Here is a 55,886-nt window from a genome sequence, read left to right as displayed (position 1 = left end):
CCTTGGTGCTCGACAGCGCCTGCGCCCGCTCCATGGCGGCGGCCTGCGAGAAGTGCACCACGTAGACGGGCGCCTGGCCGGTGTTCAGCAGGTCGTCGATCGTCTCGTGGATGGGCGTCTGCTCGTAGAAGAAGTGCAGCGGAACCGGCCGCTCGACACCCGTCACCGTGGCGGTGTCGCGGCCCGTGCGGCGGGTGAGGTCGGCGGCCAGCTCGGTCACATCGCCGAGCGTCGCCGACATCAGGATGAACTGCGCCTGCGGCAGCTCCAGAAGCGGAACCTGCCACGCCCACCCGCGGTCGGGATCGGCGTAGAAGTGGAACTCGTCCATCACGACCTGGCCGACCTCGGCATCCGTTCCCTGGCGCAGCGACAGGTTCGCGAGGATCTCCGCCGTGCAGCAGATGATCGGAGCATCCGCATTCACCGACGAATCGCCCGTGATCATGCCGACGTTCTCGGCCCCGAACACGTCGACCAGCGCGAAGAACTTCTCGCTCACCAGGGCTTTGATCGGCGCGGTGTAATAGCTGCGGCGCCCCGCCATGAGTGCGGCGAAGTGCGCGCCGACCGCGACCAGCGACTTTCCGGTGCCGGTCGGGGTCGAGAGGATCAGGTTGTTGCCCGAGACGATCTCGATCGCGGCTTCGTCCTGCGCCGGATAGAGAGTGAGCCCCGTGGACTCGGCCCACTCGACGAACGCCGTGTAGACGGCATCCGCATCGGATCCGTCGGGAAGGGTGGCCGGGTCGAGGAGGGATGCCATGATCTCTCGATCATCCCATCCCGGCGCGCGGGCGGACACCGGCCCGCCCTGTCCCTAACTCAGGACAAACAGTCGTCTCCGGCTCCGGAAATCGCCGATCCGGCCCCGCGCGCGCGATCTGTCCTGAGTTAGGGACACAGATCTCGGGCGGACCGACGGGCGGATGCCTCAGACCGAGGTCGCGGCCTGCAGGGCGATGCGGATCATGTCGCCGAAGGTCTGCTCGCGCTCCTGCGCCGTGGTCTCCTCGCCGGTGACGATGTGGTCGGAGACCGTGCAGATCGCGAGGGCCCGGCGGCCGTAGTACGCGGCGAGCGTGTAGAGACCGGCCGCCTCCATCTCGACGCCCAGGATGCCGTGCTTCACGAAGGGCTCCGTGAGCTCGGGGCGGGTGCTGTAGAACTGGTCGCTCGAGAACAGCTGTCCGACGTGCACGGCCGACTCGAGGTCGGCGCTCTCGCTCGCCTCGACCGCGGCGCGCAGCAGCGCGAAGTCGGCGACCGGCGCGTAGTCGAGACCGTGGAAGCGCACGCGGTTGATGCCCGAATCGGTGCTCGCGGCGTTCGCGATGATGATGTCGCGCACCTTCAGCTTCTCGGTCAGCGCTCCGCACGATCCGACGCGCACGATGGTCTCGACGCCGTAGGAGTCGAACAGCTCGTTCGCGTAGATCGCCATCGACGGCTGCCCCATGCCCGAGCCCTGTACCGAGACGCGGTGGCCCTGCCAAGTGCCCGTGTATCCGAGCATCCCGCGCGTCTCGGAGTACAGCTGCGCATCGTCGAGGAATGTCTCGGCGATCCACTTCGCTCGCAGCGGGTCGCCGGGGAACAGGACGATGGGGGCGATCTGGCCGGGCTGTGCGGCGATGTGGGTGCTCATCATGCCAATGTACTGAGATGCCTCGTGTGCAGGACTAGCCAGGGCAGCCCTCGTTTGACATCATCGGAGCGCAACTGCGGCGACGACGCCGCAGAAAGGATGCCGATGTCTGATCAGATCTTCACGTTCGCCGCCCTCGGGCTGTACTTCGCCGCGATGCTCCTCATCGGGTGGATCGCGTTCCGACGCACCTCCGACCACGAGGACTACATGCTCGGAGGTCGCAACCTCCCGCCGTGGGTCGCGGCGCTCAGCGCCGGTGCCTCCGATATGTCGGGATGGCTGGTCATGGGCCTCCCGGGAGCAATCTACGTCTCCGGACTGATCGAGGCGTGGATAGCCATCGGCCTCACGATCGGTGCCTACCTGAACTGGCTGCTCGTCGCCCCGCGACTGCGGGCGTACACCGAGGTGTCGCGCAACTCGATCACCGTGCCCAGCTTCTTCGAGAACCGTCTCCGAGACACGACCCGGTTGCTACGCATCTTGTCGGGCGTCGTCATCCTCGTCTTCTTCGCGCTGTACATCTCGTCGGGCATGGTCGCCGGCGGCGTGTTCTTCGAGAGCTCTTTCCGCGGCGACTACCTGACCGGGATGCTCCTGGTCACTGGTGTGACGTTGGCCTACACGCTGTTCGGGGGCTTCCTCGGTGCGTCGTTCACCGATGTGGTGCAAGGCTTGATGATGGTCATCGCGCTGATCGTCATTCCGGTCGCGGCGGTGGTCGCCATCGGAGGCTTCGCTGAAACGGGCTCATTGATCGCCGAAGTCGCGCCCGACCATCTCTCGATGCTCTCCGGCACGGCGCTCACTGGGGGCACCATTCTGGCCATCGTGTCGGCGCTGGCCTGGGGCCTCGGGTACTTCGGACAACCGCACATCATCGTGCGGTTCATGGCCCTCCGCAGCCCGCAGGAAGCCAAGAGCGCGCGCCGCATCGGCATCTCCTGGATGGTGATCTCGCTCGCGGGCGCCGTGTTCTCGGGAATCGTCGGCATCGCCTTCATCGCTAAGAATGGCCTCGACCTCGCGAACCCCGAGACGGTGGTGCTGTTGATGTCGCAGACTCTCCTGCATCCCTTCGTGGCGGGTCTCGTGCTGGCCGCCGTGCTGGCGGCGATCATGAGCACGATCTCGAGTCAGCTGATCGTCAGTTCGTCAGCGCTCGTCGAAGACCTCTACCAGGTGTTCCGCAAGACGCCGCCGTCGAGCAAAACGCTCGTGCTGATGGGGCGCGGGGCGGTGCTGATCGTCACGATCATCGCCGCGCTTCTCGCCGTCACTCCGAACGACACCATCCTCGGCCTCGTCTCGTTCGCGTGGGCAGGGTTCGGCGCTGCGTTCGGCCCGGTCGTGCTGTTGAGCCTGTACTGGCGGCGACTCACGAACTGGGGTGCGCTGGCGGGCATGTTCGTCGGGGCCGCGACGGTGTTCGTCTGGAAGCCGCTCAACACCGGCCTGTACGAGCTGCTCCCCGCGTTCGTCTTCGCCTTCATCGCGGCCATCGTGGTGAGCCTGTTCACCTACCGGCACAACCATGAGATCGAGCGGGAGTTCGTGGAGGCCCAAGAGATGATCTCCGTGCCGCGGCCACGGATGGTTGCCGAGACGCCGTAGCGACGCGGCTGCCTTCGGATCGCTCGAATGGCTGCATCCAACCGGATAGCCGACCACTCGAGCGGTTCGAGGGCTCGGGTCACCGCTCAGCCCGCCTGGCGCCGCACCATCTCGCCGATCCAGATCGGTGCGAAGGGCGAGGTGCAGCCGGGAGCGGTCGGATAGTCGGCGAGCACCTGCAGGCGCTCGCCGATCGCCAGGGCCCGGAGGCGCAGCGTCGGATGATGGATGCCGATCTGCGCGAGCGCCTCGTTCATCGACCATTGCGGCCGCTTCGGGGCATCCTTCATCTGCGCCTCGATCAGGTCGAGCAGGTGGTCGAGGTCGAGGCCCTCGGCATCTTTCGCGATGCGCACCGACGTGAGTGACCAGGCCGCCGCAGCGACCGTCGGATCGGCGTCATCGAACCAGCGCACGCGCATCTGCTCGGCGAGGGGTGACTTCTTGGCGACGTAGTTCACGAACCAGTCGTTGACCTTGGGCGGGTCGGTCTCGCGGATCATGGCGTCGAGTTCGTCGGCGCTGAAAGCGCGCGGACGGCAGATGAGCAGGGCGAGCAGACGGGCCGCGGTCTCGCCGGTCGACCACAGCTCGAGGGCGAGAGGCTGGTCGGTCTTGATCTTCTTCGCGAGTGCGCGCATGCGGCTGAGGTTGATGCCGTGGTCGTCGCCGCGCTTCTCGTTCGCCGCACGCATCTTGGGGTCTTCGAGAGCGGCGAGCTCGCCGAGTGCCTGGTCCAGAGTCATGTCGCTCATGAGACCAGGGTAGGTCGTGGGGCGTCCCTGTCTCAGGACGAATTCGACGGATCGGGCCGTTACGCCTCTGCTCGGCGGCAGTATGTGCGGTTCGTCCTGAGTGAGGGACGGACGGATGCCGCCACCCGAGCCGTCAGAACTCGTCGAGCAGCTCGTCGTGGATGCGCCGGAGGTCTTCCATGAGCGATCCGATGAGGATCCAGTGCTGGCTCGACGGCGGACGGATGACGAGTGGGGCGGTTAACGCGGGGATCGCCGAGGTGAGAGTGTCGGGTTCGGGTGCCACATCGGCGATCTGTACGGCTAGTCGCACGTCGTGCCCGGCGCGACGCAGCTGCTCGGCGATCGCGACGACGGCGGGCTCCTCGCCGATCGAGTCGTCGTAGTGGTCGAAGTAGGCCCGGGTCATGCCGATCACCTGGGTCACGATGGGCGACAGCCGCTCCATCAGGGCGCGCATCTCGCGCAGGTCGGAGCGGTGGGTCGAGCGTCGCGGGTTGAGGGTGAGTGATTCCTCTCCGGCGGCGATGGCGGCGTCGGCGGCATCCTTCATCGGGCGCAGCAGTCGCACTTCGAGCATGAGCTCCTGCAACTGCGCCGGCGTCTGCGGATGGGGGAGGGCGTCGGCGAGACGATCGAGGCTCGCGGCGAGTTCGGCGCCGAGCAGTCCGAGATGACGGCGGGCGGGTTCGACGAGCACGGGCGGCACGATCAGGGCGTTCACGACTATGCCGATCACCACGCCGATCAGCGTCTCGACGATGCGTGCGAACGCGTATTCGGGGCTGGAGGAACCCAGTGCCAGCACGAGCATGGCCGAGATCGCGACCTGGTTGCCGGTGCCGGGAGATGCCCGGAACACCCAGGCGACGAGCATCGCGACGACGATGGCGAGCAGCACGATCCAGCTCGGCGACCCGAGCAGCAGCCCGAGCGCCACCGCGATCACGACCCCGGCGATGACGCCGATGCTGCGCTCCAGCGCCTTCGACAGCGACTGGTTGACGCTCGGCTGCACGACCAGCAGGGCGGCGATCGCCGCGAACACGGGCAGCTGCGAGGGGAAGATCCATCCGGCGATGAGCCAGGCCGCGATGGTCGCCGCGGCGGACTTCACGACCTGCAGCAGCGGGGAGCGCTGACTGGCGCGGATCGCGGCGGGGAAGCGCATGCGTCCCACGGTAGTCCTGTCGCGGCTGCGGGGCTCTCGCCGCGAGGGATGAAGGATGCTCCGCACCCCGCTCGTCACCCCGCTGCTCACCCCGAGATGACGAACTACGGATGCTGATATACCGGCGTAACGAGTTCGTGCTTCGATGTACCCATGGACCAGGGGTACCGTCTGCGCGGCGAGACCATCGCGGTGTGGGCGACGGTCGTGTGCTTCGTGCTCGGCGCCGCCGCAGGATTCCTCGTGCTGGGTCCCGCGCCCCGGCCGTTGATCGGCGCCGGGTCGCTCGCGCTGCCGTCGGCGACCATCGCCGGCGCCATCGCCGGAGGCGCCTTCGTGGTGAGCACGCTCCGCCATCGCCGCGGCGAGACCGACCCCATGCCGCGCTGGCAGAGGATCGTCACCGACGTCTCGGCGATCGCGCTCACGGTCGCCTTCGTCGGGGTCGCGGGCATGGGTGTGCTTCTCGGCACCCAGGTGCTCGCGATCGGGCTGCAGGGTCTCGAACTCACCCTCGTCGGTGGGGCGCTGCTCACCGGGTTCGCCGCGGCTGTCGGCGGCCGCTTCGCCTTCGCGGCCGGCATCGGGCTGCGCACGGCAGACCTGTCGAGCATCCTCTTCGGATATCTGGTGATCGGCACGCTGTTCGCGATGGTGACCGCCGCCGACCCGCGCTGGTGGGAGATCAACTTCTCGCAGCTGGGCATCGGTGATGCCGCCTGGGCTTTCAACGGCACGCTCGTCGTGGCCGGCGCACTGGTCGGCACCGTCGGGGCGTACGTCGGGCGCGATCTGCACCGCCTGCTCGGCGACGCCGCCCTCGGCCGCATCGCCCTGACCGCCGGGCTGTGGATCATCACCGGATTCGGGCTCGCCGGCGTCGGACTGCTGCCGCTGCATCGCGCCCCCGAGGCGCACAACATCGTGGCGCCGGTGACACTGCTGCTGTTCGCGGCGTCGATGGCCGTCACCGCGTTCGTCGTGCCGGGAGCGCCCCGCGCACTCATCATCACAACCGTCGGCGTCGGCGTGCTCGTGACCATCGCGTTCGTGCTGTTCGCCGTCTTCGGGCTCATCACGATGACCGCCCTCGAGGCGATGGCCGTGGGCCTGGGGCTGCTGTGGATGACGACGCTCGTGCGGGTGCTGGCGATCCTCTCGCCCGACGTGCCGCGCCCTTCGGCACGCGCACACCTGCTGCACGGGTGACGGCGGGTGCCGAGCATCCGTCGTCGATCGGATGCTGTCAACCCCATCGCCAGGTCGGCATCCACCGCGCTGAATGGGACGACGACCAACAGTGAGGAGCATCCCATGGTGCAGATCATCGAGACCATCGACGTCGACGTCCCCGTGAACACGGCGTACAACCAGTGGACCCAGTTCGAGAGCTTCCCGAAGTTCCTCGACGAGGTCGAGTCCATCGTGCAGACCGACCAGATCCACACGCGGTGGACGGTGAAGGTCGGGGGCGTGGAACGCGAGTTCGACGCGGAGATCACCGAGCAGCACCCCGACGAGCGCGTCGCGTGGAACAGCATCGGCGGCGACACCGAGCATGCCGGCGTCGTGACGTTCCACAAGCTGTCCGAGGCGCAGACCCGGGTGGCCGTGCAGATCGACTGGGAACCCGAAGGGATGATCGAGAAGGTCGGCGCCCTGCTCGGAGTGGGAACGCACGCGGTGAAGAAGGACCTCAAGAACTTCAAGGAGTTCATCGAGAAGACCGGTCTCGAGACCGGGGAGTGGCGCGGCGACGTCGACGCCTAGGGATGGTGGGCCGGCTCGGCCTCGAAAGATAGGGAATCCTCCCGATGCCGGGCGGGGGACTCAGAGCGTTGTGTAGATGGACACACAACGAGGAGATCCCATGTTCGAGCACCCGTACGTCAGCCAGCAGATCGCCGACTCCGAACGCCAGCAGATCGAGCGTGCGGCTGAGCAGCGACGGTTCCTGCGGGAGCACGCCGACCAGATCGTTCCGCGTCGGGCCGGTCTGGTCGGGCGGATGCTCGGGCGTCTGACGAGTCGACGTCCGGCCGACCGGGCGGATGCTGCGCCCACGCGCCGTCGCGCCGCGGCGACTGCCCCCGGCGAGCCGGTCGCGGCGCGGTGAATCCGGTCGTCCGTCTGCGCCCGCAGGGGGCCGCATCGCGGGGCTCCGATCGCGTTTCGGATGTCGGAGGGGGGTGGCACGATGAACCTATGTCCTCCTTCGCGCAGAGCTCCGCGATGGTCGGCCGCGACGCCGAGATCGACGTCGTCCGCCGGCTCTTCGAGGGTGCGTCAGAGGGTACGGCGGTCGGAGTGCTCGTCGACGGCGAGGCGGGCATCGGCAAGTCCCGTCTGCTGCGCGAGTTCGCGGCCGAGGTCGCATCGCGGGCAGACGTGCACGTGGGTTGGTGCCTCGATCTCGGTCCCGCGCGCACCGCGTACGGCCCGCTCACGGCGATCTTGCGCTCGATCGTCGCGCGGCTCGGCATCGAGAAGGTGCGCGACGCCACCGGGCCGGGCGCCGAGGCTCTCGGCATGCTCCTGCCCGAACTCACCGAAGAGCCCGCCGACCGCGCCCGCACCAGCCCCGATCGGCTGCGCGATGCGATCGCGACGCTGATCGAGACGGCGGCCGACGCCGCCCCGCAGGTGCTCATCATCGAAGACCTGCACTGGGCCGACGAGTCGACGCTGGCACTGCTCTCCTTTCTTCTTCGCACCCTCGCCCGTGGGCGCGTGCTGCTGCTGCTCAGCTGCCGCAGCGACGACGTGCGTCGGGGTGACGCAGTGAGCCGCTTCCTCATCGAGGCGACGCGCTCCCGGCTGATCGAGCGCGTCACGCTTCCGCGACTCGACGGCGACGCGGTACGCGCGCTGGCCGAACAGCTCACCGGCACGGCCGTGTCCGACAGCGCACTCGCGCGCATGCAGGAGCGCGCCGAGGGGGTGCCCTTCTTCGTCGAAGAGCTCGCCGACTGCACGACTGGTCCGCTTCCCGACGGGTTGCGCGACGTGCTGCTCACGCGCTTCGACCGACTGGGAGCCGACGCGCAGCGGGTCGTGCGAGTCGCCTCGGGTGCCGAAAGACCCCTCTCGCACCCGCTGCTCTCCACGCTCGTCGACCTTCCCGAAGACCGGCTCGACGAGGGCATCAGAGAGGCCGCTCGCGGCGGCATCCTGGTGATCGACGACGAGCACTACCGCTTCCGGCACGCGCTCCTCCGCGAGGCCGTACACGACGATCTGCTCCCCGGCGAACGTGCACGCCTGCACCGCGCCTACGCCGAGGCGCTCGAGGCGCAGCGCGACCGTGCCGAGAGCGTCGACGCCGCCGCCCTTGCCCACCACTGGCAACTCGCCCAAGACGAACGACGCGCGCTCGCCGCGGCCGTCCACGCGATGCGTGACGCGAAGGCGCGGTTCGCCTTCGCGAGCGCCGCACGGTTCGGTGAGCTGGCGCTCGAGGTGTGGCCGCGCGTCGCCGATGCACCCGATGCCGCCGGGGTCACGCATCTCGACCTGCTGCAGACGCTCGGATCCGTGCTCCGCAATGCGGGCGACGGCGAGCGGGCGCTCGCGGTCATCACCGCCGCGCTCGACGAGGTCGACACGGCATCCGTCTCTCCCCGACTGCACGCGCGGCTGCTGCGCGACAAAGCCCAGTACCTCGCGAATCTCGGTCGCCCCGGGTCGATCCCGCTGACGGAACAGGCGCTCGACCTCGTCACCGGCAAGCTCGACGACGATGCCTTGCGTGCTGGCCTGCTGAACCAGCTCGCCAGCAGATACATGGTCGCCGGCCGTCTCGACGACGCGCTCCGTGTCGCCGACGACGCCGCACGCATCGCGCTGCGCGCCGGCGACCGCGACCAGCAGTCGATCGCCGCGAACGTGCACGGCGTCTCGTTCGCACACCTCGGCGACATCGACCGCAGCATCGTCGAGTTCGATCGGGCGCACGACCTCGCCCGCAGCTCCAACGCCGATCTGCGCTACCGCGTCAACTACTCCGACGCGCTCACCCTGCTCGGCCGCTACGACGAAGCAGTGCTCATCGCCGAAGAGGGGCTGGCCCTGGCGCGCGCCCTCGGCGTCGGGCGCAGCTCGGGCTCGATCATGATGCAGAACATGTCGGTCGCGCTCTTCGAACGCGGCGAGATCGAGCGCGTCGACGACATGATGTCGCGCGACCATCGTCAGGGTGCGCTGCGCGTCTTCCGCATGTACTCGAGCATGACGCGCGTGCGTGCGCTGGCGTGGCGGGGCCGATCGGCCGAGGCAGCGGAGATGCTGCGCGAATGGACCCCGTCGTTCGTCGAGACCGGCGAGACCGAGCGGCAGATCTGGTACGACCTGATCACCATGACCGTGGCGGTCGCCGAGAGCGCCGGCGACCTGCGTGGAGCGCTCGCCGAGATCATGGCGATGATCGACGACGGCGGCCCCGTCCTGCTGCATCAGCGCAGGCTGCTGTTGCAGGCGGCGGCGATCATCGCCGAGCTGCGGGCACAGGGCGAAGATACCGCCGTCGCTGCCCGCCGAGTGGCCGAGACCTGGTCCGCGCAGCCGCCGCAGCTTCTCGGCGACGTGTGGTCGCCGATCGTCGCCGCGCTGCTCGACCCGACGGCCGAGGCGATGCAGCGCGCGATCATCCTCGCCGACAGCGGGAACGTGCCCATCCTCTTCCGCGTGATCACCCGCCTCGAATACGCCCGCATCCTCGTGCACGAGGGCGACCGAGCGGCGGCCGCGCCCGTCATCGAAACGGCGGTGACGATCGCCCGAGAGCTCCGGCACGCGCAACTCGAGGCCACGGTCGGCGGGTTCGCGGCTGCCGCGGGCCTCGACCCGCAGGTGCTCGGAGCATCCGTCACCGACGCCCTCACCGACGCCCTCACCGACGCCCTCACCGACGCACTCACCGCCCGCGAACGTCAGGTGCTCGCACTCATCGCCGAGGGGCTCAGCAACCGCCAGATCGGCGAGCGACTCTTCATCAGCGTGAAGACCGTCAGCGTGCACGTCTCGGCCGTGCTGCGCAAACTCGGTGTGAGCACGCGCACCGAAGCGGCCCTCGCCGTCCGAGACGGAGCTGCCAGAGAAGAAGACTCCATTCGACTCGCCCAGGTGCATTCCGGGGCCGACGTGGTACGTTAACGATGTTCCTCTTTCCGGAGGCATATTCATCACCGGCCCGCGAACGCTTGATGCGACGTGTGCGGCCCTCCATCTGGATCCGAATTCTGCGCCGATCGGTTCGGCACGGATCCGCCGAAAGTCTTTTTTGTCACACGCAGTCAGCCGCGGTGCATCTGCACCCGGTTCCTTTCTCGGCAGGCACATCGCCCGCCGAGACCTCGCTGCGTCCCTCAACGTCGCCTCCGTTCGGAGTGCGTCACTCTGTACCCACCGGATTCTCCGGTGCGGTGCTATGGCCGTGTAAAACAGCGGCCACGTCAAAATAGAAAGAAGAAACACATGGCCACTGGCACTGTGAAATGGTTCAACGCTGAAAAGGGCTTCGGCTTCATCGCTCCCGAGGATGGCTCGGACGATCTTTTCGCCCACTACTCTGCGATCACTGGCTCGGGCTTCAAGGAGCTCCGCGAGAACCAGAAGGTCGAATACGACGCTGAGCGTGGCCCCAAGGGCATGCAGGCTGCGAACATTCGCCCCCTGTGATCATTCGTGATCTCTGATCACTCGTGATCGGCTGAAGCCGGTCGGTTCCCTCGGGAATCGGCCGGCTTTTTCTGTGCCCGGAACACGGAAAAGCACATCGGCATAGTTCGGCTCATAGTTTGAGGTTTGCCTAACTTCGGGTTAGATTAGGGGAGCCTTACCAAACTCTCGGCGCGACTCTGCGCCATCTCCCCTCCACCCATCTGAAGGGACATGCCTGTGCGCACTTCTCGTCTTCTCGCCGTCGGCGCCGCCGCGGCGCTCGCCCTGAGCCTCTCGGCCTGCGCGACGTCGACCACCGACAGCGGCTCCGACGCCGGCAGCAAACCGGCCTCCGACGACGCCTTCCCCGTCACGATCGAGCACGTCTACGGTGAGACCACCATCGAGACGAAGCCCGAGCGTGTCGCGACCGTCGCCTGGGCGAACCACGAGGTTCCGCTGGCCCTCGGCATCACGCCGGTCGGCTTCAGCAAGGCCAGCTGGGGCGACGACGACGACAACGGCATCCTGCCCTGGGTCGAGGAGAAGCTCGACGAGCTGGGCGGCGAAGAGCCGGTGCTCTTCGACGAGGCCGACGGCATCGACTTCGAGGCCGTCGCCGACACGAACCCCGACGTCATCCTCGCCTCGTACTCCGGCCTGACACAGGAGGAGTACGACACCCTCTCCAAGATCGCTCCGGTCGTGGCCTACCCCGACATCGCCTGGGGCACCCCGGTCGACGAGATGATCGAGATGAACTCGAAGGCCCTCGGCCTCGAAGAAGAGGGCAAGGCCCTCATCGAAGACCTGCACGCCGACGCCGATGCGGCGCTCGAAGAGAACAACGTCCTCAAGGACAAGAAGGTGCTCTTCGCCTTCTTCGACCCGGCCGACCTGAGCCAGATCGGCTACTACACGGCCGTCGACACGCGCCCCGGCTACCTGCACGACAACCTCGGCATGCCGCTGCCGTCGATCGTCGAGGAGTCCGCCGACAGCAAGGAGTTCTACCTGTCGGTGAGCGCCGAAGACGCCGCGAAGTTCGACGACGTCGACGTGATCGCCACCTACGGCGACGAGTCGCTCATCGCCACGCTGCAGGCCGACCCGCTGCTGTCGAAGATCCCGGCCATCGCCGAGGGGCGCATCGCGATCCTCCCCGACGCCACGCCGATCGCGGCATCCGCCAACCCGTCGCCGCTGTCGATCCCGTGGGGTCTCAGCGACTACCTCGCCCTGCTGGCAGCACCGCTCGCTCAGTAATCCATCAGTCCGCACACGCGGAGTGGCAACTCAGTGACCGCAACCACCACCATCGCACCGGGCGCCGCAGACCTGCGGCGCCCGGTGCTGGTGCGCACGCTCTGGCTTCTCGCCGGGGTCGGTATCCTTCTCGTCCTCAGCATCCTGTCGGTGTCTTTCGGTGTGCGCGCCGTGTCGTTCGACGACATCGTCGCCGCATTCCAGGGTCAGACCGACACGATCGAGCAGGCCGCGATCGTCAAGCGCATTCCGCGCACCGTACTGGCCCTGCTCGTCGGTGCCGCGCTCGCGCTGTCGGGCGCGACGATGCAGGCCGTCACCCGCAACCCGATCGCCGACCCGGGCATCCTGGGCGTCTCGAACGGCGCATCGCTCGCGGTCGTCATCGGCATCGCGTTCTTCGGGCTCGCGAACCCCTACGGTCAGATGGCTTTCGCCATCGCCGGTGCCGCGCTCGCGGCGACCTTCGTCTACACCGTCGGCTCCCTCGGCCGCGGGGGAGCGACACCCCTCAAACTCGCACTCGCGGGAGCGGCCACCTCGGCCGCCTTCGCCTCGCTCATCAGCGCCATCATGCTTCCGCGCGTCGATCTGCTGCAGACGTTCCAGTCCTGGCAGATCGGCGGCGTCGGCGGGGCGGAATGGCCCCGCATCGTGATCACCGCTCCGGTGCTCGCCGTCGGCGCCCTCATCTGCTTCGCCAGCTCCCGCGGCATGAACTCGCTCGCGCTGGGCGACGACATGGCCAAGGGCCTCGGCGAGCACGTCTTCCGCACCCGGATGCTGTCGGCCCTGGGTGCGGTGATCCTCGCCGGTGCCGCCACCGCGATCGCCGGCCCGATCGGCTTCGTCGGCCTCATCATCCCGCACGTTTGCCGCATGCTGATCGGCACCGACCACCGCTGGCTGCTGCCGTTCTCGGCCCTCGCCGGAGCTGCGCTGCTGACCGCCAGCGACATCATCGGTCGCGTCATCTCGCCGACGTCGGAAGAGATCCAGGTCGGCATCATCACCGCCATCATCGGCGCCCCCTTCTTCATCTGGATCGTCCGCCGTCAGAAGGTGCGTGAGCTGTGACCACGACCGACCGCACCAACTCGACCGGAGGCATCGGCCCCGCCGACAACGCCGAGCACACGCTCGACCGCCCCGAGCAGACGGCATCCTCCCGGGTCGCCGCCGTCGTCGCCGGACGCCGCGCCCGCCATCGTCGGCACGCGACCGCGACGATCGTGCTTGGCATCATCGTCTTCGCGTTGTTCGCCGTCGCGCTGATGATCGGCAACACGTTCTACACGCCCATCGAAGTGATCCGTGTGATCTTCGGCGAGACGGTTCCGGGGGCATCCTTCACGGTCGGAGACCTGCGCCTGCCGCGGGCGATCCTCGCGATCCTCACCGGGTTCGGCTTCGGTATCGCCGGCGTGAGCTTCCAGACGCTGCTGCGCAATCCGCTCGCCTCGCCCGACATCATCGGCATCTCGGCCGGTGCGGGCGCGGCCGCGGTGTTCGGCATCATCGTGCTGTCGCTCAACGGCCCCGTCGTCTCGGTCCTGGCGCTCGGCGGCGCGATCGTCACCGCCCTCGTGATCTACGCGCTCTCGATCAAGGGCGGCTTCGCCGGCACCCGGCTGATCCTGATCGGCATCGGCGTCGCCGCCATGCTGCAGAGCGTCATCTCGTACATGCTGTCGCGCGCCGCGAACTGGGACATCCAGACCGCGATGCAGTGGCTCACCGGCAGCCTCAACAATGCGTCGTGGGAGCGAGTGCTGCCGATGGCGATCGCCGCCGCCGTGATCGTGCCGTTGATGCTGTCGCAGGGACGCGCCCTGGGTGCCCTGCAGCTCGGCGACGACTCGGCCTCGGGCCTCGGTGTGCGCGTGAATCCCACGCGTCTGCTGTTCATCCTCGGCGCGGTGGCGCTGCTCGCCTTCGCCACCGCCGCGACCGGACCGATCGCGTTCGTCGCGTTCATGGCCGGTCCCATCGCCGCGCGCATCACCGGCCCCGGCGCCAATCTGCTGCTGCCCAGCGCCTTCGTCGGTGCGGTGCTCGTGCTCGGGGGCGACCTGATCGCCCAGTTCGCGCTCGGCACCCGCTACCCGGTCGGCGTCGTCACCGGTGTGCTCGGCGCGCCGTACCTGATCTACCTGCTCATCCGCACCAACCGCTCGGGAGGATCGCTGTGACCGTCTCGCACAGCCTGTCGGCCGAAGGGGTCACCCTCTCCTACGGCGACCGCACCATCATCGACGGGCTCGACCTCACCGTCGCGCCCGGCAAGATCACGACGATCGTCGGGGCGAACGGATGCGGCAAGTCGACGCTGCTGCGTTCGCTCGCGCGCCTGCTCTCGCCGAGCGCCGGGCAGGTGGTGCTCGACGGCAAGTCGGTGCACGCGCGACCGACCAAAGAGGTCGCCCGCATCCTCGGCCTGCTGCCGCAGTCGCCGGTCGCTCCCGAGGGCATCGCCGTCGCCGACCTCGTCGGGCGGGGGCGGCATCCGCACCAGAAGACGCTCGCACGCTGGAGCGCGCACGACTATGAGGTCGTGACCGACGCACTCGATGCCACCGGGGTCACCGACCTCGCCGACCGCAGCGTCGACGAACTGTCGGGTGGGCAGCGCCAGCGCGTGTGGATCGCGATGGCGCTGGCGCAGGAGACCGACATCCTGCTGCTCGACGAGCCGACCACGTTCCTCGACGTCGCGCACCAGGTCGAGGTGCTCGATCTGCTCACCGACCTCAGCGTCTCGCGCGGCACCACGATCGTCATGGTGCTGCACGACCTCAACCTGGCGGCGCGCTACGCCGACGAGCTCGTCGCGATGAAAGAGGGGCGCGTGCACGCGATCGGCGCCCCGAGCGAGATCGTCACGGCCGAGCTCGTCGAAGAGGTCTTCGGCCTCGCGAATCAGATCACCACCGACCCGGTTTCCGGCAAGCCAATGGTCACACCTATCGGGAGGCACCATGTCCGCTGAGACCACCACCACCGAGAAGCCCACCTACGTGCTCGCCCGTGCCGAGGTGCGCGCGGTCGACCGCGTCTCGCCCAACTTCGTGCGGGTGACGTTCGGCGGTGCCGATCTCGATGAGTTAGGCACGCCGGGCAGCGTGTTCGACGCCCGTATCAAGCTGATCTTCCCCCCGGCATCCGGCATCCTGCCTCCGCTCGATCGCGACACCTCCGACTGGTGGGGGTCGTACCTGGCCGTGCCCGAAGCGGAGCGCGGCTCGATGCGCACCTATTCGATCCGCGACCTGCGCGTCGACCCGTCGACGGGCACCGAGGTCGACGTCGACTTCGTGCTGCACCTCGCGCCCGGCCTCACCGGGCCGGCCTCGCTGTGGGCGAGCGCCGCTGCCCCCGGGCAGGAGATCTTCCTCATCGGCCCGCGCCGCGGCATCACCGGCGGGGGCACCGAGTACACCCCGGGCGATGCGCCGTCGGTCGTGCTGGTCGGTGACGAGACCGCAGCTCCCGCGATCGCCCGCATCCTCGAAGACGCCCCGCGCGACCTGCGCGGCTGCGCGTTCATCGAGGTTCCGTCCGAGGCCGACATCCTGACGATCGATGCGCCCGCCGGCGTCGAGGTGCAGTGGCTGCCCCGCGGCGACGACCAGCTGCACGGCCTGCGTGTGATCCCGGCGGTGCTCGCGCACCTCGGCGATGCGGATGCTGCGGACGAGATCGCCGTGAAAGATCTCGACGGCGAAGATCTGCTCTGGGAGACGCCCGCGTACTCGGGGCTCGGCGAAGAGATCGCCGCATCGGATGCTCCCGCCGACCGTTACTTCTGGATCGCCGGCGAGAGCGGCGTTGTCACGACGTTGCGCCGCCACCTGGTGAAGGACCTCGGCATCGACCGCGGACAGGTCGCCTTCATGGGCTACTGGCGCCGCGGCGTCGCCATGCGCGGCTGAGTTCTGCGCGGCTGAGTCCTGCGCGGCTGAGTATGCCGGTCAGCCGCAGCCGCGGTCTCCGCTCCGATCGCGCGGAGCGCCGCAGCATCCGTTCCGGTCGCGAAAAGGCCCGGTATCCCTCTCGGATACCGGGCCTTTCTGCGACGGGAGTGTCAGCCGGACGGCGGCGGGATCGATATGTCACGTCAAATGCCTCTGAGGCGTGACATATCGATCCCGCAGCGGATGCTGCCGGGCCGGACTTACTTCGCGAGGAAGCTCGTCAGCGCGGCGTTGACCTCGTCGGCGTGCGTCCAGAGCAGGCCGTGCGGGGCGCCCTCGACCTCGACGTACTCGGCGGCGGGCACCGCCTGGTGGAAGCGGCGGGCGGTCGCGTCGATCGGCAGGATGTTGTCCTTCGTGCCGTGCAGGATCAGGGTGGGCTTGCCGGCGGCGGCCACGGCCTCGACGTCGCCGCGGAAGTCTTCGATCCACGACGAGACGACGGCGTAGGCGGCGACGGGCGCGCTGCCGATCGCGACGTTCCAGCTGCCGGTGACGGCCTCCTGGCTGATGCGCGAGCCGAGGTTCTCGTCGAGGTTGTAGAAGTCGTTGTAGAACTGCGTGAACCAGGCGAAACGGTCGCCCTTGGCGGCGGCTTCGATGCCGTCGAAGACCTCCTGCGGCACACCCTCGGGGTTGTCGTCGCGCTGCACCAGGAAGGGCTCGAGCGAGGCGAGGAAGGCGAGCTTGGCGACGCGCTCGTGGCCGTAGCGGCCGACGTAGCGGGCGAGCTCTCCGGTGCCCATCGAGAATCCGACGAGCACGACGTCGCGCAGGTCGAGGGTCTCGAGCACGGTGTTGAGGTCGGCGGCGAAGGTGTCGTAGTCGTAGCCGTCGTTCACCTTCGACGATCCGCCGAAGCCGCGGCGGTCGTACGTGATGACGCGGTAGCCCTGGGCGAGGAGTTCACGGGTCTGGCGCTCCCAGCTGTGGCCGTCGAGCGGGTAACCGTGGATCAGGACGACGGGCTGGCCGGCTCCCTGGTCTTCGTAGTAGAGCTCGATCGGGGTGCTGTTCTCGTTTCCGACGGTGATGTAACCCATGATCCTGGTCCTTTCGGTTCCGGTGAGAACGATCGTTCTCGCTCGATATGTCCAACATAGAGAACGTTCGTTCTCGTGTCAAGTAAACTTCAGGGTATGACCGAAGACGAGGCACGCGAACGCATCCTCTCCGCCGCCGAGGATCTCTACTACCGCAAGGGATACGCGGCCGTCGGCATGGACGAGCTGCGCCAGACGGCCGGCGTGTCGCTGCGTCGCCTCTACGGTCTCTTCCCCGCCAAGAACGACATCGTCGCTGCCGTGCTCGCGCGCAAGCATGCCGAGTGGGAGGCCGGGTTGTCGACCGCCGTGGCCGATGCCGGCGCCGACCCGCGCACCCGACTGCTCGCCGTCTACGGCTACCTCGAGGACTGGTTCTGCACCGACGACTTCCGCGGCTGCGCCTTCATCAACGCGTTCGGGGAGCTCGGCGGCACCAACCCCGAGGTCGCCGAGATCGTGCGCACGCACAAGGCCTCGTTCCAGGAGTACATGGCCCGCCTCGTCACCGGCACCGGGGCCTCGCCGTTGCTCGCCGCGCAGCTGTCGATCCTCGCCGAGGGGGCGCAGAGCACCGCGGCGATTTCGGGCGACGCGGCGGTTGCGGCACAGGCGCGGGGTGCCGCCGAAGTGCTGATCGACGCCGCGGTGACGGCGGGCTGAGCATCCGGCGTCTTTCATAACTCCTCAAGATCGGCCCGGTCCTGGGCCGAAACGGCCGGCATCGGGTAGCAGCCGTCGTTCTTGAGGAGTTACGCAGGCGCACCCGGGGTGTGCCGACCGGAGCTTCGAGCATTTCGCTAGCCTGGCTAGACGTTTTCGCCTCCGGAGTCAAGGCTCCTGTGCGCGCACCGACCGACCGGTACCGTGCCGGTCATGGAGACACAGACGAAGGGCATCGCCCGACAGAGCCTGGTCATCGCCGCGGCATCCTTCATGCTCATCGCGGCCGCCGTCGGAGCGGGGGCATTCGGCGGAGCATCCGTCGACGACCTGCAAGACGGCGCGCTCTCGGCCCAGGGGTCGTACCTCGCACCCGCCGGCCCCGCGTTCTCGATCTGGTCGCTGATCTACATCGGCCTGCTCGCGTACACGGTGTGGCAGGCGCTGCCGGGGCAGCGGACGGATGCTCGGCAGCAGGCCGTCGGTGGATGGATCGCCGCCTCGATGGTGCTGAACGGGCTGTGGCTGGTCACCGCGCGCTTCCTCACCCTGTGGCTGACGGTGATCGTGATCGCCCTGCTGGTGGCCGTGCTCGCTCGGGTGATCGTGCTGCTCGGACGCTTCCCCGCGAAGAACACCGGCGACCGCATCCTCACCGACGGCGCGAACGGACTGCACTTCGGCTGGGTGACGATCGCGACCGTCGCGAACACCGCCGCCTGGTTCACGCAGATGGCGCCCGAGAGTTGGGCGCAGCAGGCCGAGATCTGGGCCGTCGCGGTGCTCGCCGTCGTGATGGTGATCGGCGTCGCCGCGGCCTGGCTGACCGGCCGCATCGCCCCCGCGCTCGCCACCGCATGGGGTCTGGCCTGGCTCGCCGTCGGGCGACTGACCGACCAGCCCGAGAGCGTGCCGACGGCCATCGCCGCGATCGTCGTGGCCGTGGTGCTCGTGGTCGCCGGCGTCGTGTCGGCGCTGCGCGGGCGTGGCGCGCGCAAGGCCCGTCCCTAACTCAGGACAACCGTGCGTTGGGGGGGCCGAATCGGCTCGAAAAGCGTGGCTGGGGCCGGTTTGTCCTGAGTTAGGTACGGACGGCGGGCCGGACCCTTCGACAGGCTCAGGGGCCGAGGTCGGCTCAGGGACCCAGTGGGTCGCTGAGCCTGTCGAAGCGTCCCGCCCCGGAGGCGCCTCAGAGAACGAGCCGGTAGCCCATCCCCGACTCGGTGAGCAGGTGCACCGGGGTGCTCGGCTCGTGCTCGAGCTTCTTGCGCAGCTGCGACATGTAGAGCCGCAGGTAGCCCGAGTCGGAGACCTGCTCGCTGCCCCAGATCTCCTTCAGCAGATCCTGCCGGGTGACGAGGGCTCCCGGATGCCGCGACAGATGCTCCAGCATGCGCCACTCCGTCGGGGTGAGGTGCACGCGCGCGCCGAGACGCGTGACGGTCTTGGTCGCGAGGTCGACGACGACATCGCCGAACGAGACGGTCGATTCGCCGCCGGCCGGAACCGCCCGACGCGACAGCGCGCGCAGGCGGGCGAGCAGCTCGTCGACCTGGAAGGGCTTGGTGACGAAGTCGTCGGCTCCGGCGTCGAGCGCCTCGACCTTGTCGGCCGATCCGGTGCGGCCCGAGACGACGATGATGGGCACGTTGGTCCATCCGCGCAGCGCCTGGATGACTTCGATGCCGTCGAGCCGCGGCATGCCGAGGTCGAGCATGATGAGGTCGGGGTGGCTCTGGGCGGCGGCGGCGATCGCGGCGGCTCCGTCGGCGGCGACGACGACCTCGTAGCCGTGGGCGGCGAGGGTGATGCGCAGCGCCCGCACCATCTGCGGGTCGTCGTCGGCGATGAGGAGCTTCACTCGGTGCCCTCCGTGTCGGCGCCGGCCAGCGGCAGTGAGATGACCATCGTGAGTCCACCCCCGGGGGTGTCCTCGGGTGTCAGGCTACCGCCCATGCCCTCGGCGAATCCGCGCGACAGGGCGAGTCCGAGTCCGAGACCGGTGGTGTTGTCGGTGTCGCCGAAGCGCTGGAACGGCTGGAAGATGCTGTCGCGCCGCTCGACCGGCACCCCTTCGCCGCGGTCGACGATGCGGATCTCGGCGCGCTCGCCGAGGGCACTGGTCGACACGAGCACGCGCGTTCCCACCGGGGAGTGCCGGTGCGCGTTCGCGAGCACGTTGACGATCACGCGCTGCAGCAGCACCGGGTCGGCCTGCAGCGCGGGCAGTGCGGGGTCGAGGGCGAGTTCGACGTCGGCCGGGCCGAGCCCGAGCTCGTCGACGGCGGCCAGCACGGGGCCGGTCGCGTCGAGACGGGTGGCCGACACCGCCAGCACGCCCGCCTGCACCCGGCTCACGTCGAGCAGATCGGTGACCAGGGTCGACAGGGTCGCGAGGCTCTCGTCGGCGGTGGCGAGCAGCTCGGCGCGGTCGTCGGCCGAGAGTTCGTGCGCGCCGCGCAACCCGCCGATCGCCGCGACGGCCGAGGCGAGCGGGCGCCGCAGGTCGTGGCTGAGGGCCGAGAGCAGGGCGCTGCGCACCTGATCGGTCTCCGAGAGAGCAGCCACCTCGCGGGCGGTCGCGCGCAGGTCGGTGTGCTCGATCGCGGCCGAGATCTGGGCGACGATCGCATCGAGCAGTCGGCGTGCCGGGGCATCCAGCGCGTCACCACTGAGTTCGAGCACGGCCTGCGACGCACCGACGGGGATGCTCGTGGTGCGTCCGTCGGCGAGGGGCTCGCCGTCGCTGGCCAGCACTTCTCCATCGGCCGCGAGCAGGCGCACACCGCTGAGTCCGAACGCCTCGCGGGTGCGACTGACGAGGGCGAGTACGGCGTTGTCGCCGCGCAGCACGTTGCCCGCGACGGCGGCGAGCAGTTCGGCCTCGGCGGTCGCACGTTTGGCGGTGCGGGCGCGGCGGGCGGCCTGGTCGACGATGATGCTCACGAGGATCGCGATCACCACGTAGAGCGCGAGTGCGAGCACGTGCAGAGGGTGCGCGACCGTGATCGTGAAGAGGGGGGCGACGAAGAGGAAATCGAGCGTGATGCCCGAGAGCACGGCCGCGAAGACGGCAGGACGGATGCCGCCGATCAGCGCCACCACGACGACGAGCAGTTGATACGCCAGCACTTCGGACGTGATCGATTCGGGGCTGCGGAACGAGAACATCGCCCAGGAGAGCAGGGGGCCGCAGACCACCGCGACTACGAATCCGAGCAGTTGCCGCCGCCACCCGAGCGCCCCGCCGGTGATGCGGGGGAGTGCCACGCGCCCGCCGGCTGCGGCGTGGGTGACGATGTGCACGTCGATGTCGCCCGAGCGGCGGATGACCTCGGAGCCGATGCCGGGTCCGGTGAGCGCGGCCGCGAGTCGCCCGCGCCGGCTGACGCCGATCACGAGCTGGGTGGCGTCGGCTCCCTGCGCGAACTCGACGAGGGCTGCGGGGATGTCGTCGCCGATGATCTGGTGGAAGCTGCCGCCGAGCGACTCGACCAGGGCGCGCTGCGCGGCGAGGGCGCCGGGCGTCGAGTCGCGCAGGCCGTCTTGGGTCGAGATGTGCACGGCCAGCAGCTCGCCGCCGGCCGACCGGGCGGCGATGCGGGCCCCGCGACGCAGCAGCGTCTCGCCCTCGGGGCCGCCGGTGAGGGCGACGACCACGCGTTCGCGCGCCTGCCAGGTGCCCTCGATGCCGTGGTCGGCGCGGTAGCTGCGCAGCGCGCTGTCGACCTCGTCGGCCAGCCACAGCAGCGCGAGCTCGCGCAGCGCGGTGAGGTTGCCCAACCGGAAGTAGTTCGACAGGGCGGCGTCGATCCGCTCCGCCGGGTAGACGAGGCCGGCCGAGAGCCGGTCGCGCAGGGTCTGCGGCGCGAGGTCGACGACCTCGATCTCATCGGCAGCACGGACGACAGCATCCGGAATCGTCTCCTGCTGCGCGATGCCGGTGATCTTCTCGACGACGGCGTTGAGCGACTCGATGTGCTGCACGTTCACGGTCGTGACGACGTCGATGCCGGCATCCCGGATCGCCTCGACGTCTTGCCAGCGCTTCGGATGCCGGGAGCCGGGGATGTTCGTGTGGGCGAGCTCGTCGACCAGGGCGATCTCGGGGCGTCGCGCGATCACGGCGTCGACGTCGAGCTCGGTGAGGGCGACCCCGCGGTGCTCCGAGGTGCGGCGCGGCACCTCCGGCAGGCCGATCGTCTGGGCGAGGGTCGCCGCGCGCCCGTGGGTCTCGACGACCGCGATCACGACGTCGCGGCCGTCGTCGAGCAGGCGACGCCCCTCGGCGAGCATCTCGAACGTCTTGCCGACGCCGGGGGCCGCGCCCAGGAGAACGCGGAGCCGGCCCCGCCGCTCTCGTGTCATTCGCCCTCCCGCTCATCGAGCGCGAGATTGAGTTCGGCGACGTTGATGCGTTCTTCGCCGAGGAATCCCAGATCCCGCCCTTGAATCCTAGACTCCACGATCTGGCGCACGGTGTCGTCCGACAACCCTCGGGCTTCGGCCACGCGCGGCACCTGCAGCAGGGCGTAGGCGACGCTGATGTGCGGGTCGAGGCCCGAGCCGGATGCGGTGACCGCATCGGCCGGAATCTCGCTCGGGCTGACATCCTCGCGCTCGGCGATGGCCGCCTTGCGTTCGTCGATCGCGGCGACCAGGTCGAGGTTCTCCGGGCCGAGGTTGGTGCCGCTCGACGCGGCGCCGTCGTAGCCGTCGCCGGCGGCCGACGGACGCGACTGGAAGTACTCGGGCAGCGCCTCGCCCTCGGCATCCGTGAAGGATTGCCCGATGAGCGCGCTGCCCTTGTCGTCGGCGAGGGGTGAGCCGTTGGCCTGGCTCGGGAGGAGCAGTTGGCCGATGCCGGTCACGACGAGCGTGTAGCCGACGCCGAGCACGAGAGTGAGCACGAGCATCGCGCGGATCGCGACGCCCGCGGTGCGGACGGTGGTGCGAGTGGAGGACATGGCGAGGCCTTTCAGAAACCGGGGAGGAGGCTGACGACGAGGTCGATCAGCTTGATGCCGAGGAACGGGGCGATCACTCCGCCGAGTCCGTAGACGAGCAGGTTGCGCTGCAGGATCTGCGAGGCGCTCGCCGGCCGGTACTTCACTCCGCGCAGGGCGAGCGGGATGAGGAACACGATCACGATCGCGTTGAAGATGATCGCGCTGGTGACGGCGGATGCCGGGGAGTGCAGTTGCATGATGTTGAGCACCGCCAGCCCGGGGAAGATGCCCATGAACATCGCCGGGATGATGGCGAAGTACTTGGCGATGTCGTTCGCCAGCGAGAAGGTCGTGAGCGCCCCTCGGGTGATGAGCAGCTGCTTGCCGATGCGCACGATGTCGATCAGCTTGGTCGGGTCGGAGTCGAGGTCGACCATGTTGCCGGCCTCTTTCGCGGCCGAGGTGCCGGTGTTCATCGCGACGCCGACGTCGGCCTGCGCGAGTGCCGGAGCGTCGTTCGTGCCGTCGCCGGTCATCGCGACGAGGCGTCCGCCCTCCTGCTCGCGGCGGATGAGAGCGAGCTTGTCTTCGGGTGTGGCCTCCGCGAGGAAGTCATCGACCCCGGCCTCGGCGGCGATCGCCTTCGCCGTCAGCGGGTTGTCGCCGGTGATCATGACGGTGCGGATGCCCATGCTGCGCAGCTCGTCGAACCGGTCGCGCAGGCCGTCCTTCACGATGTCCTTCAGGTGCACGACCCCCAGGATGCGCTCGCCGTCGGCGGCCTTCACCGCGACGACGAGGGGGGTTCCGCCGCTCTCGGCGACGGCATCCGTGCGGCTCATCAGCTCGGCATCTCTGCTCTGGGTCCCTGAGCCCGTCGAAGGGTCGAGCCACGCCCGCACGGCCGAGCCGGCACCCTTGCGGATCTGCGTGCCGTCGGCGAGGTCGAGCCCGCTCATGCGGGTCTGCGCGGTGAACGGCACGACGACGGCATCTGCCGGTTCGTCGACGCGGATGCCCCGGCTCGCCGCCAGATCGACGATCGACGCGCCCTCGGGCGTGGGGTCGGCGAGAGAAGAGAGAGCCGCGATGCGCAGCAGCTCGTCGGCGTCGACGCCCGGCAGCGGCAGCACCTCGTGGGCGCGGCGGTTGCCGTAGGTGATCGTGCCGGTCTTGTCGAGCAGGAGGGTGGTGACGTCACCGGCCGCCTCGACCGCGCGGCCCGACATGACGAGCACGTTGCGCTGCACGAGACGGTCCATGCCGGCGATGCCGATGGCCGAGAGCAGGGCGCCGATCGTGGTCGGGATGAGGCACACGAGCAGGGCGATGAGCACCGGGATGCTCACGGGTGACGCCGCGTACGACGCGATCGGGTTGAGCGCCAGCACCACGATCACGAACACGATCGACAGGCTCGCGAGCAGGATGTTGAGTGCGATCTCGTTGGGCGTGCGCTGGCGGCTGGCACCCTCGACGAGCGCGATCATGCGGTCGACGAACGTCTCGCCCGGCTTCGAGGTGATGCGCACGACGATGCGGTCGGACAGCACCCGGGTGCCGCCCGTGACCGCGCTGCGGTCGCCGCCCGATTCGCGGATCACCGGGGCGCTCTCGCCCGTGATGGCCGACTCGTCGACCGTGGCGATGCCCGCGATGATGTCGCCGTCGCCGGGGATGAGTTCTCCGGCCTCGACGATCACGAGGTCGTCGCGCTGCAGCTCGGCCGACGAGACCTCGACGGTCTCGGACCGGGCGGCGAGAGCATCCGTCGCGGCGTCGTACCCGACGACCCGCCGCGCCATGGTGCTCGTGCGGGTCTTGCGCAGGCTCGCGGCCTGCGCCTTGCCGCGGCCCTCGGCGACGGACTCCGCGACGTTTGCGAACAGCACGGTCAGCCACAGCCACACGGCGATGCCGGCCGTGAAGGGTGCGGGCACGGGGGTGCCACCCGATTCGCCGGGACCGCCGATGAACGGCTCGGCGATCGCGAGCGCCGTGGTGAACGCGGCGCCGACCCAGACGAGCAGCATCACGGGGTTGCGCACGAGGGCGGCGGGATTGAGCTTGCGCAGCGCACCCGGCATCGCGGCGGCGAGCTGGGGCCAGCCGAACGTGCGGGGTTTCGCGGCCTCGGACCCTTCAGCGGGCTCGGGAACCGAGGGGGTCTCGGGGGGAGTAGTGATGAGCGTCATGGTCAGACGAGTCCTTCGGCGAGGGGTCCCAGTGTGAGCACGGGGAAGTAGGTGAGCGCGGTGACGACGACCGTCACGGCGAGGAGCAGGCCGACGAACTGCGGCCGGTGGGTGGGGAGAGTGCCCGCGGTCTCGGGCACTTTCTCCTGCGCCGCGAACGAACCGGCGAGCGCCAGCACGAGCACGATCGGCAGGAAGCGTCCGAGCAGTATCGCCACACCGAGCGCGGTGTTGAACCACGGGGTGTTGGCGGTGAGACCGGCGAACGCCGAGCCGTTGTTGTTGGCGGCCGAGGTGAACGCGTAGAGCACCTCGCTCATGCCGTGCACGCCGGGATTCAGGATGCTCGTCGCCTCGACATCCGCTCGGATGCCGGGGATCGCGAAGCTCAGCGCCGTACCGCCCAGCACGAGCGCCGGAACCACCAGGATGTACAGGCTCGCGAGCTTGATCTCCTTCGGGCCGATGCGCTTGCCGAGGTACTCGGGCGTGCGTCCGACGAGCAGTCCGCCGACGAAGACGGCGATGATCGCGAGCACGAGCATCCCGTACAGGCCCGATCCGACGCCGCCGGGGGCGACCTCTCCGAGCATCATGTTGAGCATCGGCATCATGCCGCCGAGGGCCGTGTACGAGTCGTGCATCGAATTGACCGCACCGGTGGAGGTGAGGGTGCTGGCGCTTCCGAACAGCGTGGAGCTGAGGATGCCGAAGCGCACCTCCTTGCCTTCCATCGCGGCTCCGGCGAGTTCGGGGGCGGTGCCCCGGCCTGCGAGCTCGAGGGCCGAGAGCGCGAACGTCGAGATCAGGAAGATCGTGCCCATGACGGCCGCGATCGCGTAGCCCTGGCGGTTGTCGCCGACCATGCGGCCGAACGCGCGGGGGAGTGAGAAAGGGATCGCCAGGATCAACAGGACCTCCAGCAGGTTCGTCGCACCGGTCGGGTTCTCGAAGGGATGCGCCGAGTTGGCGTTGAAGAAGCCGCCGCCGTTGGTGCCGAGCAGCTTGATGGCCTCCTGCGAGGCGACGGGCCCGCCGGGGATGGTCTGCGGGTTACCCGCGACCGTGGTGATGTCGGTGAATCCGGCGAAGTTCTGGATCACACCGCCGGCGATCAGGGCGAGGGCGCTGATGATCGCGATCGGCAGCAGCAGGCGTCCGAGTCCGCGGATCAGGTCGACCCAGAAGTTGCCGATCGTGGTCGAGCCGCGGCGGGCGATGCCGCGGATCAGCGCCACCGCGACCGCGAGACCCACGGCCGCCGACACGAAGTTCTGCACCGTGAGGCCGGCGAGCTGCACGGTGTAGCCCATGGTCTGCTCGGGCGAGTACGACTGCCAGTTGGTGTTGGCGACGAACGAGGCCGCGGTGTTGAAGGCGAGGCCCTCGGGCACGGCGGGGAGCCCCAGCGACTCGGGCAGGAAGCCCTGCAGGCGCTGCAGTCCGTAGACGAGCAGAAGCCCGACCACCGAGAATGCCAGCACGCTGCGGGCGTAGGCCCGCCAGGTCTGCTCGGATGCCGGGTCAACCCCGATCACGCGATAGACACCGCGCTCGACCCTGGCGTCGCGCGGGCTCGTGAAGACGTGGGCGATGTAGTCGCCGAGGGGGCGGTAGAGCAGCACGAGGGCGACGATGAGCACCGCTGCCTGCAGGATGCCGAACCAGATCTCGGCGCCCATCAGATGCGCTCCGCAGCGACCAGGGCGATCACGAGGTAGACGACGGCCGCGGCGGCGAGCGCGGCGGCGATGATCTCGAAGACGATCACAGCTTCTCCACCCCCTTCGCGGCGAACGAGACGAGGGCGAACAGCGCGAGAGTCAGCGCGAGGTAGAGGATGTCGAGCACGTCACCGATACAACTCCTCGCCCGGAGTCGAATCGACGATCCTCACGGTTCCCCTACGCCGCCTCGCCCGATGCATGCAGGTTGCTCACGGCATCCGCCTTTCCGGTCTCGCTCCCGTCGCACTTTCTGTCGGTTCCGGGCCCACGAACCGACAGAAAGTGCGACGGGAACCGGGGGTGGCGGATCTAAGATCACGAGGTGGCGAAGAACATGCGGCGGATCGGGACGGGGACGTGGGTCGTCGTCGCGCTCGTCGTCATTGCGCTCGTCTGCGTGGTCGCCGGCATCCTGCCGGGAACGGATGCCGGGGCGCTCGGCGAGCGCATCGCCCCCGTGCTCGGGTTCGTCGTCGCGATCACGATCGTCGCCGAGCTCGCCCGCGACGCCGCCGTGTTCGACGTGGTCTCGCAGCGCCTCGCGCGCTGGGGTCGAGGGAGGGTGCTGCTGCTCTGGGCGCTGGTGGTGGCGCTCGCCGTGGTGAGCACGGTGTTCCTCTCGCTCGACACGACGGCCGTGATCGTCACCCCCGTGGTGATCGTGCTGGCGCAAAGCATCGGGGTCTCACCGATCCCCTTCGCGCTCGCGACGATCTGGCTCGCGAACACGGCATCGCTCGCCCTGCCCGTCTCGAACCTCACGAACCTGCTCGCCGCCGACGCCATCGGAGGCCCCGGAGCGTTCTTCGCGCTGAGCTGGGCCCCCACGCTCGTCGGCATCATCGTGCCGGTCGCGATCCTCACCCTCGTGCACCGCCGCACGGTGTTCGCCGCGTACGAGACGCCCACGCCCAGGCGGCCCGCCGATCCGACGCTGTTCTGGAGCGCCACCGGCATCCTGCTCGTACTCATGCCCCTGCTCGCACTCACGCACGACGTGTGGATTCCGGCATCCGTCGCCGCGCTCGCGCTCGTGGTGCTGTTCGCCGTGCGCCGCCGCCGGGCGCTGCGGCTCTCGCTCGTGCCGTGGCAGGCGCTCGCGCTCGCCGCCGCCCTGTTCGTGATCGTCGAGACCGCGCACGCGCAGGGACTGCTCGAATTCTTGACCTCGCCGACCGCGTCGGGCGATTCGGCGGGCGACCTGTTCCGGCTCGCCGCCCTCGGCGCGGTCAGCGCCAACGCGATCAACAACCTGCCGGCCTACCTCGTTCTCGAACCCGCGGCCGGTGACCCCGTCGCACTGATGGCCCTGCTGATCGGCGTCAACCTCGGTCCGCTCATCACGCCGTGGGCGTCGCTCGCGACCCTGCTCTGGCATCACCGCATCGTCTCCCTCGGGGTCGAGATCCGCTGGAGCCGCTTCGTGCTGTGGGGAACGGTCGCGGCGGTGCCGACGGTGCTGGCCGCGGTGCTCGTGCTGATGTGGGTCGCCGGGTAGCGGCATCCGGAGCAGGGGACGGATGCCGTCAGCCGGCCGCCAGCCCATCGAGGAAGGTGCGCGTCTCGTCGGCCAGGGTCGCCGACTGCGTGTGGTGCAGGTAGTGGCCGCCCTCGAGAGCGACCACCCGGCCGTGGTCAACGCTCGCCGCCTGGGCCTCGTGCAGCTCGAGCCACCTCGGAACCTCGGCGTCGTCGGCCGCGACGAACAGCAACACCGGCAGATCGGCGGCGAAGGTCGTACCGCTCACGGATTCGAAGTTCGCGGGGACGTGATCCATCTCGTCGAGCATCGTCGGCGCGGCGGCGTTCCGTGCGCTGAGCACGTTCATCCGGTCGGCGGTGGCCTCGTCGTATGGCAGCCCCTCGTAGGGGTCGGCGGCGATCGCGCTCAGCACACGGGTGAGTCCGAGGTTCGAGAGCGTGGCGATCGTCGACGTCGGGATGGGGTCGTTCCACCCGGGCTGATCGGGCACGCTGCTGTCGATGCCGATGAACGCGGTGACCTCGTCGGGGTAGGCGGCCGTGTAGGTGAGCGCGTAGATGCCCGAGATCGAGTGGCCCATCAGGGCGTACCGGTCGATGCCGAGCTGCTGCAACGCCTCGTGCACTTCGCGGCTGATGTTCTCGGCGGTGCGCGCGACGTCGGTCTGATCGCTCAGCCCGGTGCCGAACGGCTCGACCGCGACGACCCGGTGGGTGGTCTGCAGCTCGGCGATCAGGGGTTCGAAGTCGAGGCCCGGTGCCGCCGTGCCGAGACCCGGCAGCAGCACGATCGTCTCGTCGCCCTCGCCCGCCACCGCGACGTTCATCGACTTGCCGTCGACGGGCACGAGCTCTCCGTACGCGGTGAAGACGGATGCCTCGACCCGCGTCGCGATCACATTCACGATCGCGGTCGAGGCGATCGCGAAGACGGGCACCGCCACGATGACTCCGAGGGTGGTGAGGACGACTTTCCAGGGCTTGCGCATGGTGCTCTTTCTCGATCGGCGGGGTCGGGTCTCCGCATCTGACTCCAGTCCACTCGGCGCCGGCCTCGCGAGGAAGTGACGCCCTGTCACCGGTGCCGGTGACATGTGTCACGACCTGCGCCTGTCGGTGCGGCCTGACAGGATGTGGGCATGAGTGTGATCTACGACTACTTCTCGGCAGCATCCGACGACCTCGCTGTGACGGTGCTCACCGTCGGCGGCGGGCCCACGGCCGAAGGGTCGGGTTTCGACACCGCATCCGCGGGCGGCATCGACCCCGTCGTGCAGCTCGGCACCCTCGAGGCACTGCTCACCGGCACGCCCTACGACGACGTCACCGAAGACCCGCGCGCCGGCCTCAACCTCGCGATGAGCGAGGACTACGACCAGATCGTCATCACGGTGACCGATGCTCTCGCCACCGCGCTCGCCGCAGTCGACGATGCGCGCCTCGCCGAGGTGGCGGTGCCGTGGTCGCAGACCGACGAGCTCGCAGGCTCCGACCCGGCAGGTCTCGCCGGGTTCCTGCGCGAGCTCGCCGCCCTCGCGCGTGGTGCCGAAGCATCCGGCCACCGCCTGTACTGCTGGGTCTGCATCTAGACCTCGCTCCCGTCGCTCCGGTCGCGAAAAGGCCCGGTATCCGAGGTGGATACCGGGCCTTTCTGCGACCGGAACGGCGGATGCCGGAGCTACTCCTGCGGCGGACCCGCGGGGCGGTGGGCTCGACGACCCGACACGACCACCGGGCGGCCGGCGCGCTGCTGGCCGGGGAGCGGACGCGAGCGACGCCCGTAGATCAGCTCCGACGAGTCGAGCAGCCACGGCACGAGCGTGATCGAGACGCCGTGCACGAGCATCAGCTGATTCGCCAGGCGGCGGGCGCGACGGTTGTGCAGGAACGATTCCCACCAGTGGCCCACGATGTACTGCGGCAGGTACACCGTCACCACCGACGAGCCGTGCTTCTCGCGGTACTGCTTGATGAACTGCGTCACCGGTTGCGCGAACGAGCGGTACGGCGACTCCACGATCACGAGCGGGATCGGCACGAGATGGTCGGCCCACTGCCGCTGCAGTTCGGCGGCGTCGTCGGATGCCACGGCCACGTGCACCGCGATCGTCTTGCCGTGCTTCGCCGCGACCGCGTAGTCGATCGCCTTCATGACGGGCTTCTGCAGCCTGTTGACCAGCACGATCGCGACATCGCCGGATGCCCCGAACCGCGTCGTGTCATCGATCTCGATCTCGTGCTCGACGTCGCGGTAGTACCGCTTCACGCCCAGCATGAGGAAAGCGAGGATCGGGATCGCGAAGAACACCAGATACGCGCCGTGGGTGAACTTGGTGATCGTCACGATCAGCAGCACGAGCACGGTCATGACGGCACCGGCGGAGTTGATGATCAGACCCACGCGAGCCGAACGGCGGTCGGTCGCCGAGGCGCCGTCGATCGTGCCGTCCGGGGCGTCGCTGTCGGGTTGCCGCAGCACCCTCCGCCAGTGCCGCACCATGCCGATCTGCCCGAGCGAGAACGACACGAAGACGCCGATGATGTACAGCTGGATCAGCGTGGTCAATCGCGCCTGGAACACCACCAGCACGATGATCGCGCCGATGCCGAGCAGGATCATGCCGTTCGAGAACACGAGGCGGTCGCCGCGGGTGTTGAGCGACTTCGGGGCGTAGCCGTCACGGGCGAGCACCGCGCCCAGCAACGGGAAGCCGTTGAACGCGGTGTTCGCCGCGAGCAGCAGCACGCACGCCGTCGCCGCCTGCACGATGAAGAAGGCGATGCTGCCGCCCCCGAACGTCGCCGCGGCGATCTGCGCCATCAGGCTGGGTTGCGGGTTCGTGCAGTCGAAGCCGATCAGATCGCACGGGTTCTCGGCGTAGTGCACCCCGGTGATCAGGGCGAGGGCGGTGAGGCCCGCGAACAGGCAGATCGCGATCGACCCCATCAGCACCAACGTCGACTGGGCGTTGCGCACCTTCGGCGCCCGGAAGGCAGGCACCCCGTTCGACACGGCCTCGACGCCGGTGAGGGCGGAGCATCCGCTCGAGAACGCCCGCAGGATCAGCAGGATCACCGCGGCCTGGCTCAGGCTCTCGGCCTGCACCGAGAAGTCGGCGCTCGACGCCACCGGCGCATCGCCGAGGAACGTGCGGATCAGCCCGGTCACGATCATGATTCCGACCGACCCGATGAAGACGTACGTGGGGATCGCGAACACGGCGGATGCTTCGCGCACCCCGCGCAGGTTCACGATGATGATGAGCACCACGAAGCCGACGGCCAGTTCCACGCGGAAGGGGTCGAGGCCCGGCACGGCCGAGATGATGTTGTCGACGCCCGAGGCGACCGACACGGCCACCGTCAGCACGTAGTCGACCAGGAGCGCCGCGGCCACGATCACGCCCGGAATCTCGCCGAGGTTCTTCGAGGCGACCTCGTAGTCGCCGCCGCCGGAGGGATACGCCTTGATGAGCTGCCGGTAGCTGAGCACCACGACGACCAGCAGCACCACGACCGCCATCGCCACCAGCGGCGTGAACGAGAGGAACGTGAGCCCGCCGATCAGCAGGATCATCACGAGCTCCTGCGGGGCGTACGCCACCGAGCTCAACGCATCCGACGCGAAGATCGGAAGAGCCATGCGCTTGGGGAGCAGCTGATCGTCGACCTGGGCGCTCGTGAGCGGCTCACCGATCAGGATGCGCTTGACGGCCGGCGCATCGGCGCCCTCTCTGGTTTCATCTGGCACGTCGGGCGACACTACTCCTGATGAGCGGCATCCTCACGCCATCCTCACGGAATCCCTACGGGCCGCCGGGGCGCCCTCACGGAATCCTTACGGTCTGCGGTCGAGCCCCCGGCCACAACTCAGGACAAAAGGCGCGCCGTCGGCCCGTAGGCCGCCGATCAGGCCGGAACGGGAAGGGTTGTCCTGAGTTAGGGTCGCGGCGTGCGCGGACGAACCTGCGGATGCCGGGGCATCCGCTTCTGAGGAGGTCTCACGCAACGAGGCGGAATGCGGGCGGATGCTCCGTCACACCATGAGATCTCCTCCCGAACGCGCGTGGTCGCGCCCTCTGGGGCGGAGATCTCGCTGTCGGGAGGAGGAATCGGTGGAAGTTCTCCGCCCGACGGGGAGTTCTCCGCCCGACGCGTTGTCTCCGGCAGGGCCAGGCCGGGGCATCCGCGGTGCGCGGGGCAACCCCGAGATGCACAGCCGTTTCCGATCACGGATGGATAACGTCGATGTCATGACCACCCTTCCCGTCGATGAACTGGCGATCCAGGAGACGAAGGCGCTCCGGGATCAGTTCCAGCGATTCCTGCGCGAGTACGAATTCGGGATGCGCGAGGTCGAGACGAAGATCTCGATCCTGCGCGACGAATTCACGCACCACCACGCGTACAACCCGATCGAGCACGTCAAGAGCCGGGTGAAGTCGCCCGACAGCATCGTCGAGAAGCTCGCCCGCAAGGGCATCGACGAGCCCGACTTCGAACTGATCCGCCGCGAGATCACCGACATCGCCGGCGTGCGGGTCACCTGCAGCTTCGTCGCCGACGTCTACCGCCTGTTCGACCTGCTCACCGCGCAGGACGACGTCACCGTGCGGGTCGTGAAGGACTACATCGCCACGCCCAAGTCGAACGGCTACAAGAGCCTCCACGCCATCATCGAGGTGCCGGTCTTCCTGTCGACGGGTGCGCTCATGGTGCCGGTCGAGGTGCAGTTCCGCACGATCGCGATGGACTTCTGGGCCAGCCTCGAGCACAAGATCTACTACAAGTTCTCGAACCAGGTGCCCTCGCACCTCGTCGAGAGCCTGGCCGATGCGGCCGAGGCCGCCGCCGAGCTCGACACCCGCATGGAGCGTCTGCACCGCGAGGCGCACGGGGTGCCTCAGCGTCAGCTCGCCCCGCCGCCCCCGCCGCACATCGTGCAGGTGTAGTTCCGGCACCATCCGATCCGCCCTCCGCTCCGAACAATCGGGGAGCACCGTCACCGGTGGACCAGGAGGACATCATGGCCAAGCGCCGCAGTGGGAAGCGATTCATCGTCTGGGCAGCGCTCGCGGGCGTGATCAGCGGGGCGGTCTTCCTCGCCATAGCCGAGCTCTTCGCGTTGATCGTGGCGCGCTCCGCGAGCCCGATCCTGGCCGTCGGCGGCTTCGTGATCGACATCGTGCCGCAGCCCTTCAAGGAGTTCGCGATCGCGACCTTCGGCGAGTACGACAAGATCGCGCTGCTCGCCGGCCTCGGATTGGCCGTGGTGATCGCGTCGGCGATCGCCGGCATCCTGCAGCTCGTGCGCGCACCGCTCGGTGTGATCGCGCTCGGCATCGCGGGTGTGCTGTCGACCGCGGCGATCGTGACACGCGCCGGAGTGGCGCCGCTGGCCTTCCTGCCTCCCGTGCTCGGCACCGTCGCGGGCGCCTTCATCCTGATCGTGCTGACCCGCCGTCTGCGCCGCTGGCGCACGGCCGCGCTCTCGACGGGCACGGCCCGAAACGTGCCCGTCGACCCCTCGACGCCGCCGATCACCAAGCCGTCGCCGACCGATATCCCGACCGCGGGCAACGTCGGAGGCAAATCCGCCGGCGTCGATCGCCGTGGCTTCTTCGCCATCGCGGCCATCGCGGGCATCTCCGCCGTGGTCGTCGGCGTCGCTTCGCGCACTGTGAGCATGGCGGTGGGATCGGTCGAGAGCATCCGCAAGGCGTTGAAGCTCCCGGCGCCCGGCAGCACCGTCACCGTGCCGCCGGGAGCCGAGCTCGACGTACCCGGCATCAGCCCGCTCTTCACCCCGAACAAAGACTTCTACCGCGTCGACACCGCACTCACCGTGCCGACCGTCGACCCCGAGACCTGGCGCCTCGTCATCGACGGCATGGTCGATCAGCGGGTCGAGATGAGCTTCCAGGATCTGCTCGACATGGGGCTCGACGAATACGCGATCACGCTGACCTGCGTGTCGAACGAGGTCGGTGGCGAACTCGTGGGCAACGCGATGTGGCTCGGGGTTCCGCTGCGCGACGTGCTGAAGAAGGCCGGCGTGAAGTCGGGTGCCGACATGGTGCTCTCGCGCAGCGTCGACGGCTACACGGCCAGCACCCCGCTGTCGGCACTCACCGACGACAACCTCGACGCGATCCTCGCGGTCGGCATGAACGGCGAGCCGCTTCCGCTCGAGCACGGCTTCCCGGTGCGCATGGTCGTTCCGGGTCTCTACGGCTACGTGTCGGCGACGAAGTGGCTCACCGAGCTCAAGGTCACCACCTTCGCCGACGACGAGGCCTACTGGACCCCGCGCGGGTACAGCGCCGAGGCGCCGATCAAGTTCTCGTCGCGCGTCGACACCCCCAAGCTCGGGGCGGCGGTTGACGCGGGCCGCATCCCGATCGCGGGTGTCGCCTGGGCGCAGTCGGTGGGCATCGAGCGCGTCGAGGTCAGCATCGACAACGGCGACTGGATGCCGGTGCAGACGTCGGCTCCGATCAACGACGACACCTGGGTGCAGTGGTTCATGGAGTGGGACGCCACCCCCGGCACCCATTACGTGGCCGTGCGCGCCATCAACAAGAACGGCGAGACCCAGATCGAGGAGCGTGCGCCCATCGCGCCGAACGGTTCGTCGGGCTGGCAGCGCTCGCTGATCCGGGTCAACTGATCGGTGCGGCGATGCGAGGGGCGTCCTAGGGTGGACGCATGACCCAGCCTTCAGCCTGTGTGATCACCGTCTCCGATCGATCGTTCGCCGGAGAGCGCGAGGACCGCGGCGGGCCGATCGCGGTCGGTCTGCTCCGTGAGGCGGGGTGGCACTGCCCCGACGCCGAGGTCGTCGCCGACGGAGCGGACTCGGTCGCCGATGCCCTGCGCCGGGCATGCGCGCGCGGGGTGAAGCTGATCGTCACGACCGGTGGCACGGGCGTCGCCCCGCGCGATGAGACCCCGGAGGGAACGCAGCAGGTCGTCACGCGGGAGGTGCCCGGTATCGCCGAGGAACTGCGTCGCCGAGGCCTCGATGACACCCCGAAGTCGGTGCTCTCGCGGGGCATCGCCGGCATCATCGACCCGTTCGGCGCGCTCGTGGTGAATCTTCCCGGCTCGACGAATGCCGTCTCGTCGGGCGTACCGATCGTGCTCGGTGTTGCGGCGCACATCGTCGACCAGCTCGCCGGTGGTGATCACTGATGAACGACGTGCGCATCGCCGCGATCTCCGAGACGCCGCTCGACCTCGACGCGCACCTCGCCGCGGTCGACGACCCCACGCTCGGGGCGGTCACGACGTTCGTCGGGCGCGTGCGCGACAACGACCCCGACGCCGACTCCCCGGTGGTCGGCCTGGAGTACAGCGCGCACCCCGACGCCGAGGCGACGCTGCGGCGCATCGCCTCCCAGGCATCCGGCGCGGGCGACGGGCCGGTCGTCGTCGCCGTCAGTCACCGCATCGGACAGCTGGCCGTGGGAGACGCCGCCGTCGTGATCGCGGTCGCGTCGGAGCACCGTGCCGAGGCGTTCGCCGTGTGCCGCGAGGTCATCGAGGCGATCAAACGCGACCTTCCGGTGTGGAAGCGCCAGCACGAGTCCGACGGCACCTCGTCGTGGAAGGGCATCGGCGGCTGACCGGTCTGCCCGTCCCGAAGGTGGATCAGCCGCCGGCGAAGGGTGGCAGCACGTCGATGAGCTCGACGTCGTCGAGCGGGCGGTCGCCGTCGGTGCGCACGCCGTCGACCATCACGGCGCAGCGCGGCAGGATGTCGGTGAGTTCCGGATGCTCCTGCACCAGCGCCGCACGCAGAGAGGCGAGCGTCGGCTCCGAGCGCTCCTCCGCGTCGGTGCCGGCGGCGTCGGCGGCGGCGGCGAAGTAGCGCACGCGGGTCATTCGGATGCCTCGTCCGGCCGCACCCAGTCGCCGGAGCGTCCGCCGGACTTGGCGGTGATGCGCACGTCTTCGATGACGACCGCGCGGTCGAGGCCCTTGATCATGTCGACGATGGCGAGCGCCGTGACCGAGACGGCTGTGAGGGCTTCCATCTCGACGCCCGTGCGGTCGGCCGTGCCGACGGTGGCCTCGATGTGCACGCCGGAGTCGACGATGTCGAGGTCGACGCTCGCCCGGTGTACGCCGATCACGTGCGCGAGCGGGAGGAGGGAGGCGGTGGACTTCGCAGCCTGGATGCCGGCGATGCGCGCCACGGCGATCACGTCGCCCTTGGGGGCGGTGCCGTCGCGGAGAGCGGCGATGACCTCGGGGCTGCACCGCACGAAACCGCGGGCGGTGGCGGTGCGGACGGTCGGCTGCTTCAGGGTGACGTCGACCATGTGCGCGTGGCCGGCCGCATCCAGGTGGGGAAAGCTCATTCGACCAGCATGACATCGATCCGGTCGCCGACGGCGACGGCCTCGACCTCTGCGGGCACGATGGCGAACGCCCGCGCGCGGGCGAGTCCTCCGGCCAGGTGTGATCCCGATCCGCCGCTCGTCGCCGGGGCAACGGTCCCGGCGGCGAGGTCGACGACCGCCGGCAGGTACTGCCGGCGCCCGGGAGGGGTCCTCCACGCGGCATCCGCCACCAATGACAGACGAGAACGCTGGATCACGCCACGCCCCTGCAGCGCCAGGAGCGCCGGCCGCACGAACACCTCGAACGACACCGCGACGCTCACCGGGTTGCCGGGAAGGCCGAACACGAGCGCCCCCGACGACAGCACTCCGAACGCCTGCGGCTTGCCGGGCTGCATCGAGACGGGTGTGAACTCGACCTCGCCGCCGCCGTCGAACGCACCGCGCACCGGCTCGTACGCCCCGGCGCTCACCCCGCCGGTGAAGACGATCACGTCGGCACCGCGTTCCTGAGCCTCGGCGGTGACGGCGCGCACGGCATCCGCCTCGTCGAGCACACGGGCGACCAGTACGAATTCGGCATCCGCCCCCGCGACGAGCTGTTCGAGCAGGGGGCCGTTCGAGTCGGGGATGCGCCCACGGGCCGCGGGTTCGCCGGCTGCCAGCAGCTCGCTGCCCGTCGAGACGACGGCCACGCGCGGGGCACGGGTGACGACGACCTGCGAGACGCCGGCGGCGACGGCGGCGGCCACCTGGAACGGGCCGAGCCGTTCGCCCGCGCGCACGACTTCGTCGCCGCGGTGCAGATCGGCGCCCCGGCGTCGCACGAACGCTCCGGGCTTCGCGGGCGCGCGCAGCACCCGCACCTCGCCGAGGGAGTCGGCGAGTCCGCCGGCAGTGTCTTCGAACGGCACGATCGCGTCGGCATCCGTGGGGGTCGGCGAGCCCGTCATGATGCGCGCCGCCTCGCCCGCGGCCAGGGCCGGGTCGATCGAGACGCCGGCCGGCAGATCGGCGACGACGCGCAGGGTGATCGGATGCTCCGCCGACGCGTCGGCCACATCGGCGGCCCGCACGGCGAACCCGTCCATGGCCGAGTTGTCGAACAGCGGGATGTCGTGGGCGGCAGTGGCGGGCTCCGCCAGCGTGCGCCCCGCGGCCCGTTGCACGGCCCGCACCTCGGTGTCGAGGGGATGCACCGCGGCGAGCACGCGCGCCAACTGGTCTTCGACGGTGCGCGGGGTCTTCGCCCCGGCGGCGCTCACGCCGACACCTCGGTCGCACGGGCGGACGAGCGTATCGCGATCTCGTGCTGACGACCGGCGAGCGCGTCGATCACGGCCAGGCGTCCGAGCAGCGGCTGGCCGGCGCCCGTGATGAGCTTCACGACCTCGCCCGCCAGCATCCCGCCCACCTGCACGCACAGCGCGCCGAGCACGCCCACCTGTGCACAGCTGGGGGGTTCGCCCTCGGTGCCCAGGGGGAAGAGATCGGCCAGCACGACGGCGTCTCCCTCGGTCGGTGCTGACCAGAAGACCGTCACCTGCGCGTGCCATTCCTGCACCGCTCCCCAGACGAGCGGGCGGGCGAGGGCTTCGGATGCGGCGGCGACGGCCCGTCGCGTCTCGAACGAGTCGCTCGTGTCGACGATGATGTGCGCGTCGCCGAGAAGGCGGGTGGCGTTGTCGGTGTCGAGGCGTTCGGCTGCCGTCGTCACGACCGTCTGCGGCGCGAGCGCCGTGATCGCCCGCGCGGCCGAGGTGGTCTTGAGCGTGCCGATGTCGTCGACGCGGTGAGCGAGCTGCCGCTGCAGGTTTGTCAGCTCGACCACGTCGTCGTCGATGACCGTGATCGCGCCGACCCCGGCGGCGGCCAGGGCGAGCAGCACGGGGGAGCCGAGGCCTCCGGCGCCGACGACGGCGACGTGCGCCGCGTTGAGGCGCCGCTGCCCTTCTTCGCCGATGCCGGTGAGCACGGCATGGCGCGCGGTGCGCACGAGTTCGGTGGGCTCGAGAGCCGGTGCGGGCGCGACGAGGGGATGCATGGCTTCAGGGTATGCCGTCGTGCCTTTATCGGGGCCGAGCGTCATAGGAGTTCGCGGATGCGGCAGGATTCCTCGTGGTTATCCGCATCTGCGGTATCTTCGAACCATGCAGACCTACCGGATCGCGCGGGCCGCCCAACTGCTCGGTGTGAGCGACGACACCGTGCGGCGCTGGATCGACCAGGGGCTGCTTCCCGTCACCGACTCCACGCCGGCCGAGATCCCGGGCGACGCGCTCGCCGCGCGCGCGATCGAGCTCGCCGCAGAAGTGGCATCCGCCGATGACTCGCTCTCGAGCGCCCGCAACCGCTTCGTCGGCATCGTGACCCGCGTGCAGATCGAGGGTCTGATGGCTCAGGTCGATCTGCAGGCCGGACCCCACCGGGTCGTCTCGCTGATGTCGGCCGAAGCCGCACGCGCGCTCGAGCTCGAGGTCGGCTCTCTCGCCACCGCATCCGTCAAAGCGACGCAGGTCGTCGTCGACATCTCGAAAGGCTGACCATGCGCCGCTCGCTGCGCCGATCCACCGTCGTCGGAATCGCCGTCCTCGTTCTCGCGCTCACCGGGTGCGCGGGCGCCGCCGAGTCCGAGCCCACTCCGACCGCTGCCTCGACCTCGGCCGACACCCTCGAGGGTGACGTCGCCGTCTACGCCGCGGCATCGCTCGCCGGGGCCTTCGACGAGATGGCCGAGGCGTTCACGGCCGAGCACCCCGGTGTGCGGGTCGTGCCCGTGTACGACGGCTCCTCGACGCTCGTCACGCAGATCCGCGAGGGCGCCCCGGCCGACGTATTCGCCTCGGCCGACGAGGCGAACATGGAGAAGGCCGAAGACGCCGCCATCGACCCGGAACTGTTCGCCTCGAACACGCTCGTGATCGTCGTTCCCGCCGGCAATCCGAAAGACATCGCCGATGTCGCCGACCTCGCCGATGTGACCACCGTGCTGTGCGCCTCCGAGGTGCCGTGCGGCGCGGCATCCGCGAAGCTCCTCGATGCCGCAGGCGTCACGATCGATGCCGCGAGCCTCGAGCAGAACGTCACCGCGGTGCTCACGAAGGTCGAGACGGGCGAAGCCGACGCGGGCCTCGTCTACGCGACCGACGTGATCGGCCGTGACGGCGTCGAAGCCGTCGTGCCCGAGAACGCCGCCGACGTCGTGAACCACTACCCGATCGCCGCTCTTGCCGACGCCCCGAACCCCGAGGCGGCGAAGGCGTTCGTCGCGTTCGTGCTGTCGGATGCCGGACAGGCCATCCTGGCGAAGTTCGGCTTCGGCGCACCATGAGCACGAGACGCGTGCAGGGGTACGCCCCCCGCGCGCTCGCGATCCCCGCGACGATCGGGCTGGTGTTCCTGCTCCTTCCGCTGATCGCACTGATCTCGCGCGTCGAGTGGGCGACATTCGTCTCCGACGTGACGTCGGATGCCGCGCGCTCGGCTCTTCTGCTCTCGCTCGGCACCGGACTGATCGCGACGCTGCTGTGCATCGTGGTCGGCGTACCGCTCGCGCTGCTCATCGCCCGCTCCGGTCCGCGCCTCGCCGCCGTGATGCGCGCGGCGGTGACGGTGCCGCTCGTGCTGCCACCGATGGTGGGCGGCGTCGCGCTGCTCTACCTCTTCGGGCGCGCGGGTTGGCTCGGCGGGCTCGGGCTTTCGTTCAGCACCCCGGCCGTCGTGCTGGCGCAGTCGTTCGTGGCCCTGCCGTTCCTCGTGCTCGCCGTCGAAGGTGCCGTGCGCGCCTCGGGCGTCGACCACGAGCGCACGGCCGCCGCGCTCGGCGCCGGGCGCTGGACCATCCTGCGCCGCATCACCCTGCCCCTCGCCGCGCCCGGCATCGTGGCGGGCGTGGTGCTGTGCTTCGCCCGTGCGATCGGCGAGTTCGGGGCGACCGCACTGTTCGCGGGCAACCGCCCCGGAGTGACGCAGACCATGCCGCTCGCGATCTACACCGCTTTCAACGGCGCAGGGGTCTCGCAGGGCGCCGCGGTCGCTCTCGCCCTGCTGCTGCTCGCCACGGCCATCGCGGTGCTGCTGCTGGTGCGCGGGTGGCGGCCGGGAGCGGCCCGATGACCGGGGGTGGCCCGATGGCCGGGAGCGGCCCGATGGCCGGGCTGCGGGCGCACGTGACGGTGCAGCGCGAACACTTCGCCGTCGACGTCGCGATCGAGGTGGCCGCCGGTGAGACCGTCGCGGTGATGGGGCCGAGCGGTGCGGGCAAGTCGACCCTGCTGCAGGCGCTGGCGGGTCTCGTGCCCCTCGATGCCGGCGAGATCGCGGTGCACGGCCGGGTCATCGACCGCGCCGCCGCGCCGCGTGTGCAGACCGCTCCCATGCATCGCGGCATCGTGCTGCTCGGGCAGGACACCCGACTGTTCCCGCACCTGTCCGTGCGCGAGAACGTCGCCTTCGGCCCGCGCTCCGCGGGCGTCGCGGCACGTGTGGCACGGGCATCCGCCGACGAATGGCTGGCTCGCGTCGGCCTTCCGGGATCGGGGGATCGGATGCCGCACGAACTGTCGGGCGGCGAGAGTCAGCGCGTCGCCGTCGGTCGGGCGCTCGCCGCCTCACCGCAGGCCGTGCTGCTCGACGAACCCCTCGTCGCGCTCGACCCCGCGACGGCGGCAGACATCCGGCGGATGCTGCGCGAACAACTCGAGGGAATCACCACGGTGGCCGTCACCCACGATGCGGCGGATGCCGTCGGGCTGGCAGACCGGCTGGTCGTGGTCGAGTCGGGCCGTGTCACGCAGAGCGGGCCGGTGCGCGACGTGCTGGCCGCGCCGGCATCGGACTTCGTGGCGGTGATCGGCGGGGTGAACCGACTTGTCGGGGTGGCTGCCGCCGGCGGCTGGTCGAGCGGTGACGTACGTCTGGAGAGCGCGGATGCCGCCTCGCGTGCGCTCGCCGCCGTCGACGGGGTGCCGCTGGTCGCCGTGTTCCGGCCGGAGCACGTGCGGGTGATCGGGGCAGGGGCTGCGGATGCCGGTTCGTGGTCGGCGGTGATCACCGGGCTGGAGCCGACGCTCATCGGGGTGCGCATGCAGACCGCGCTCGGGGCCGTCGACGTGCCGCTCACTCAGGCGGCCGGGCTCGCGGCCGGCGAGAGGGTGCGGTTGCAGGTCGATTCCGGCGCCGTGCGGTTCGTGGCCGTCGGCTGATCCTGCCGCGCAGGGCATCCTCCGTATGCCCTGGCAATGTCCCGCCGATCGCCCGATCCCGGGCCTCCCCGATATTCCACGGGTTAGTCTCAGAGAATGATGGGGATCGAGGGGATTCGATGACGGCCGTACCGGTCGTGATCGGACGCCGGGCGCCCGCCGCCTCTCCGATCGCCGTCGGCTCGCCCGACCGCGCCGCGATCGATCCGTCCGCTCGCGGACTCGTTGACACGCATGGCCGCGTGCACCGAGACCTGCGCATCTCGCTCACCGACCGCTGCTCGTTGCGCTGCACGTACTGCATGCCCGAGCAGGGCAACGAATGGCTCGCGCGCACGAGCATCCTCTCGACCGACGAGATCGTCGAGGTTGCCGAGGTCGCTGCGGCCCTCGGCATCCGCACCTTCCGTCTCACCGGCGGCGAGCCGCTGTTGCGTCCCGACATCGCCGACGTCGTGCGGCGCATCGCCCGCATCGAGGGCGAAGACGGTCCCGTCGAGGTCGCGATGACCACCAACGGCATCAGCCTCGCCCAGAAGCTCCCCGCGCTGATCGACGCCGGCCTCACCCGCCTCAACATCAGCATCGACACGATCGATCGGCAGAAGTTCGCCGACCTCACCCGCCGCGACCGGCTCGACGACGTGTTCGAGGGCATCGCCGCTGCCGCGGGCTCGACGCTGCGGCCGCTCAAGCTCAACGCCGTCGCCATGCGCGGCGTGAACGACGACGAGCTCGCCGACCTGGTGGCGTTCGCCATGGAGGTCGGCGCGCAGTTGCGTTTCATCGAGCAGATGCCGCTCGACGCCGGGCACACCTGGGATCGTGAGACGATGGTCACGCGCGAGGAGATCCTCGCCGCCCTCGGCGAGCGGTGGCAGCTCGAGCCCGTTCCCGGTCGGGGCGGCGCGCCCGCCGAGAAGTGGCGCATCGACGGCGGCCCTCACGAGGTCGGAGTGATCGCCTCGGTCACCGCACCGTTCTGCGGGGCGTGCGACCGGCTGCGGCTCACCGCCGACGGACAGCTGCGCAACTGCCTCTTCTCGAACGCCGAGTACGACCTCACCGGGTTGCTTCGGGGCGAAGCATCCGTTCCCGGTCAGCGCGACGACGCGATCGCCGACCTGCTGCGCTCGTGTATCCACGGCAAGCTGCCGGGGCACGCGATCGACGACCCGTCGTTCCTGCAGCCCGCCCGCGGCATGAACGCCATCGGCGGCTGACTCGACGTCGTCGCTTCGGCGAATGGGTGAAGCAGACAGTTTCACAAAATGTTCGATATGTTTTGTTTTGTGAAAGCATCAGTTCCGACCATCGCGCCGTTGCTGCGCTCCGATCTGCAGGGGAGACTTCTGGCCGACCTCCTTCTCTCGCCGGAGCGGGAGCCCACGCTGACGGAGCTTGCCCACAGAATCGCAAGCTCCTTGCCGACGGTTCATCGTGAGGTTGATCGTCTGGTCGCCTCTGGGTTCCTGATCGAGCGCCGGTCGGGGCGCAATCGATACGTGCGGGCTGATCCGGAGCACCCGCTCTACCGCCCGGTTCGTCAGGTCGTCGAATACGCGTACGGCCCGTTTGCGATTCTTCCCGCGGTGCTCGCCGATGTCGGTGGCATCGAGGATGCTTACGTGCATGGTTCTTGGGCGGCACGGATGAACGGTGAAGAGGGGCGCGATCCCGCAGACATCGATGTGCTCGTGATCGGTAGCCCTGATCGCAGCGAGCTGCACGATGCTGCGGCAGCGGCGCAGGCGAGACTCGGCCGCGAGGTGAACATTCGCGCGGTCAGTCCTGATCGATGGCGGGAGGCGACCGAGCCGTTCCTGGCAACGGTCAAGAGTCGCCCGCTCGTGAAGCTCGATCTCGACCGTGAGCGGGCGGGGCGGTGACGCGGTCTCTTCGTTGGGAACAAGGGCGTGAGGTGATCGACGACCTGCTCGACAAGCGTCAGCTCGAACAGGTCTCGGCCAACGTCGAGCACGCCGAGGTGCTGCTCGAGCGGGCGGGCCGGCACATTGTTTCCGCTGCCACTCTGCGTCAGAGCGATCCGGATCAAGCATTCACATCGGCCTACGATGCGGCGCGTAAGGCGCTGACCGCGTGCCTCGCGGTGCAGGGTCTTCGTCCGACCTCACGGGGAGGGCACCTTGCGGTGTACGAAGCCGCCATGGCCCAGTTCGAGCCGCCGATGGGCGCCAAGATCAGGCAGTTCGGGTGGATGAGAAAAATGCGCAACGAGAGTGAGTACCCGGACTTCGAAACCCCGGAGGTCGTTGTCGCTGACGTCGATGCCGCGATCGCAGCAGCCGACGAGATCATCAGGATCGCGAGCGTCCTGAAAGACACGCTGCCGCCGTATCGGAAGTGAACCGACGGGCGGCCCTCAGCCCAGGAACTCCCGGGCCGCCGTCGACAGGGCCGTGACCCCGACCTCGATCGTCGGGTGGATCACCGGCGCGAAGTAGGGCGAGTGGTTGGTCGGGATGTCGCGGTCGAGCGTGCCACCCTCGGAGGCTGCGGCGAATGCGGCCGGGTCGACCCCGCCCCAGAACCAGAACACGAGAGGAACGTCGGCGTCGCGGGCGAACCACGACACGTCCTCACTGCCGGTGAACATACCCGGGTCGATGACCGCACCCTCGCCGAGCGCACGCTGCAGGGCCGAGGTGACGCGGGCCGTGGCATCCGCATCGTTGATCGTGGGCGGCAGGGTGTGGTCGGTGCGGATCTCGGGTTCCTTCTCGGCACCGGATGCCGCGGCCTCGGCCCGCACGATGCGTTCGACGCTCGCGAGCACGCGGTCGCGCATGGCGTCGTTCGGGTAGCGCAGGCTGAGTTCGAGCTTCGCCTCGGCCGGGATGATGTTGTTCTTGAGGCCCGCGTGGATCGATCCGACGGTCACGACGGCGACGTCGCGCGGGTCGACCTCGCGCGAGGCGATGGTCTGCAGACGCATGACCGTGGCGGCGGCCATCACGATGGGGTCGATCGTGGAGTGCGGGCGCGAGCCGTGTCCGCCGCGGCCGTGCAGGGTGACGGTGAGCCCGTCGGATGCCGCCATCTGCGTGCCGGGGCGCACACCGATCGTGCCGGCGGGCAGGGGAGTGACGTGCTGGCCGAGCACGATGTCTGGGCGCGGCACGAGGTCGAGCAGACCCGCGTCGAGCATCGCGCGGGCACCGGCGCCGTACTCCTCGGCCGGCTGGATCAGCACGACGAGCGTGCCCGACCAGTCGCCGCGCTCGGCGACGAGCTTCTCGACGGCGCCGATCATCGCGGTCACGTGCATGTCGTGGCCGCAGGCGTGCATGACGGGAACCGTGTTACCGGCCGGGTCGATGCCCGTGGCGGTGCTGGCGTACGACAGACCGGTCAACTCGCCCACGGGCAGAGCATCCATGTCGGCACGCACCCAGACGGTCGGGCCGTCACCGTTCGCGAGCACCCCGACGACGCCGGTGACGCCGATCCCCTCGTGCACTTCGAGCCCGAGGTCGCGCAGGTGACCGGCGGCGATGCCGGCCGTGCGCGTCTCCTGGAAGGAGAGCTCGGGGTGCTGGTGCAGGTCGACGTAGAGCGCTTCGAGATCGATCGTCATGGCCCGAGCCTATCTCTCGCGACCGAGCGCACGATCGGTGCCAAACGTCGGGAATGAGCCCCGAGAACCGGCATTTCGCACCGATCACCGAGGCGAGACGGGTAACGTCGCTCGAACCATGTCGTTGCCGTACGAAGATCCCACCCTGCCCATTTCCGAGCGCGTCGCCGATCTGCTCGGCCGCATGACGCTCGAGGAGAAGATCGGGCAGATGCTGCAGCTCGATGCGCGCGACGATCTCGACGATCACATCGCCCGCCGGCATGTCGGGTCGATCCTGCACGCCTCGCACGAGAGCATCCTGCGGGCGAACGCCTTGACCTCCGAGACGCGCCTGCGCATTCCGCTGCTCGTGGCCGAGGACTGCATCCACGGCCACTCGTTCTGGCCGGGTGCGACGATCTACCCGACCCAGCTCGGCATGGCGGCGACGTGGGATGCCGAACTGGTCGAGCGCGTGGCGCGCGCCACCGCCGAAGAGGTCGCCGTCACCGGCATCCATTGGACGTTCTCTCCCGTGCTGTGCATCGCCCGCGATCTGCGCTGGGGTCGCGTCGACGAGTCGTTCGGTGAAGACCCGTTCCTCATCGGCGAGCTCGCTTCGGCGATGGTGCGCGGCTACCAGGGCGACGGGCTCGACGACCCGACCGCCATCCTCGCCACGGCCAAGCACTTCGCCGGGTACTCCGAGACGCAGGGCGGGCGCGACGCCAGCGAGGCCGACATCTCGCGCCGCAAGCTGCGCTCGTGGTTCCTGCCGCCGTTCGAGCGCGTCGCCCGCGAAGGGTGCCGGGTGTTCATGCTCGGCTACCAGACGATGGACGGCATCCCGATCACCACCAACGACTGGCTGCTCACCGATGTGCTGCGCGGCGAGTGGGGGTACACCGGCACCCTCGTCACCGACTGGGACAACGTGGGGCGCATGGTGTGGGAGCAGCACGTGCAGCCCGACTACGCGCACGCCACCGCCGCCGCCGTGCGCGCGGGCAACGACATGATCATGACGACGCCGCTCTTCTTCGAGGGGGCGTTGGATGCCGTTGCGCAGGGTCTGCTCGAGGAGGACGCCTTCGACACCGCGGCCGCACGCATCCTCACCCTCAAGTTCGAGCTGGGGCTGTTCGAAGACCCGCGACTGCCCGGATCGCACCTCGACGCCGTCGTCGGCAGCGCCGCGCACGCCGACCTCAACCTCGAGATCGCCCGCCGCTCGATCGTGCTGCTCGAGAACGACGGGCTGCTGCCGCTCGACTCTCGCGCGGCGAAGAAGGTCGCGGTCGTCGGGCCGCTCGCCGACGACGCGCAGACGCAGCTCGGCGACTGGGCCGGCGGATCGGGCCAGGCCGGATGGCTCGACGGCCAGCCGCGCGAGATGATCTCGACCGTGCTCGACGGGCTGCACGGCATTGACGGCTGGGAGATCACGCACGCCCGGGGCGCCGACATCCTCACCCTCGAAGACGACCCGCAGGGGGCGCTGTTCCCCGATGGGCAGCCGCGACCGCGCATCGTCACACCGTGCGCTCCCGACGACGCGCTGATCGCCGAGGCCGTCGCCGCGGCCGAAGCTGCCGACGTCGTCGTGGCCGTGGTCGGCGACCGGATCGAGCTCGTCGGCGAGGGCCGCTCGACCGCCACGCTCGAACTCATCGGCGGGCAGAACGCGATGCTCGACGCCGTCATCGCCACCGGCACACCCGTGGTCGTGGTGCTGCTCGCGTCGAAGCCGCTGGTGCTGCCGGCATCCGTCTCGCGCGCCGCCGCCGTGATCTGGGCCGCGAGCCCGGGCATGCAGGGCGGGCGCGCGATCGCCGAGATCATCGCCGGCGCCGTCGAGCCCTCGGGGCGCCTGCCGATCTCGTTCGCCCGCCATGTGGGCCAGCAGCCCACGTACTACAACCAGATCCGCGGACAGCACGGCGACCGATACGCCGACCTCACGCAGGCGCCCGCCTGGGCGTTCGGCGACGGGCTGTCGTACACGACGGTTTCTTATACGGACCTCACGCTGGAGCGATCGATGCTGGGGCGCGACGACGTCGTCGTCGGGCACGTGACGGTGACGAACACGGGCGCTCGTCCGGTTCGTGAAACGGTGCAGGTCTATGTGCGGGATGCCGTGACCAGCGTCAGCTGGGCCGACCGCGAGCTCAAGACGTATCGCCAGGTCGACCTGGCGCCGGGTTCGTCAGAACGCGTGCGGGTCGAGGTGCCGGTGGCCGACTGCTCGATCGTGGATGCCGCGGGCGTGCGGGTGGTTGAAGCGGGGGAGTTCGAGCTGCTCGTCGGGCCCTCGTCGCGGGTCGAGGTGCTGCTGGAGGCTGGGTTCGAGGTGGGCTGAGGGGGAGCGAGTGGTGACCGCAAACTGGAGAGATCGCGAGGGGTGAGTTCTCAGCGGTCGCCGCTGCGATTGTCGGTGGGCTCCCGCACGATGTCCATGGCGACGTCGAGGTAAGCACCGAAGGCTTCCGTGCGGTCCGACGCGAACCACGCCTGACGCGCCGCCTGCATGCACGCGAATGCGGCGCCGACGATGGCGGCGGGTTGCGGGTCGGACGGTTCGTATTCGCGGCTTGTGAGGCGGAGGGCGACGCGGCCGATGAGGAGCTGCTGCACGCGTTGCATCTTCTCGAGGTACCGCGCGTACAGCTGGGGGGTGCTGCGCACGATCTCGTCCATCGCATCGTTCCGGGCTCGCTGATGATCGTCCTGCACGTAGTCGAGAGTGATATCGAAGACCCGGCGCAGCGACTCCCATACCGGTTCATCGGCAGGGCGATCGTCCAGCGCCTCCGCCATCCGGTCTGCGAAAAGGTCGTATTTGCCGATCACGAGGTCGTCCTTCGTCGGAAAGTACCGGAAGAAGGTGCGCTTCGACATGCCGGCGGCAGCCGCGATCTGATCGACTGTGGTGCTCTCGTAGCCCTGGGAGACGAACAGATCCTGCGCGATGGACGTCAACTCGGCTTGGGCGAGTCTCCGAGTGCGCTCTCTGATCGGCACGGGTGCTTTCTCGCTCATCGGTCAACTATAACCCCAGGATGCAAACTTGACACTCGGTGACAGAATAGGCATATAGTGGCCACGCGACGTCAGAGCGGCGCCGCGCACCGAAGGAGCATCATGAGCAAGGTTTGGTTCGTCACCGGTTCCTCGAAGGGCTTCGGCCGCGAGTTCGTCATCGCCGCGCTGGAGCGGGGCGATAAGGTCGCGGCGACGGCCCGCAACACCGACACGCTGAACGACCTGGTCGAGAAGTACGGGGATGCCGTTCTTCCGCTGCAGCTCGACGTCACTGATCGCGACAAGGTCTTCGCGGCGGTGAAGTCCGCCCATGACACGTTCGGTCGACTCGACGTCGTCATCAACAACGCTGGCTACGGCCTCTTCGGCACCGTCGAGGAGATCACCGAGCAGCAGCTGCGCGACCAGCTGGACACCAACCTCTTCGGCGTCTTCCACGTGACGCAGGCGGTCCTGCCGATCCTCCGCGAACAGGGTTCCGGACACATCATCCAGATCTCCACCATCGGCGGGATCGCCGCTTTCCCCACCCTCGGCGGCTACCACGCATCCAAGTGGGCACTCGAAGGCCTGACGGAATCCCTCGCCCAGGAGGTGGCCGGGTTCGGCGTCAAGGTCACTCTCGTCGAGCCGGGCGGGTTCGACACCGACTGGAGCAGCGCGTCCGCAGTCGTCGCCGACGCGCAGCCGCAGTACGCCAGCCTCCACGATGCCATGAACTCCCGGACAGCCGGCCCCCAGCCGAAACCGGTCGGTTTCGGCTCCGCGATCCTCAAGGTCGTCGACGCCGAGAAGGCCCCACTGCGTGTCTTCTTCGGTGAGCAGCCCACTCAGGTCGCCCCGCGCATCTACCAGCAGCGCCTCGCCGAATGGGCGGAGTGGGCGCCCGTCTCCCGCGAAGCCGAAGGCAAGTAGGGGTCATCCCACGGACTCACTCGCGGGTATCGCCCGCGTATCGGGAAACGCATACGATCCGGCAACGCGGTGCACGGTGAACTCGAGGTATGACAGAGATTGCCACCACCGCAGCATCCCGATCCTCGCCTGCCACGAACCCGCCCCGCATCGCATCACTGGATGTGATCCGCGGTGTCGCCATTCTGGGGACGCTGGCCAGTAACATCTGGCTGTTCCAGGCGTTCGTCGGCGAGAGGGTCATCGATGTGCGATGGGCGGAACTGCTGTCCTGGACGTCTGAGGGGAAGTTCCTCGGGCTCCTCACCATCATGTTCGGCATCGGCCTCGAGATTCAGCGGCAGTCGGCGCGCCGACAGGGGAGACGGTGGCCCGGCACCTATCTCATCCGGGCGGGGCTCCTCTTTCTCGATGGAGTCCTCAATTACATCTTCGTCGTGCAGTTCGATGTCCTGCGCGTCTACGCGATCCTCGGGTTCGTCGTCGCCTTCGTCCTCCTGCTGCCGGAGAAGCGCCAGTGGATCTTCATCGGTGCAGCGCTCGGGGCGCACATCACCCTCATGCTCCTGCCGCTCTTCGCACCCGACGCCGCCAGCCTCCCCGGATTTGTCTTTCCCGGCGAATTCCCCGTCGTCGACGGTCGACCGACCTACGCGCAGGAGATCCACATCAACGCGATGACCGTGTTGAGCGACCTCACGATCGGGTCAGACACTGGAGCGATCTTCACCCTCGGTCTCGTGTGCTTCACGCTCGGCGCCATGGTCTACCGCAACGGCATCCTCGACGCTCGTGGTGCACGACTGCGGAGATGGGTGATGGCGGTGGGGCTCGGCGTGGGAATTCCGCTCGACCTCGCGTTCTTCCTCTCCAACGAGACGCTCGGTCTCGGGCGGTTTCTGGCCGCGCCGTTCACGGCGTTCGGACTCCTCGCGCTCATGGCGGCGTTCTACCAACGGCGCCAGATCGGTTTCATCGGACGACGCCTGTCTCTCGTTGGCCGTATGGCGCTCAGCGCCTACGTGCTGCAGAACATCCTTGGGCGGGTAGGACAGTTCTTGCTCGGAAACTCCCCACTCTCGCCGATGCTCGACCCTCTGGTCGGCACGATGCTCATGTTCGTGACGATCGCCGTCATCGTCTTCGCCTTCTCAACGCTCTGGCTGCGCCACTTCCGCAAGGGGCCTCTCGAATACGTCTGGGACGTCAGCTTCCGATTCCTCACACAGAGCCGAGGCCGATGACACAGCGACGACCGCACAAGCATCACTGGGCAACATCGAAATGCCGTGTGCGATCGTTTCAGGCGGAGGCGGACCTCGAAATCGGGGGTGGTTGCTGCGCCCGACGGGTGGAGACCCGTCGGGCGCGCATCCAGGCCAAAAAGGTCGGTGCTCGCAACGAACGCCTGAGGACCGAGCAGAGTCATCGCGCGAGCGCCGTCGCCGTCGGTCGGCCGATCGAATACTGCGGGAGGGCCTGGGAGTCGCGCAGTGATCGGATCAGCGCGGTGGGGCACCTGTGCCCATCGTGTGTGGGTGCGCAGGCGGTTAAAGTCATGAGCAACTGTTCTTGTGCTGCCACTGCCACTGCCGCTGGTCAGATTCACCTGTAAATGGAAGCGGCGCTCGACTTTCTTCACTCCGGAGAGGAAGCGCCCGCGACATGAGCCTCCCGGAGGGATGACGCAGATGACCCGTATTGGACGCAACCCCGGACTTCGCCGGCTGCCTCTGGCCATCGTCGTGTCTGCGGGCGGGGCTGTCGCCATCGGCCTGCAGATGCCGCGGATCTTCGACGCGCCGTCAGCCGTTCCGATCGGCATCGCGGTGTCGTTCGTCTTCCTCCTCGTCCTGATCTTCTGCGCCGCTGTTCTCCCCTACGGACTACTGAGCTGGGATGAGCGTGCGGGCACGGCCACGTTCGGCAGGCGGACCGTGCCCCTTGCGACCATCACGCGGGTGGTGCGTTCGGTTTCCGCGGCCGGCGGGGTCGTATCGATCGTCTACCGCTTCTTCTCGACCGACGGGCCGAGCGTGCGGGTCCTGGTCGCGGGTCGTCCGATGAAGGGGATAGATCAGGAGGCGCTCACCGAGTTGCGGCGCTTCATCAGGGCACTGCCGATAGTGGAGCCTCCGCGAACGGACGGCCTGACCGATGAGCAGAGCGCCGTCGTTGACGCCATGTCGGACGTCGGTGGACGGTCGAGCGTCGGGAAGCGGCTACTGCTCGAAGAGCTCGAGGCGATCCTCGGCCCGGAGCATCCGTCCGACCTGATGAACACACCCCAGATGCCTACGCCGGGTGGAACGCTCACGCCAGCCGCGCATGCGGATGCAGGCAAGGCCGGTCCGGTTCTGTCCGCGCAGGAGGCGACCGCTCTCGCCGAGCAGTGGGAGCGGGACGACCGCGATGCGGCCGCGTACCTCGCAGACAAGCGCATCGCGGCCGCCATCGTCCGTCGCGTCTTCTTCTGGGTTACGGTTCTCGCGGTGGTCGTGGCCGCCGGGGCGATCGTGGCGGGGGTGGTGATCGAGACGACACACGGCTGGGTGGACAGCGATACCAACGATCTCCTCGGCATCGCTCTGGTGGGCTGCGGCGTCGTCGGCGGCCTTTCGTACTTCGGTTGGTGCGCCGCCGCTGACGCACATGTGCGGCGGCTTCAGGCGCTAGGGCGTGCGTGGCTGGATTCGCGAGACCTTGAGCAGCGGACCCGCGGGCTCGCCCCGGAGCTCCTCGCGGCATGGACTCAACCCGCGCCCGGAACGCGTCTCATCCGAGCCGTCTGCTACGTCACAGCGAGCCTCAGCGGCCTCGCACTCATCGCCGTCCCCGTGATCATCACTACGGAGGAAGACATTCTCACACCGGCGGCGCTGCTGTGGACGACCATCATCGCCATCGTCGTCCTCGGGCTCTCCATCGTCGGATTCGTGGTCACGGCGCGGGCGCGTCGGGAGGCGAGGCAACAGTTCGTGCTCCTCGCCGGGTGGCGGCTGATGCCTCCGAAAGTCGAGCCTGCGGCCGAGGTCGAGGGGGCTGGCTAGCGAGTATCTGCGGGATGCTGGAAGTCCCCGGATCTGCGCTGGAATCCTGCGAGTTCGGTGATGTAGTCGCTGACGTCTGGAGTTGCTGATCAGTCATTCACAGAGCGGCAGTCGCCGTTGGGCGCCGCTCATCCTCTTCGGATGGGCGGCCCTCGCGGTGAGCGTGCTTGTTCCCCTCCTCATCTCGGTGTCCTCGTGGTTCCAGACGCGGGATATGCGCTGCGCCGACAACTTCGAGTACACGTTCGCGCCGCTCCTCGTCACCTGCGGAGACCGATCCGCAGGCATCCAGGTTCTGGGATGGGTCTGTGGACGCTCACCGTCGGCGGTCTTCTCGCTGCGAGCGTCCTCGCGATCGCTGCGGTCGTCGCGACAAGGAATCGGGCACGCTCCAAGTTCGCCGTCTTCGAGTCTTGGTTGCTCGCGGCCGGCATCACCGCGGTCGTCCTCGTCACGTCCGGGGTGCTCGCGGCCGATCAGGAACGGTTGGGTGGCAGCAATGCCTGGATCATATACGCCTCCGGAGGGTCGACGCTGGCGCTGATCGTCATCTGTATCGCACACCCCCTCGTTTGGCTGGCCATCAGACGCCCGTCAGGCACGATCACCCTCGGTAGCATGAGCGCATGATCGCTCTCACCGCATCAGCACGAGCGTTGAGGGTTGTTCGGGTCATGTGGGTGATCGGCTTCCTCGTTGGCACAACCACTCATACGGTGGATTTGATCGTCGGGGGACTGAACACCTACAGCGGCTTCCCGCTCGGGGTCCGGCTGTTCTGGGTGACGCTAACGATCCTGGATCCGGTCACCGCTGCGCTGATCATCTTTCGGCGGCGCTCCGGCATCTTGCTCGGCATCGCCGTGATGATCGCCGACATCGCAGTGAACTGGACCGTTTTCGCTACGGTCGGCGGACTCGCGTCCTTCGGGGTCATCAGTCAAAGCCTTTTCGCGGCGCTCGTCTTCGTGACAGCTCGCCCCCTTTGGATATGGTTCGGACAGTCTTCTCCACGAGGACGCTGAGGAGCAGCGTGGACGAGCGGCGCAGTGCATCGCGGGCCGGTGACAAACGGGGATCGGTGTGCGACGCGAGTTAGTTGCTCTTATCGCCCGGCTTTCTCCGAAGCAACAGCGCTACCCCGACGAGGCCTCCAAAAGATACGAGAGCAGCAAGCAGTAGGGGAACGATGTCCTCTCCTGACACGAGCGACATGATCGCCGCGACCGCAAAGCAGATCGTTGACAGGATTAGTAAGACGAGAAAAAGCGTTCTCATGATCACGACCTACAGTTGGCGACGGCTCCGCGTCGGTGAACATCGAGATGCCGTGGCGCTGAGGTTTTTCAGTGCCGAATCGAGCGGATCGCGGCAATGAGAATCCCGAACGCGAAGACGGGGGCTGCCGAGAAGACCGACCGCCAGTTTCCGTTGAGGAGCGGGAGCCCGATTGCCACCACCAACCCGATCACGAAGATCCCGATGATGATGACGCGCCACAGCGTGTCCCTCTGGGCCCTGGTCCTCGTTTGAATCGGTTCACTCATGGATGCATCCTCTCCGGTCTTTCCTGTCACGGTATCGCTCAGCTGCGGCGGTACAACAACATCGGCGCGATGTGTCCGTTGCTGTTCCCTGCTGAAACCATCTGTTTCGGGATCTCATCCCTGGCCAGCAGTCCACATCCAACCGGCGGTTAGCGTCACGCTACGAGGTCGCGGCGAGCTTTCCGTAGAAATACAGATCGACGTATTCGTCCATGGGGAGAGAACTCCGGCGGCTCAGCCTCGTCAGCGAATCCAACGAGAGCGGCCATCCAGCGCCGCTTTGCCACAGGATCAGGCGTTCATCGAGGGTCTCGCCGGGCTGCAGTCGATCGTGAAGAAAGAGCTCCAGTTCTTCGCGAGCAGATGCAAAAGAAACGGCCATCAGGCAGCCCATGAGTTCTCGGACTGTGCCCTTCCATCGGCCTCCTGACCACGACCGCACTCGCCGATGGACAGCCGATACCGTCGGCGTCGAACTCACACACGAGGACGAGACGCTTCGATGCTGGATATGGCAAGGCGCTTGTCAGCGCATCGCCGATCGCACGGAAGCCTGGACGTAACTCACAGCGACCACCCGTGGCCGTGACGAGCCGACTGATTCGCTGATCGAGTCGTATTCCTTATGTGAGACGCACCCTCTCGCGACTGCTGGGGGATGAACCCCGCCCGGTACGCCGGGCGGGGTTCTCGTCACTCTCAGGCGGGGGCATTACCCGAGGAGTTCGGAAGCGCTCAGCGTTGCCGGCAACGTATCTCCGCTTTCGGGGTCGACACGGGTATATGTCCCGACCTCGCCCGCTCGCGCCTCCCCGACAATCTCGGACTCATAGATACCCGCCGAGACGCCAGTCACATAGAACTGGGAGCTTGCCTCGCCCTCCATCATCGTCGCGGTGACGAAGAGCAGGTACCTCTCTCCGACTTTCAAAAGCGGTGCGGGAACGGTCACCTCCTCGGTGGAGCCGAGCTGACGGATGACGAGCGTCTCTGCGGCCGCGACCGGCGCCGCCGCATCCAAGTTGGCGGCCAATGCCTTGGGTTGGAAGGGCTCGACGACCGTCACTGTGGAGAGCGTGTACGGGATCTCTGCTTGAACAACCTCCTGGCTCTCGACGACGACGTCGACGACTGCTGAACTATCAGCGGCCAGCGAAGTCACGTCCGGGTAGAGGGTGTGGCGTGACCCTTCGATCCCCGTTGTTGATGTCGCGCACCCTGAGACTACGAGGGAGGCGGAGAACAGCAGCGCAGCAGGCGCTGCTAGCCGTAGCCGGTTCGGAATTCGCATCGCAGATCTCCTCAGTACAGGGCGTTCATGCCGTTGACGTCATCGGTGGCTGGCCACCAGATTTGATAGTCGCGGAAGCTGCAGGAGGGGCAGTGGAACATGATCGTTCCCGCAGACGAATGAGCCAATCCCAGAGCATGGCCGAATTCGTGGACCCACACGGCCTTCTTCTGGTTGTTGAAGTAGTTGTCCGTGTAGTGGGGGTTCAGGGTGACGCTAGCGCTGGTGGTCCTGTTGTTCGCGCACACCCACCAGGTCTCCCCGTCCAAGCCGTTGGCGCCGTTGTTGAGTTCGCTGACGACCATGGTGCCGCCGCTCGGTGTCATGTCGTTCACGTCGGTGTAGTTCGCCCAGCTCGCCGCTGCGGCGACTGCGGTATCCGAGTAGTACACCCCAGTGTTGTTCTGCCAGGTGATGTTGCCCGACCCGCCTGTTGACCACGAGCAGTTGGTGAATGCGTATGCCGACGCTGCGGAAGCTGGAATCAGCATCCCGATCGCCAACGCCGCCACCGCTGCCCCGCCCACCGCGACACGCCATCTCCGCTTCTTAGCCATACCCCCTCCATCGGTGATTACAAGCTCCCCCTACTTGAGCAACGATAGGGAACGGTAACGGCGCTGTCTGTAGCCCGTTCGGGGGACACCGCTAACCGGAGAGGGAGGGACTGCTGACGGTTTGGTTGACTCGTCTTGTTTGGGGTTTTCAGGCCGCGTGAGCGGCCTCTGAGTTGATTATCTCGAACTCGATTGGGGTGA

At 68.6% G+C, this 55,886-nt stretch carries 55 protein-coding genes (1 of these 55 running past the window's edge); 32 read left to right on the top strand and 23 right to left on the bottom strand.

Annotated features, from left to right (window positions below):
• Both ACIOSY_RS15250 and deoD read right to left on the bottom strand, forming a co-directional pair.
• A protein-coding gene (locus tag ACIOSY_RS15250) for a DEAD/DEAH box helicase (protein ID WP_400854776.1) crosses the window boundary here: on the bottom strand, positions 1-766 show its 5' end (the start). It extends 1,736 nt beyond the left edge of the window; the window shows 766 of its 2,502 coding nt (coding positions 1-766); the start codon lies at positions 764-766; its stop codon lies off the left edge, out of view.
• Between the two features lie 168 nt (positions 767-934).
• The gene (gene deoD, locus ACIOSY_RS15245; RefSeq protein WP_400854774.1) at positions 935-1,648 is read right to left on the bottom strand and encodes a purine-nucleoside phosphorylase; all 714 of its coding nucleotides are present in this window, start codon (positions 1,646-1,648) and stop codon (positions 935-937) included.
• 105 nt (positions 1,649-1,753) lie between these two features.
• Here deoD and putP point away from each other — a divergent pair, with 105 nt between their 5' ends.
• Positions 1,754-3,265, top strand: coding sequence for a sodium/proline symporter PutP (gene putP / locus ACIOSY_RS15240; RefSeq protein WP_400854772.1), 1,512 nt, complete (start codon positions 1,754-1,756; stop codon positions 3,263-3,265).
• Between the two features lie 86 nt (positions 3,266-3,351).
• Here the strand turns inward: putP and ACIOSY_RS15235 are convergent, their stop codons facing one another.
• Together ACIOSY_RS15235 and ACIOSY_RS15230 are read right to left on the bottom strand one after the other, a co-directional pair.
• Complete coding sequence (locus tag ACIOSY_RS15235) at positions 3,352-4,020, bottom strand: DNA alkylation repair protein (RefSeq protein ID WP_400854770.1); 669 nt, start codon at positions 4,018-4,020, stop codon at positions 3,352-3,354.
• Between the two features lie 133 nt (positions 4,021-4,153).
• Complete coding sequence (locus ACIOSY_RS15230; protein WP_400854768.1) at positions 4,154-5,191, bottom strand: aromatic acid exporter family protein; 1,038 nt, start codon at positions 5,189-5,191, stop codon at positions 4,154-4,156.
• 153 nt (positions 5,192-5,344) lie between these two features.
• Here ACIOSY_RS15230 and ACIOSY_RS15225 point away from each other — a divergent pair, with 153 nt between their 5' ends.
• From ACIOSY_RS15225 to ACIOSY_RS15180, 10 genes are all read left to right on the top strand, one after another.
• Positions 5,345-6,400, top strand: coding sequence for a DUF998 domain-containing protein (locus ACIOSY_RS15225; RefSeq protein ID WP_400854766.1), 1,056 nt, complete (start codon positions 5,345-5,347; stop codon positions 6,398-6,400).
• A gap of 105 nt (positions 6,401-6,505) precedes the next feature.
• On the top strand, positions 6,506-6,961 hold the full coding sequence (locus ACIOSY_RS15220; protein ID WP_400854764.1) for an SRPBCC family protein: 456 nt from the start codon (positions 6,506-6,508) through the stop codon (positions 6,959-6,961).
• A 100-nt stretch (positions 6,962-7,061) separates the two neighbouring features.
• Entirely contained in the window at positions 7,062-7,307 is a 246-nt protein-coding gene (locus tag ACIOSY_RS15215) for a hypothetical protein (protein WP_400854762.1), read from the top strand.
• Between the two features lie 89 nt (positions 7,308-7,396).
• Positions 7,397-10,342: a helix-turn-helix transcriptional regulator gene (locus tag ACIOSY_RS15210; RefSeq protein WP_400854760.1), complete on the top strand. Its 2,946-nt coding sequence runs from the start codon at positions 7,397-7,399 to the stop codon at positions 10,340-10,342.
• 321 nt (positions 10,343-10,663) lie between these two features.
• Complete coding sequence (locus tag ACIOSY_RS15205) at positions 10,664-10,867, top strand: cold-shock protein (RefSeq protein WP_400854758.1); 204 nt, start codon at positions 10,664-10,666, stop codon at positions 10,865-10,867.
• 219 nt (positions 10,868-11,086) lie between these two features.
• Entirely contained in the window at positions 11,087-12,115 is a 1,029-nt protein-coding gene (locus tag ACIOSY_RS15200) for an iron-siderophore ABC transporter substrate-binding protein (protein ID WP_400854756.1), read from the top strand.
• Positions 12,116-12,148: 33 nt separating this feature from the next.
• A complete protein-coding gene (locus tag ACIOSY_RS15195; protein WP_400854754.1) occupies positions 12,149-13,192 on the top strand; it encodes a FecCD family ABC transporter permease in 1,044 nt (347 codons plus the stop codon).
• On the top strand, positions 13,189-14,307 hold the full coding sequence (locus ACIOSY_RS15190) for a FecCD family ABC transporter permease (RefSeq protein ID WP_400854751.1): 1,119 nt from the start codon (positions 13,189-13,191) through the stop codon (positions 14,305-14,307). The genes ACIOSY_RS15195 and ACIOSY_RS15190 overlap by 4 nt, the downstream gene beginning before the upstream one ends.
• On the top strand, positions 14,304-15,104 hold the full coding sequence (locus ACIOSY_RS15185) for an ABC transporter ATP-binding protein (RefSeq protein ID WP_400854749.1): 801 nt from the start codon (positions 14,304-14,306) through the stop codon (positions 15,102-15,104). Before ACIOSY_RS15190 ends, ACIOSY_RS15185 begins: the two co-directional genes overlap by 4 nt.
• Positions 15,094-16,047 (top strand): siderophore-interacting protein, encoded by a 954-nt coding sequence (locus ACIOSY_RS15180; protein ID WP_400854747.1) that lies wholly within the window; start codon positions 15,094-15,096, stop codon positions 16,045-16,047. Before ACIOSY_RS15185 ends, ACIOSY_RS15180 begins: the two co-directional genes overlap by 11 nt.
• Before the next feature lie 242 nt (positions 16,048-16,289).
• Here the strand turns inward: ACIOSY_RS15180 and ACIOSY_RS15175 are convergent, their stop codons facing one another.
• Entirely contained in the window at positions 16,290-17,132 is an 843-nt protein-coding gene (locus ACIOSY_RS15175) for an alpha/beta fold hydrolase (RefSeq protein ID WP_400854745.1), read from the bottom strand.
• A gap of 96 nt (positions 17,133-17,228) precedes the next feature.
• On the opposite strand from ACIOSY_RS15175, the gene ACIOSY_RS15170 reads away from it, so the two are divergent.
• Together ACIOSY_RS15170 and ACIOSY_RS15165 are read left to right on the top strand one after the other, a co-directional pair.
• The gene (locus ACIOSY_RS15170; RefSeq protein WP_400854743.1) at positions 17,229-17,795 is read left to right on the top strand and encodes a TetR/AcrR family transcriptional regulator; all 567 of its coding nucleotides are present in this window, start codon (positions 17,229-17,231) and stop codon (positions 17,793-17,795) included.
• Between the two features lie 213 nt (positions 17,796-18,008).
• Entirely contained in the window at positions 18,009-18,806 is a 798-nt protein-coding gene (locus ACIOSY_RS15165; protein ID WP_400854741.1) for a tryptophan-rich sensory protein, read from the top strand.
• 178 nt (positions 18,807-18,984) lie between these two features.
• Here the strand turns inward: ACIOSY_RS15165 and ACIOSY_RS15160 are convergent, their stop codons facing one another.
• From ACIOSY_RS15160 to ACIOSY_RS15135, 6 genes are read right to left on the bottom strand one after another with little or no spacing between them, the layout of a single operon-like run.
• Complete coding sequence (locus ACIOSY_RS15160) at positions 18,985-19,656, bottom strand: response regulator (protein ID WP_400854739.1); 672 nt, start codon at positions 19,654-19,656, stop codon at positions 18,985-18,987.
• A complete protein-coding gene (locus ACIOSY_RS15155; protein WP_400854737.1) occupies positions 19,653-22,163 on the bottom strand; it encodes an ATP-binding protein in 2,511 nt (836 codons plus the stop codon). The genes ACIOSY_RS15160 and ACIOSY_RS15155 overlap by 4 nt, the downstream gene beginning before the upstream one ends.
• The gene (gene kdpC, locus ACIOSY_RS15150) at positions 22,160-22,762 is read right to left on the bottom strand and encodes a potassium-transporting ATPase subunit KdpC (protein WP_400854735.1); all 603 of its coding nucleotides are present in this window, start codon (positions 22,760-22,762) and stop codon (positions 22,160-22,162) included. Before kdpC ends, ACIOSY_RS15155 begins: the two co-directional genes overlap by 4 nt.
• Positions 22,763-22,773: 11 nt before the next feature.
• A complete protein-coding gene (kdpB, locus tag ACIOSY_RS15145) occupies positions 22,774-24,939 on the bottom strand; it encodes a potassium-transporting ATPase subunit KdpB (protein ID WP_400854733.1) in 2,166 nt (721 codons plus the stop codon).
• 2 nt (positions 24,940-24,941) lie between these two features.
• A complete protein-coding gene (gene kdpA, locus ACIOSY_RS15140) occupies positions 24,942-26,621 on the bottom strand; it encodes a potassium-transporting ATPase subunit KdpA (RefSeq protein WP_400854731.1) in 1,680 nt (559 codons plus the stop codon).
• Positions 26,621-26,710, bottom strand: coding sequence for a potassium-transporting ATPase subunit F (locus ACIOSY_RS15135; protein ID WP_247623718.1), 90 nt, complete (start codon positions 26,708-26,710; stop codon positions 26,621-26,623). Before ACIOSY_RS15135 ends, kdpA begins: the two co-directional genes overlap by 1 nt.
• A 290-nt stretch (positions 26,711-27,000) precedes the next feature.
• Between ACIOSY_RS15135 and ACIOSY_RS15130 the strand changes: the two genes are divergently transcribed.
• Complete coding sequence (locus tag ACIOSY_RS15130) at positions 27,001-28,164, top strand: SLC13 family permease (RefSeq protein WP_400854937.1); 1,164 nt, start codon at positions 27,001-27,003, stop codon at positions 28,162-28,164.
• Positions 28,165-28,192: 28 nt separating this feature from the next.
• Here the strand turns inward: ACIOSY_RS15130 and ACIOSY_RS15125 are convergent, their stop codons facing one another.
• Entirely contained in the window at positions 28,193-29,137 is a 945-nt protein-coding gene (locus ACIOSY_RS15125; protein WP_400854728.1) for an alpha/beta fold hydrolase, read from the bottom strand.
• Positions 29,138-29,287: 150 nt separating this feature from the next.
• Here ACIOSY_RS15125 and ACIOSY_RS15120 point away from each other — a divergent pair, with 150 nt between their 5' ends.
• Positions 29,288-29,737 (top strand): hypothetical protein, encoded by a 450-nt coding sequence (locus ACIOSY_RS15120; protein ID WP_400854726.1) that lies wholly within the window; start codon positions 29,288-29,290, stop codon positions 29,735-29,737.
• Between the two features lie 89 nt (positions 29,738-29,826).
• On the opposite strand, the gene ACIOSY_RS15115 is transcribed toward ACIOSY_RS15120, so the two are convergent.
• Positions 29,827-31,911 carry an APC family permease gene (locus ACIOSY_RS15115; RefSeq protein WP_400854724.1) on the bottom strand — a complete coding sequence of 695 codons (2,085 nt, stop codon included), beginning with the start codon at positions 31,909-31,911 and terminating at the stop codon, positions 29,827-29,829.
• A 490-nt stretch (positions 31,912-32,401) separates the two neighbouring features.
• Here ACIOSY_RS15115 and ACIOSY_RS15110 point away from each other — a divergent pair, with 490 nt between their 5' ends.
• From ACIOSY_RS15110 to ACIOSY_RS15095, 4 genes are all read left to right on the top strand, one after another.
• Entirely contained in the window at positions 32,402-33,100 is a 699-nt protein-coding gene (locus ACIOSY_RS15110) for a GTP pyrophosphokinase family protein (protein ID WP_400854722.1), read from the top strand.
• 74 nt (positions 33,101-33,174) lie between these two features.
• Positions 33,175-34,818, top strand: a complete 1,644-nt coding sequence (locus ACIOSY_RS15105; protein WP_400854720.1) for a molybdopterin-dependent oxidoreductase — start codon at positions 33,175-33,177, stop codon at positions 34,816-34,818.
• Between the two features lie 38 nt (positions 34,819-34,856).
• Positions 34,857-35,342 carry a molybdenum cofactor biosynthesis protein B gene (locus ACIOSY_RS15100; protein ID WP_400854718.1) on the top strand — a complete coding sequence of 162 codons (486 nt, stop codon included), beginning with the start codon at positions 34,857-34,859 and terminating at the stop codon, positions 35,340-35,342.
• The gene (locus ACIOSY_RS15095) at positions 35,342-35,776 is read left to right on the top strand and encodes a molybdenum cofactor biosynthesis protein MoaE (RefSeq protein ID WP_400854716.1); all 435 of its coding nucleotides are present in this window, start codon (positions 35,342-35,344) and stop codon (positions 35,774-35,776) included. Before ACIOSY_RS15100 ends, ACIOSY_RS15095 begins: the two co-directional genes overlap by 1 nt.
• A gap of 25 nt (positions 35,777-35,801) precedes the next feature.
• Here ACIOSY_RS15095 and ACIOSY_RS15090 read toward each other — a convergent pair whose 3' ends face one another.
• The 4 genes from ACIOSY_RS15090 to ACIOSY_RS15075 are packed head-to-tail and all read right to left on the bottom strand — an operon-like array spanning position 35,802 to position 38,540.
• Positions 35,802-36,035: a MoaD/ThiS family protein gene (locus ACIOSY_RS15090; protein ID WP_400854714.1), complete on the bottom strand. Its 234-nt coding sequence runs from the start codon at positions 36,033-36,035 to the stop codon at positions 35,802-35,804.
• Entirely contained in the window at positions 36,032-36,514 is a 483-nt protein-coding gene (gene moaC / locus ACIOSY_RS15085) for a cyclic pyranopterin monophosphate synthase MoaC (RefSeq protein ID WP_400854712.1), read from the bottom strand. The genes ACIOSY_RS15090 and moaC overlap by 4 nt, the downstream gene beginning before the upstream one ends.
• On the bottom strand, positions 36,511-37,761 hold the full coding sequence (glp, locus tag ACIOSY_RS15080; RefSeq protein WP_400854710.1) for a gephyrin-like molybdotransferase Glp: 1,251 nt from the start codon (positions 37,759-37,761) through the stop codon (positions 36,511-36,513). Before glp ends, moaC begins: the two co-directional genes overlap by 4 nt.
• On the bottom strand, positions 37,758-38,540 hold the full coding sequence (locus ACIOSY_RS15075) for a HesA/MoeB/ThiF family protein (RefSeq protein ID WP_400854708.1): 783 nt from the start codon (positions 38,538-38,540) through the stop codon (positions 37,758-37,760). The genes glp and ACIOSY_RS15075 overlap by 4 nt, the downstream gene beginning before the upstream one ends.
• A gap of 106 nt (positions 38,541-38,646) precedes the next feature.
• Here ACIOSY_RS15075 and ACIOSY_RS15070 point away from each other — a divergent pair, with 106 nt between their 5' ends.
• The 7 genes from ACIOSY_RS15070 (at position 38,647) to ACIOSY_RS15040 (ending at position 44,068) form a co-directional block, all read left to right on the top strand.
• Positions 38,647-39,039: a molybdopterin-binding protein gene (locus ACIOSY_RS15070; protein WP_400854706.1), complete on the top strand. Its 393-nt coding sequence runs from the start codon at positions 38,647-38,649 to the stop codon at positions 39,037-39,039.
• A gap of 2 nt (positions 39,040-39,041) precedes the next feature.
• Positions 39,042-39,827 carry a molybdate ABC transporter substrate-binding protein gene (gene modA, locus ACIOSY_RS15065; RefSeq protein WP_400854704.1) on the top strand — a complete coding sequence of 262 codons (786 nt, stop codon included), beginning with the start codon at positions 39,042-39,044 and terminating at the stop codon, positions 39,825-39,827.
• Positions 39,824-40,612 carry a molybdate ABC transporter permease subunit gene (gene modB / locus ACIOSY_RS15060; RefSeq protein ID WP_400854702.1) on the top strand — a complete coding sequence of 263 codons (789 nt, stop codon included), beginning with the start codon at positions 39,824-39,826 and terminating at the stop codon, positions 40,610-40,612. Before modA ends, modB begins: the two co-directional genes overlap by 4 nt.
• 14 nt (positions 40,613-40,626) lie before the next feature.
• A complete protein-coding gene (locus ACIOSY_RS15055) occupies positions 40,627-41,700 on the top strand; it encodes an ABC transporter ATP-binding protein (protein ID WP_400854700.1) in 1,074 nt (357 codons plus the stop codon).
• Positions 41,701-41,819: 119 nt separating this feature from the next.
• Entirely contained in the window at positions 41,820-42,923 is a 1,104-nt protein-coding gene (gene moaA, locus ACIOSY_RS15050) for a GTP 3',8-cyclase MoaA (protein ID WP_400854698.1), read from the top strand.
• Between the two features lie 282 nt (positions 42,924-43,205).
• On the top strand, positions 43,206-43,589 hold the full coding sequence (locus ACIOSY_RS15045; RefSeq protein WP_400854696.1) for a hypothetical protein: 384 nt from the start codon (positions 43,206-43,208) through the stop codon (positions 43,587-43,589).
• 32 nt (positions 43,590-43,621) lie between these two features.
• Positions 43,622-44,068 (top strand): HEPN domain-containing protein, encoded by a 447-nt coding sequence (locus tag ACIOSY_RS15040; RefSeq protein WP_400854694.1) that lies wholly within the window; start codon positions 43,622-43,624, stop codon positions 44,066-44,068.
• Positions 44,069-44,083: 15 nt separating this feature from the next.
• On the opposite strand, the gene ACIOSY_RS15035 is transcribed toward ACIOSY_RS15040, so the two are convergent.
• Positions 44,084-45,298, bottom strand: coding sequence for an amidohydrolase (locus ACIOSY_RS15035; protein WP_400854692.1), 1,215 nt, complete (start codon positions 45,296-45,298; stop codon positions 44,084-44,086).
• A gap of 118 nt (positions 45,299-45,416) precedes the next feature.
• Between ACIOSY_RS15035 and ACIOSY_RS15030 the strand changes: the two genes are divergently transcribed.
• Positions 45,417-47,642, top strand: a complete 2,226-nt coding sequence (locus ACIOSY_RS15030; protein ID WP_400854690.1) for a glycoside hydrolase family 3 N-terminal domain-containing protein — start codon at positions 45,417-45,419, stop codon at positions 47,640-47,642.
• A gap of 50 nt (positions 47,643-47,692) precedes the next feature.
• Here the strand turns inward: ACIOSY_RS15030 and ACIOSY_RS15025 are convergent, their stop codons facing one another.
• Positions 47,693-48,322, bottom strand: a complete 630-nt coding sequence (locus ACIOSY_RS15025) for a TetR family transcriptional regulator (protein WP_400854688.1) — start codon at positions 48,320-48,322, stop codon at positions 47,693-47,695.
• Positions 48,323-48,424: 102 nt separating this feature from the next.
• Here ACIOSY_RS15025 and ACIOSY_RS15020 point away from each other — a divergent pair, with 102 nt between their 5' ends.
• From ACIOSY_RS15020 to ACIOSY_RS15000, 5 genes are all read left to right on the top strand, one after another.
• Positions 48,425-49,240 (top strand): SDR family oxidoreductase, encoded by an 816-nt coding sequence (locus ACIOSY_RS15020; protein ID WP_400854686.1) that lies wholly within the window; start codon positions 48,425-48,427, stop codon positions 49,238-49,240.
• Between the two features lie 89 nt (positions 49,241-49,329).
• Positions 49,330-50,484, top strand: coding sequence for a DUF418 domain-containing protein (locus ACIOSY_RS15015; RefSeq protein ID WP_400854684.1), 1,155 nt, complete (start codon positions 49,330-49,332; stop codon positions 50,482-50,484).
• Positions 50,485-50,931: 447 nt separating this feature from the next.
• The gene (locus ACIOSY_RS15010; protein ID WP_400854682.1) at positions 50,932-52,290 is read left to right on the top strand and encodes a hypothetical protein; all 1,359 of its coding nucleotides are present in this window, start codon (positions 50,932-50,934) and stop codon (positions 52,288-52,290) included.
• A 300-nt stretch (positions 52,291-52,590) separates the two neighbouring features.
• The gene (locus ACIOSY_RS15005; RefSeq protein ID WP_400854680.1) at positions 52,591-52,920 is read left to right on the top strand and encodes a hypothetical protein; all 330 of its coding nucleotides are present in this window, start codon (positions 52,591-52,593) and stop codon (positions 52,918-52,920) included.
• Positions 52,917-53,315: a hypothetical protein gene (locus tag ACIOSY_RS15000; RefSeq protein ID WP_400854678.1), complete on the top strand. Its 399-nt coding sequence runs from the start codon at positions 52,917-52,919 to the stop codon at positions 53,313-53,315. The genes ACIOSY_RS15005 and ACIOSY_RS15000 overlap by 4 nt, the downstream gene beginning before the upstream one ends.
• Positions 53,316-53,636: 321 nt before the next feature.
• Here the strand turns inward: ACIOSY_RS15000 and ACIOSY_RS14995 are convergent, their stop codons facing one another.
• The 4 genes from ACIOSY_RS14995 to ACIOSY_RS14980 form a co-directional block, all read right to left on the bottom strand.
• A complete protein-coding gene (locus ACIOSY_RS14995) occupies positions 53,637-53,867 on the bottom strand; it encodes a hypothetical protein (RefSeq protein ID WP_400854676.1) in 231 nt (76 codons plus the stop codon).
• 130 nt (positions 53,868-53,997) lie between these two features.
• Positions 53,998-54,219 carry a hypothetical protein gene (locus ACIOSY_RS14990; RefSeq protein WP_400854674.1) on the bottom strand — a complete coding sequence of 74 codons (222 nt, stop codon included), beginning with the start codon at positions 54,217-54,219 and terminating at the stop codon, positions 53,998-54,000.
• Between the two features lie 330 nt (positions 54,220-54,549).
• Entirely contained in the window at positions 54,550-55,128 is a 579-nt protein-coding gene (locus ACIOSY_RS14985) for a hypothetical protein (protein WP_400854672.1), read from the bottom strand.
• Positions 55,129-55,139: 11 nt separating this feature from the next.
• Positions 55,140-55,685, bottom strand: coding sequence for a matrixin family metalloprotease (locus ACIOSY_RS14980; protein ID WP_400854670.1), 546 nt, complete (start codon positions 55,683-55,685; stop codon positions 55,140-55,142).
• Between the last annotated feature and the right edge of the window lie 201 nt (positions 55,686-55,886).

It is taken from the genome of Microbacterium sp. NPDC087665, from assembly GCF_044743285.1.
Classification (GTDB): Bacteria; Actinomycetota; Actinomycetes; order Actinomycetales; family Microbacteriaceae; genus Microbacterium.
This window is presented reverse-complemented; position numbering and strand designations above follow the sequence as displayed.

Bases quoted from the DNA above. Each gene is read 5' to 3' on its own strand.
- deoD (WP_400854774.1), bottom strand. From the start codon at position 1,648: ATGAGCACCCACATCGCCGCACAGCCCGGCCAGATCGCCCCCATCGTC.
- putP (WP_400854772.1), top strand. From the start codon at position 1,754: ATGTCTGATCAGATCTTCACGTTCGCCGCCCTCGGGCTGTACTTCGCC.
- ACIOSY_RS15235 (WP_400854770.1), bottom strand. From the start codon at position 4,020: ATGAGCGACATGACTCTGGACCAGGCACTCGGCGAGCTCGCCGCTCTC.
- ACIOSY_RS15230 (WP_400854768.1), bottom strand. From the start codon at position 5,191: ATGCGCTTCCCCGCCGCGATCCGCGCCAGTCAGCGCTCCCCGCTGCTG.
- ACIOSY_RS15225 (WP_400854766.1), top strand. From the start codon at position 5,345: ATGGACCAGGGGTACCGTCTGCGCGGCGAGACCATCGCGGTGTGGGCG.
- ACIOSY_RS15220 (WP_400854764.1), top strand. From the start codon at position 6,506: ATGGTGCAGATCATCGAGACCATCGACGTCGACGTCCCCGTGAACACG.
- ACIOSY_RS15215 (WP_400854762.1), top strand. From the start codon at position 7,062: ATGTTCGAGCACCCGTACGTCAGCCAGCAGATCGCCGACTCCGAACGC.
- ACIOSY_RS15210 (WP_400854760.1), top strand. From the start codon at position 7,397: ATGTCCTCCTTCGCGCAGAGCTCCGCGATGGTCGGCCGCGACGCCGAG.
- ACIOSY_RS15205 (WP_400854758.1), top strand. From the start codon at position 10,664: ATGGCCACTGGCACTGTGAAATGGTTCAACGCTGAAAAGGGCTTCGGC.
- ACIOSY_RS15180 (WP_400854747.1), top strand. From the start codon at position 15,094: ATGTCCGCTGAGACCACCACCACCGAGAAGCCCACCTACGTGCTCGCC.
- ACIOSY_RS15175 (WP_400854745.1), bottom strand. From the start codon at position 17,132: ATGGGTTACATCACCGTCGGAAACGAGAACAGCACCCCGATCGAGCTC.
- ACIOSY_RS15170 (WP_400854743.1), top strand. From the start codon at position 17,229: ATGACCGAAGACGAGGCACGCGAACGCATCCTCTCCGCCGCCGAGGAT.
- ACIOSY_RS15165 (WP_400854741.1), top strand. From the start codon at position 18,009: ATGGAGACACAGACGAAGGGCATCGCCCGACAGAGCCTGGTCATCGCC.
- ACIOSY_RS15155 (WP_400854737.1), bottom strand. From the start codon at position 22,163: ATGACACGAGAGCGGCGGGGCCGGCTCCGCGTTCTCCTGGGCGCGGCC.
- kdpC (WP_400854735.1), bottom strand. From the start codon at position 22,762: ATGTCCTCCACTCGCACCACCGTCCGCACCGCGGGCGTCGCGATCCGC.
- kdpB (WP_400854733.1), bottom strand. From the start codon at position 24,939: ATGACGCTCATCACTACTCCCCCCGAGACCCCCTCGGTTCCCGAGCCC.
- kdpA (WP_400854731.1), bottom strand. From the start codon at position 26,621: ATGGGCGCCGAGATCTGGTTCGGCATCCTGCAGGCAGCGGTGCTCATC.
- ACIOSY_RS15130 (WP_400854937.1), top strand. From the start codon at position 27,001: ATGCGGCGGATCGGGACGGGGACGTGGGTCGTCGTCGCGCTCGTCGTC.
- ACIOSY_RS15125 (WP_400854728.1), bottom strand. From the start codon at position 29,137: ATGCGCAAGCCCTGGAAAGTCGTCCTCACCACCCTCGGAGTCATCGTG.
- ACIOSY_RS15120 (WP_400854726.1), top strand. From the start codon at position 29,288: ATGAGTGTGATCTACGACTACTTCTCGGCAGCATCCGACGACCTCGCT.
- ACIOSY_RS15110 (WP_400854722.1), top strand. From the start codon at position 32,402: ATGACCACCCTTCCCGTCGATGAACTGGCGATCCAGGAGACGAAGGCG.
- ACIOSY_RS15105 (WP_400854720.1), top strand. From the start codon at position 33,175: ATGGCCAAGCGCCGCAGTGGGAAGCGATTCATCGTCTGGGCAGCGCTC.
- ACIOSY_RS15100 (WP_400854718.1), top strand. From the start codon at position 34,857: ATGACCCAGCCTTCAGCCTGTGTGATCACCGTCTCCGATCGATCGTTC.
- ACIOSY_RS15095 (WP_400854716.1), top strand. From the start codon at position 35,342: ATGAACGACGTGCGCATCGCCGCGATCTCCGAGACGCCGCTCGACCTC.
- ACIOSY_RS15090 (WP_400854714.1), bottom strand. From the start codon at position 36,035: ATGACCCGCGTGCGCTACTTCGCCGCCGCCGCCGACGCCGCCGGCACC.
- moaC (WP_400854712.1), bottom strand. From the start codon at position 36,514: ATGAGCTTTCCCCACCTGGATGCGGCCGGCCACGCGCACATGGTCGAC.
- ACIOSY_RS15075 (WP_400854708.1), bottom strand. From the start codon at position 38,540: ATGCATCCCCTCGTCGCGCCCGCACCGGCTCTCGAGCCCACCGAACTC.
- ACIOSY_RS15070 (WP_400854706.1), top strand. From the start codon at position 38,647: ATGCAGACCTACCGGATCGCGCGGGCCGCCCAACTGCTCGGTGTGAGC.
- modA (WP_400854704.1), top strand. From the start codon at position 39,042: ATGCGCCGCTCGCTGCGCCGATCCACCGTCGTCGGAATCGCCGTCCTC.
- modB (WP_400854702.1), top strand. From the start codon at position 39,824: ATGAGCACGAGACGCGTGCAGGGGTACGCCCCCCGCGCGCTCGCGATC.
- ACIOSY_RS15055 (WP_400854700.1), top strand. From the start codon at position 40,627: ATGGCCGGGAGCGGCCCGATGGCCGGGCTGCGGGCGCACGTGACGGTG.
- moaA (WP_400854698.1), top strand. From the start codon at position 41,820: ATGACGGCCGTACCGGTCGTGATCGGACGCCGGGCGCCCGCCGCCTCT.
- ACIOSY_RS15035 (WP_400854692.1), bottom strand. From the start codon at position 45,298: ATGACGATCGATCTCGAAGCGCTCTACGTCGACCTGCACCAGCACCCC.
- ACIOSY_RS15030 (WP_400854690.1), top strand. From the start codon at position 45,417: ATGTCGTTGCCGTACGAAGATCCCACCCTGCCCATTTCCGAGCGCGTC.
- ACIOSY_RS15025 (WP_400854688.1), bottom strand. From the start codon at position 48,322: ATGAGCGAGAAAGCACCCGTGCCGATCAGAGAGCGCACTCGGAGACTC.
- ACIOSY_RS15020 (WP_400854686.1), top strand. From the start codon at position 48,425: ATGAGCAAGGTTTGGTTCGTCACCGGTTCCTCGAAGGGCTTCGGCCGC.
- ACIOSY_RS15015 (WP_400854684.1), top strand. From the start codon at position 49,330: ATGACAGAGATTGCCACCACCGCAGCATCCCGATCCTCGCCTGCCACG.
- ACIOSY_RS15010 (WP_400854682.1), top strand. From the start codon at position 50,932: ATGACCCGTATTGGACGCAACCCCGGACTTCGCCGGCTGCCTCTGGCC.
- ACIOSY_RS15005 (WP_400854680.1), top strand. From the start codon at position 52,591: ATGGGTCTGTGGACGCTCACCGTCGGCGGTCTTCTCGCTGCGAGCGTC.
- ACIOSY_RS15000 (WP_400854678.1), top strand. From the start codon at position 52,917: ATGATCGCTCTCACCGCATCAGCACGAGCGTTGAGGGTTGTTCGGGTC.
- ACIOSY_RS14990 (WP_400854674.1), bottom strand. From the start codon at position 54,219: ATGGCCGTTTCTTTTGCATCTGCTCGCGAAGAACTGGAGCTCTTTCTT.
- ACIOSY_RS14985 (WP_400854672.1), bottom strand. From the start codon at position 55,128: ATGCGAATTCCGAACCGGCTACGGCTAGCAGCGCCTGCTGCGCTGCTG.
- ACIOSY_RS14980 (WP_400854670.1), bottom strand. From the start codon at position 55,685: ATGGCTAAGAAGCGGAGATGGCGTGTCGCGGTGGGCGGGGCAGCGGTG.